Source organism: Actinomadura sp. (assembly GCF_044508335.1).
GTDB lineage: Bacteria > Actinomycetota > Actinomycetes > Streptosporangiales > Streptosporangiaceae > Spirillospora.
Map to the genome: position 1 here is coordinate 74589 of NZ_JBIQHY010000004.1, position 57017 is coordinate 131605.

The 57017-nt window shown below is 73.6% G+C and carries 46 protein-coding genes; 27 read left to right on the top strand and 19 right to left on the bottom strand.

Annotated elements, in window-relative coordinates; translation table 11 throughout:
- Positions 1 to 130 precede the first annotated feature (130 nt).
- Positions 131 to 2665 carry an aminopeptidase N gene (gene pepN / locus ACIWVC_RS02995; protein WP_396445076.1) on the bottom strand — a complete coding sequence of 845 codons (2535 nt, stop codon included), beginning with the start codon at positions 2663 to 2665 and terminating at the stop codon, positions 131 to 133.
- 178 nt (positions 2666 to 2843) lie between these two features.
- Between pepN and ACIWVC_RS03000 the strand changes: the two genes are divergently transcribed.
- From ACIWVC_RS03000 to ACIWVC_RS03035, 8 genes are all read left to right on the top strand, one after another.
- Positions 2844 to 3458 (top strand): disulfide bond formation protein DsbA, encoded by a 615-nt coding sequence (locus ACIWVC_RS03000; protein ID WP_396445075.1) that lies wholly within the window; start codon positions 2844 to 2846, stop codon positions 3456 to 3458.
- A gap of 151 nt (positions 3459 to 3609) precedes the next feature.
- Entirely contained in the window at positions 3610 to 4311 is a 702-nt protein-coding gene (locus tag ACIWVC_RS03005) for an energy-coupling factor ABC transporter permease (RefSeq protein ID WP_396445074.1), read from the top strand.
- Between the two features lie 13 nt (positions 4312 to 4324).
- Entirely contained in the window at positions 4325 to 4687 is a 363-nt protein-coding gene (locus ACIWVC_RS03010) for a PDGLE domain-containing protein (RefSeq protein WP_396445073.1), read from the top strand.
- Positions 4687 to 5451, top strand: a complete 765-nt coding sequence (cbiQ, locus tag ACIWVC_RS03015; protein ID WP_396445072.1) for a cobalt ECF transporter T component CbiQ — start codon at positions 4687 to 4689, stop codon at positions 5449 to 5451. The genes ACIWVC_RS03010 and cbiQ overlap by 1 nt, the downstream gene beginning before the upstream one ends.
- The gene (locus ACIWVC_RS03020; protein ID WP_396445071.1) at positions 5448 to 6200 is read left to right on the top strand and encodes an energy-coupling factor ABC transporter ATP-binding protein; all 753 of its coding nucleotides are present in this window, start codon (positions 5448 to 5450) and stop codon (positions 6198 to 6200) included. Before cbiQ ends, ACIWVC_RS03020 begins: the two co-directional genes overlap by 4 nt.
- Positions 6201 to 6300: 100 nt before the next feature.
- Entirely contained in the window at positions 6301 to 7260 is a 960-nt protein-coding gene (locus tag ACIWVC_RS03025) for an ATP-binding protein (protein WP_396445070.1), read from the top strand.
- Between the two features lie 45 nt (positions 7261 to 7305).
- The gene (locus ACIWVC_RS03030; protein WP_396445069.1) at positions 7306 to 8358 is read left to right on the top strand and encodes a hypothetical protein; all 1053 of its coding nucleotides are present in this window, start codon (positions 7306 to 7308) and stop codon (positions 8356 to 8358) included.
- 76 nt (positions 8359 to 8434) lie between these two features.
- Positions 8435 to 8905: a ribose-5-phosphate isomerase gene (locus ACIWVC_RS03035; RefSeq protein WP_396445068.1), complete on the top strand. Its 471-nt coding sequence runs from the start codon at positions 8435 to 8437 to the stop codon at positions 8903 to 8905.
- A gap of 67 nt (positions 8906 to 8972) precedes the next feature.
- Here ACIWVC_RS03035 and ACIWVC_RS03040 read toward each other — a convergent pair whose 3' ends face one another.
- Complete coding sequence (locus tag ACIWVC_RS03040) at positions 8973 to 9188, bottom strand: hypothetical protein (RefSeq protein ID WP_396445067.1); 216 nt, start codon at positions 9186 to 9188, stop codon at positions 8973 to 8975.
- Positions 9189 to 9329: 141 nt separating this feature from the next.
- Between ACIWVC_RS03040 and ACIWVC_RS03045 the strand changes: the two genes are divergently transcribed.
- A complete protein-coding gene (locus ACIWVC_RS03045) occupies positions 9330 to 10448 on the top strand; it encodes a PP2C family protein-serine/threonine phosphatase (RefSeq protein ID WP_396445066.1) in 1119 nt (372 codons plus the stop codon).
- Positions 10449 to 10463: 15 nt separating this feature from the next.
- On the opposite strand, the gene ACIWVC_RS03050 is transcribed toward ACIWVC_RS03045, so the two are convergent.
- On the bottom strand, positions 10464 to 11759 hold the full coding sequence (locus ACIWVC_RS03050) for a serine/threonine-protein kinase (protein ID WP_396445065.1): 1296 nt from the start codon (positions 11757 to 11759) through the stop codon (positions 10464 to 10466).
- Between the two features lie 379 nt (positions 11760 to 12138).
- Between ACIWVC_RS03050 and ACIWVC_RS03055 the strand changes: the two genes are divergently transcribed.
- The gene (locus ACIWVC_RS03055) at positions 12139 to 13503 is read left to right on the top strand and encodes a sensor histidine kinase (protein WP_396445064.1); all 1365 of its coding nucleotides are present in this window, start codon (positions 12139 to 12141) and stop codon (positions 13501 to 13503) included.
- Positions 13504 to 13517: 14 nt separating this feature from the next.
- On the opposite strand, the gene ACIWVC_RS03060 is transcribed toward ACIWVC_RS03055, so the two are convergent.
- Positions 13518 to 14939 (bottom strand): amidase, encoded by a 1422-nt coding sequence (locus ACIWVC_RS03060; protein ID WP_396445063.1) that lies wholly within the window; start codon positions 14937 to 14939, stop codon positions 13518 to 13520.
- Positions 14940 to 15041: 102 nt separating this feature from the next.
- Between ACIWVC_RS03060 and ACIWVC_RS03065 the strand changes: the two genes are divergently transcribed.
- The 4 genes from ACIWVC_RS03065 to ACIWVC_RS03080 all read left to right on the top strand — a co-directional run bounded on the left by ACIWVC_RS03065 (position 15042) and on the right by ACIWVC_RS03080 (position 19032).
- Entirely contained in the window at positions 15042 to 16508 is a 1467-nt protein-coding gene (locus tag ACIWVC_RS03065) for a carboxyl transferase domain-containing protein (protein WP_396445062.1), read from the top strand.
- A complete protein-coding gene (locus ACIWVC_RS03070; protein WP_396445061.1) occupies positions 16505 to 17122 on the top strand; it encodes a class I SAM-dependent DNA methyltransferase in 618 nt (205 codons plus the stop codon). The genes ACIWVC_RS03065 and ACIWVC_RS03070 overlap by 4 nt, the downstream gene beginning before the upstream one ends.
- Before the next feature lie 182 nt (positions 17123 to 17304).
- Positions 17305 to 17952: a hypothetical protein gene (locus ACIWVC_RS03075; protein ID WP_396445060.1), complete on the top strand. Its 648-nt coding sequence runs from the start codon at positions 17305 to 17307 to the stop codon at positions 17950 to 17952.
- Positions 17953 to 17991: 39 nt separating this feature from the next.
- A complete protein-coding gene (locus tag ACIWVC_RS03080) occupies positions 17992 to 19032 on the top strand; it encodes an alpha/beta hydrolase (protein WP_396445059.1) in 1041 nt (346 codons plus the stop codon).
- A 6-nt stretch (positions 19033 to 19038) separates the two neighbouring features.
- On the opposite strand, the gene ACIWVC_RS03085 is transcribed toward ACIWVC_RS03080, so the two are convergent.
- Both ACIWVC_RS03085 and ACIWVC_RS03090 read right to left on the bottom strand, forming a co-directional pair.
- Complete coding sequence (locus ACIWVC_RS03085) at positions 19039 to 20466, bottom strand: aldehyde dehydrogenase family protein (RefSeq protein ID WP_396445058.1); 1428 nt, start codon at positions 20464 to 20466, stop codon at positions 19039 to 19041.
- Between the two features lie 5 nt (positions 20467 to 20471).
- A complete protein-coding gene (locus tag ACIWVC_RS03090; protein ID WP_396445057.1) occupies positions 20472 to 21935 on the bottom strand; it encodes a PucR family transcriptional regulator in 1464 nt (487 codons plus the stop codon).
- Between the two features lie 91 nt (positions 21936 to 22026).
- On the opposite strand from ACIWVC_RS03090, the gene gabT reads away from it, so the two are divergent.
- A complete protein-coding gene (gene gabT, locus ACIWVC_RS03095; RefSeq protein WP_396445056.1) occupies positions 22027 to 23376 on the top strand; it encodes a 4-aminobutyrate--2-oxoglutarate transaminase in 1350 nt (449 codons plus the stop codon).
- Positions 23377 to 23422: 46 nt separating this feature from the next.
- Here gabT and ACIWVC_RS03100 read toward each other — a convergent pair whose 3' ends face one another.
- The 3 genes from ACIWVC_RS03100 to ACIWVC_RS03110 form a co-directional block, all read right to left on the bottom strand.
- Positions 23423 to 24409, bottom strand: coding sequence for an LLM class flavin-dependent oxidoreductase (locus ACIWVC_RS03100; RefSeq protein ID WP_396445055.1), 987 nt, complete (start codon positions 24407 to 24409; stop codon positions 23423 to 23425).
- Positions 24410 to 24478: 69 nt separating this feature from the next.
- Positions 24479 to 24772: a hypothetical protein gene (locus tag ACIWVC_RS03105; protein WP_396445054.1), complete on the bottom strand. Its 294-nt coding sequence runs from the start codon at positions 24770 to 24772 to the stop codon at positions 24479 to 24481.
- Positions 24773 to 24875: 103 nt separating this feature from the next.
- On the bottom strand, positions 24876 to 26567 hold the full coding sequence (locus ACIWVC_RS03110; RefSeq protein ID WP_396445053.1) for an ExeM/NucH family extracellular endonuclease: 1692 nt from the start codon (positions 26565 to 26567) through the stop codon (positions 24876 to 24878).
- A gap of 180 nt (positions 26568 to 26747) precedes the next feature.
- Between ACIWVC_RS03110 and ACIWVC_RS03115 the strand changes: the two genes are divergently transcribed.
- Positions 26748 to 27593 (top strand): IPT/TIG domain-containing protein, encoded by an 846-nt coding sequence (locus ACIWVC_RS03115; protein ID WP_396445052.1) that lies wholly within the window; start codon positions 26748 to 26750, stop codon positions 27591 to 27593.
- Here the strand turns inward: ACIWVC_RS03115 and ACIWVC_RS03120 are convergent.
- Positions 27586 to 29025: a hypothetical protein gene (locus ACIWVC_RS03120; protein WP_396445051.1), complete on the bottom strand. Its 1440-nt coding sequence runs from the start codon at positions 29023 to 29025 to the stop codon at positions 27586 to 27588. The two genes, ACIWVC_RS03115 and ACIWVC_RS03120, sit on opposite strands and share 8 nt — an antisense overlap.
- Positions 29026 to 29204: 179 nt before the next feature.
- On the opposite strand from ACIWVC_RS03120, the gene ACIWVC_RS03125 reads away from it, so the two are divergent.
- A complete protein-coding gene (locus ACIWVC_RS03125) occupies positions 29205 to 29885 on the top strand; it encodes a hypothetical protein (protein ID WP_396453773.1) in 681 nt (226 codons plus the stop codon).
- Between the two features lie 11 nt (positions 29886 to 29896).
- On the opposite strand, the gene ACIWVC_RS03130 is transcribed toward ACIWVC_RS03125, so the two are convergent.
- Entirely contained in the window at positions 29897 to 31105 is a 1209-nt protein-coding gene (locus ACIWVC_RS03130) for an MFS transporter (protein WP_396445049.1), read from the bottom strand.
- Positions 31106 to 31291: 186 nt separating this feature from the next.
- On the opposite strand from ACIWVC_RS03130, the gene ACIWVC_RS03135 reads away from it, so the two are divergent.
- The 3 genes from ACIWVC_RS03135 to ACIWVC_RS03145 are packed head-to-tail and all read left to right on the top strand — an operon-like array spanning position 31292 to position 35301.
- The gene (locus ACIWVC_RS03135) at positions 31292 to 32563 is read left to right on the top strand and encodes a lipase family protein (RefSeq protein WP_396445048.1); all 1272 of its coding nucleotides are present in this window, start codon (positions 31292 to 31294) and stop codon (positions 32561 to 32563) included.
- Positions 32564 to 32581: 18 nt separating this feature from the next.
- A complete protein-coding gene (locus tag ACIWVC_RS03140; RefSeq protein ID WP_396445047.1) occupies positions 32582 to 33544 on the top strand; it encodes an acyl-CoA desaturase in 963 nt (320 codons plus the stop codon).
- Positions 33541 to 35301: a fatty acyl-AMP ligase gene (locus ACIWVC_RS03145; protein WP_396445046.1), complete on the top strand. Its 1761-nt coding sequence runs from the start codon at positions 33541 to 33543 to the stop codon at positions 35299 to 35301. The genes ACIWVC_RS03140 and ACIWVC_RS03145 overlap by 4 nt, the downstream gene beginning before the upstream one ends.
- A gap of 3 nt (positions 35302 to 35304) precedes the next feature.
- Here ACIWVC_RS03145 and ACIWVC_RS03150 read toward each other — a convergent pair whose 3' ends face one another.
- Positions 35305 to 36546 (bottom strand): PucR family transcriptional regulator, encoded by a 1242-nt coding sequence (locus ACIWVC_RS03150; RefSeq protein ID WP_396445045.1) that lies wholly within the window; start codon positions 36544 to 36546, stop codon positions 35305 to 35307.
- A gap of 237 nt (positions 36547 to 36783) precedes the next feature.
- Between ACIWVC_RS03150 and selA the strand changes: the two genes are divergently transcribed.
- The 3 genes from selA to selD are packed head-to-tail and all read left to right on the top strand — an operon-like array spanning position 36784 to position 40867.
- Positions 36784 to 38103: an L-seryl-tRNA(Sec) selenium transferase gene (selA, locus tag ACIWVC_RS03155; protein WP_396445044.1), complete on the top strand. Its 1320-nt coding sequence runs from the start codon at positions 36784 to 36786 to the stop codon at positions 38101 to 38103.
- Positions 38100 to 39875 (top strand): SelB C-terminal domain-containing protein, encoded by a 1776-nt coding sequence (locus ACIWVC_RS03160; protein WP_396445043.1) that lies wholly within the window; start codon positions 38100 to 38102, stop codon positions 39873 to 39875. The genes selA and ACIWVC_RS03160 overlap by 4 nt, the downstream gene beginning before the upstream one ends.
- Entirely contained in the window at positions 39872 to 40867 is a 996-nt protein-coding gene (gene selD, locus ACIWVC_RS03165; protein WP_396445042.1) for a selenide, water dikinase SelD, read from the top strand. Before ACIWVC_RS03160 ends, selD begins: the two co-directional genes overlap by 4 nt.
- 21 nt (positions 40868 to 40888) lie before the next feature.
- Here selD and fdh read toward each other — a convergent pair whose 3' ends face one another.
- The 3 genes from fdh to ACIWVC_RS03180 form a co-directional block, all read right to left on the bottom strand.
- Entirely contained in the window at positions 40889 to 44140 is a 3252-nt protein-coding gene (fdh, locus tag ACIWVC_RS03170) for a formate dehydrogenase (RefSeq protein WP_396445041.1), read from the bottom strand.
- A gap of 70 nt (positions 44141 to 44210) precedes the next feature.
- A complete protein-coding gene (locus tag ACIWVC_RS03175) occupies positions 44211 to 45968 on the bottom strand; it encodes a hypothetical protein (RefSeq protein WP_396445040.1) in 1758 nt (585 codons plus the stop codon).
- 119 nt (positions 45969 to 46087) lie between these two features.
- The gene (locus ACIWVC_RS03180; RefSeq protein ID WP_396445039.1) at positions 46088 to 46825 is read right to left on the bottom strand and encodes a hypothetical protein; all 738 of its coding nucleotides are present in this window, start codon (positions 46823 to 46825) and stop codon (positions 46088 to 46090) included.
- A gap of 230 nt (positions 46826 to 47055) precedes the next feature.
- Between ACIWVC_RS03180 and ACIWVC_RS03185 the strand changes: the two genes are divergently transcribed.
- From ACIWVC_RS03185 to araB, 4 genes are all read left to right on the top strand, one after another.
- A complete protein-coding gene (locus tag ACIWVC_RS03185) occupies positions 47056 to 48060 on the top strand; it encodes a LacI family DNA-binding transcriptional regulator (RefSeq protein WP_396445164.1) in 1005 nt (334 codons plus the stop codon).
- Positions 48061 to 48128: 68 nt separating this feature from the next.
- Complete coding sequence (locus tag ACIWVC_RS03190; protein ID WP_396445038.1) at positions 48129 to 48794, top strand: L-ribulose-5-phosphate 4-epimerase; 666 nt, start codon at positions 48129 to 48131, stop codon at positions 48792 to 48794.
- A gap of 4 nt (positions 48795 to 48798) precedes the next feature.
- Positions 48799 to 50295, top strand: coding sequence for an L-arabinose isomerase (araA, locus tag ACIWVC_RS03195; RefSeq protein WP_396445037.1), 1497 nt, complete (start codon positions 48799 to 48801; stop codon positions 50293 to 50295).
- Between the two features lie 10 nt (positions 50296 to 50305).
- On the top strand, positions 50306 to 51934 hold the full coding sequence (gene araB, locus ACIWVC_RS03200) for a ribulokinase (RefSeq protein ID WP_396453774.1): 1629 nt from the start codon (positions 50306 to 50308) through the stop codon (positions 51932 to 51934).
- 50 nt (positions 51935 to 51984) lie between these two features.
- Here araB and ACIWVC_RS03205 read toward each other — a convergent pair whose 3' ends face one another.
- From ACIWVC_RS03205 to chvE, 4 genes are all read right to left on the bottom strand, one after another.
- Complete coding sequence (locus ACIWVC_RS03205) at positions 51985 to 52995, bottom strand: LacI family DNA-binding transcriptional regulator (RefSeq protein WP_396445035.1); 1011 nt, start codon at positions 52993 to 52995, stop codon at positions 51985 to 51987.
- Positions 52996 to 53039: 44 nt separating this feature from the next.
- On the bottom strand, positions 53040 to 54281 hold the full coding sequence (mmsB, locus tag ACIWVC_RS03210) for a multiple monosaccharide ABC transporter permease (RefSeq protein ID WP_396445034.1): 1242 nt from the start codon (positions 54279 to 54281) through the stop codon (positions 53040 to 53042).
- A complete protein-coding gene (gene mmsA / locus ACIWVC_RS03215; RefSeq protein ID WP_396445033.1) occupies positions 54278 to 55816 on the bottom strand; it encodes a multiple monosaccharide ABC transporter ATP-binding protein in 1539 nt (512 codons plus the stop codon). Before mmsA ends, mmsB begins: the two co-directional genes overlap by 4 nt.
- 73 nt (positions 55817 to 55889) lie before the next feature.
- On the bottom strand, positions 55890 to 56966 hold the full coding sequence (chvE, locus tag ACIWVC_RS03220; RefSeq protein WP_396445163.1) for a multiple monosaccharide ABC transporter substrate-binding protein: 1077 nt from the start codon (positions 56964 to 56966) through the stop codon (positions 55890 to 55892).
- Between the last annotated feature and the right edge of the window lie 51 nt (positions 56967 to 57017).

Consider the following 57017-nt stretch of genomic DNA (forward strand, 5'->3'; position numbering starts at 1 on the left):
CGCCAGCGCCGTCAGCACGTCCTGAGCCGTCTCCACCGTCCTCCAGCCCCCACCCCGTGACCATGCGATCGTTGCACGGCCACGGGGTTCCTGGACAGTGCCGGGTTCCCGGGCGGGTCCCCGCCGGGCGTCAGGCGGAGGCGGCGTCCTTCGCGCGGGCGCGCAGCGCGCGGGCGACGCCGTCGCGGCCCTCCGACAGCAGCCGGGTGAGGGCGGCCGGCGGGTCGTTCTCGGCGATGTAGGAGTCGGTGCGGTCGATCGTGGACTGCTCGATCACCAGGAACGGGTAGGCGACCTCGGCGAACGTCTGCGACATGTCGCTCGTCCACTCCTTCCACACCCGGCCGACCTCTGCGAAGTACCGGTCGACGTAGGGGCGCAGCAGGTCGACCTGGTCGGGCTCGACGAAGCCGCTCAGCGTCGACCGGTAGACGGCGTTCGGCAGGTCGCCGGACACGATCCGCTCCCACGCGGCCGCCTTCGCCTCCGCGGTCGGGATCGCGGCCTTGCAGGCGGCGGCGTGCCGCTCGCCGGCGGCGGTGCGGTCCCGCTCGTGCTCGGCGTCGATCTCGGCCTCGCCGGCCCGGCCGGTGACGACGAGGCGGCGCAGCAGCGTCCAGCGCAGGTCGGTGTCGACGGTGAGGCCGTCGAGCGTCTGCGAGCCGTCCAGCAGGCCCTGGACGAACGCCAGGTGCTCGTCGGTCACCGCCGACGCGGTGAACGCCTGCGTGTAGGCCAGCTGGAGGTCCGAGCCGGGCTCGGCCTCGCGGGCCAGTTCCAGCAGCGTGTCGGCGAGCAGGGTGAGGCCCTCCTCGCGCCACGCCGGGTCCGCGTACTGCTGGACGGCGGTGCGCGCCTGCCGCAGCAGCGTCTGCGTGACCGAGATGTCGGTGACGCCGCGGATGCCCTTCGCGACGAGCCGGACGTAGTCGCGGGTGGCCATCTCGGCGTCGCGCGTCATGTCCCACGCCGCCGACCAGCACAGCGCGCGCGGCAGGCTCTCCCTGATGTCGCCGATGTGCTCGATCAGGGTCTTCTGCGAGTGCTCGTCCAGCCGGATCTTGGCGTAGGTGAGGTCGTCGTCGTTCACCAGGACGAGGTCGGGGCGCTTCTTCCCGGTGAGCTGCGGGACCTCGGTGCGCGCGCCGACGACGTCCAGCTCGACCCGCTCGCGGCGGACGAGCCCGTCGCCGGTCAGGTCGTACAGCCCGATGGCGAGGCGGTGCGAACGCAGCGTCGGGTAGTCGGTCTTGGCCTCCTGCAGGACGGCGAACGACGTGAAGTTCCCGTCGGCGTCCACCTCGTACTCGGGCCGCATCGTGTTGACGCCGGCCGTCTCCAGCCACTCCTTCGACCACGACGCCAGGTCGCGGCCGGACGTCTCCTCCAGCGCTCCCAGCAGGTCGGTCAGGACGGTGTTGCCCCACGCGTGCCGGTCGAAGTACCGCCGCACGCCCTCCAGGAAGTTGTCGAGGCCGACATAGGCCACGAGCTGCTTCAGGACGGACGCGCCCTTGGCGTAGGTGATGCCGTCGAAGTTCACCTCGACCGCGCGGATGTCGGGGATGTCGGCGGAGATCGGGTGCGTGGACGGCAGCTGGTCCTGCCGGTACGCCCACGCCTTCTCCAGGTTCGCGAACGTCGTCCAGGAGCCCTTCCACTTGGTGGCCTCGGCCTGGCACAGGACGCTCATGTACGTGGCGAACGACTCGTTGAGCCACAGGTCGTCCCACCAGCGCATGGTGACGAGGTCGCCGAACCACATGTGCGCCATCTCGTGCAGGATCGTCTCGGCGCGCCGCTCGTAGGCGGCGTCGGTGACCCGCGACCGGAAGACGTAGTCCTCCAGGAACGTGACGGCGCCCGCGTTCTCCATGGCGCCCGCGTTGAACTCGGGGACGAACAGCTGGTCGTACTTGGTGAACGGGTACGGGCGGCCGAAGACCTTCTCGAAGTAGGCGAAGCCCTGGCGGGTCACGTCCACGATCGCGGGCGTGTCGAGGTGCTCGGCGAGCGAGGCGCGGCAGTACACGCCGAGCGGGATGACGGTGCCGTCGTCGCGACGGTACTCGTCCCGGACGACGTGGTACGGCCCCGCGATGAGCGCGGTGATGTAGGTGGAGATCTGCGGGGTCGGCATGAAGTGCCACGTACCGCCGCCGGCGGACTCGGCCGGCTCGTTGGTGACGACCTCCCACTCCTCCGGCGCCTTCACGGTGAACTCGAAGGTGGCCTTCAGGTCGGGCTGGTCGAAGCAGGTGTACATGCGGTGCGCGTCGGCGGTCTCGAACTGCGTGTACAGGTACACGCTGTCGTCAACCGGGTCCACGAACCGGTGCAGGCCCTCACCGGACCGCGAGTACTCGCAGTCGGCCACGACCCGGAGCTCGTTCTCCGCGGCCAGGCCGGGCAGCGGGAGGCGCCCCTTGTCCGCGTCATAGGTGGAGGGGTCCAGGGCCTTGCCGTTCAGCGTCGCCTCCCGCACGACGGCGCCGTGCAGGTCGACGAACGTGTCCGCGCCCGCCTCGGTGCTGCCGAACCTCACCACGGTGGTGGATCCGAAACGCTCAGCGCCCTGGGTGAGGTCAAGTTCGACCGTGTAGGACTCGACGTTGAGCAGCCGGGCGCGTTCCCGCGCCTCGTCGCGCGTGAGGTTGCCTGCCACATGTACTCCTTGGTTGCTCATTCACTTGGTGAAGTCATGTCTACCAACCGGACGCCGTCCGGGTCCGTCCGCCACGGCCTTAGGGACGGGCTTCGACGGCCTCTCCGTCCGGGGAATCGGAAGGGGCGCGACCCGGTTGTCGCTCTAAGGCACCCCTTTCACGCGCTAGGAGGCGACGTTGACTGAGACCGAGCGCACCCCCGTGGACTTCTGGTTCGACCCCCTTTGTCCCTGGGCGTGGATCACGTCCCGCTGGATCCTGGAAGTGGAGAAGCAGCGCCCGATCGAGGTGCGCTGGCACGTGATGAGCCTCGCCGTGCTCAACGAGGACAAGGACATCCCCGAGGAGTACCGGCGCGGCCTTGAGGGCGCCTGGGGACCGGTGCGCGTCTGCATCGCCGCCGAGCAGAAGTACGGGCCGGAGGTGCTCGGCCGCCTCTACACCGAACTCGGCATCCGCCGCCACCACGAGAAGCAGAAGTTCGGCCGCCCCTACTACGAGGCCGCGCTCACCGCCGCCGGCCTCGACCCGGCGCTCGCGGACGCCGCAGACTCAACCGCCTACGACGAGGCGCTGCGCGCGTCCCACAAGGACGGCATCGACCGCGTCGGCCAGGAAGTCGGCACCCCGGTCATCGAGGTCGAGGGCAGCGCCTTCTTCGGCCCCGTCGTGACGCCGATCCCGCGCGGCGAGGCGGCGGTCAAGCTCTGGGACGGCGTCCGCGCCGTCGCGAGCACGGACGGCTTCTTCGAGCTGAAGCGGACCCGGACGAGGGATCCCATTTTCGACTGAGCAGGGGAAGCGCGGCGCGTAATCGAGCGGTCGTGCCGTGTGCACTCACCCGCAAGCCACATATGGCTTGCTATTGCGAGCATGTTGCAACTACTGGCCATGTGCCGCCAAACTGGTCTCGCTGGCGAAAACGGGCAGGGAGGGTGATGGCATGCACGTACCGGATGGATTCATCGACGCCCCGGTGTCCATCGCGGCCGGCGCGGTCGCGGTGGCCGGGGTCGGTATCGCGCTGCGCGGAGCCCGGCGGGAGCTGGACGACCGCACCGCGCCGCTCGCCGGGCTGACCGCCGCCTTCGTGTTCGCCGCGCAGATGCTGAACTTCCCGGTCGCGTCCGGGACGAGCGGGCACCTGCTCGGCGGGACGCTGGCGGCGATCCTCGTCGGGCCGTACACCGGTATCCTGTGCGTCTCGGTCGTCCTGCTCCTGCAGGCGCTCCTGTTCGCGGACGGCGGCCTCACCGCGCTCGGCGTCAACATCACCACGATGGCGCTCGTAACGGTGGTCGTCGGGTACGGGCTCTTCCGGCTCCTCCTGCGGGTCCTGCCCAGGACGAAGGCGTCGGTGTCCGCGGCGTCGTTCGCGGCCGCGGTCGTGTCGGTGCCCGCCGCGGCGGTCGCGTTCACGGCCATATACGCGGTCGGCGGGACGGCGGACGTGTCGATCGCCAAGGTCGCCACCGCGATGATCGGCGTGCACGTGCTGATCGGCATCGGCGAGGCGCTGATCACCGCGGTGACCGTGTCGAGCGTGCTGGCCGTCCGTCCCGACCTCGTGCACGGTGCGCGCGGCCTGATGAAGCCGCCGGAGCTGCGCACCGCCGCCGCGGGCACCGAGCCGACAAGGGTCTGAGAGGGGGACGCACATGACCACCAAGCGCTTCTTCATCGGGTTCCTTCTCGTCTCGCTCGTTCTCGCCGGGGTCGTCAGCCACTACGCGTCCGGTGACCCCGACGGGCTGGAGAAGGTCGCCGCGGACAAGGGCATCAGCGCCAAGGAGAAGGACCACTCGCTCAAGGACTCCCCGTTCGGCGACTACGGGGTCAAGGGCATCGAGAACACGCGGCTGTCCGGCGGGCTGTCCGGAGTGATCGGCGTCGGCGCGGTCCTCCTCGTCGGCGGCGCGCTGTTCTGGGGCGTCCGCCGGCGCGGTCCGCACCGGGACGCGGCCGGCGAGCAGGATCAGCGGACCGAGCGGGCGCCGTCCGAGCCGGCGCGGAAGGGCTGATGGGCGCGGGTCACGCGCACCGGCTCCACGTGCCGGGCGCGTCGCCGGTGCACCGGCTGCCGCCGCAGTGCAAGCTCGTCGCCGTCCTGGCGTTCGTGCTGCTGGTCGTCGCCACGCCGCGGGAGCGGATCTGGGCGTTCGGCGTCTACGCGCTGCTGCTCGCGGCCGTCGCGGCGGCCGCGCGGATCCCGTTCCGGACGGTGGCGCGGCGCGTCGTCATCGAGGTCCCCTTCGTCGCGTTCGCGTTCCTGCTGCCGTTCGTCGCGGAAGGAGAGAAGATCACGGTGCTCGGGCTGCGGCTGAGCGAGAGCGGGCTGTGGGGCGCCTGGAACATCCTCGCCAAGGGGACGCTCGGCGTCGTCGCGTCGATCCTGCTGGCCGCGACCACCGAGCCGCGGCTGCTGCTGCTCGGCATCGAGCGGCTGCGGATGCCGCAGCTCATCACGCAGATCGCCACGTTCATGCTGCGGTACGGCGACGTCGTCGCGGCGGAGCTGCACCGGATGAAGGTGGCGCGCGCCTCCCGCGGGTTCGAGGCGCGCGACATCCGCGCTACCGGCGTGCTGGCCAAGTCGGTCGGCGCGCTGTTCCTGCGCTCCTACGAGCGCGGCGAGCGCGTCCACCTGGCCATGGTGAGCCGCGGCTACGACGGGCGCATGCCGCCGGTGCACGACGTCGGCGCCACCGCCGCGCAGTGGACGGCCGCCGCCGCGCTGCCCTGCGCCGCCGCCCTCGTGGCACTGGCCGCTTGGACGGCGCCATGACTCCGTCGCTGGAAGTGAGGGGCCTCGCGTACGCGTATCCGGACGGCACGCAGGCCCTCTTCGGCGTCGACCTGACGATCGGGCGCGGCGAGCGCGTCGCGCTGCTCGGGCCGAACGGCGCCGGGAAGACGACGCTCGTCCTGCACCTGAACGGCATCCTGCACGGCGGCCTGGGCGAGGTCAGGGTCGGCGGCCTCGCGGTCGACCCCGGGGACAGGAAGGCCCTGCGGGAGATCCGCCGCCGCGTCGGCATCGTCTTCCAGGACCCCGACGACCAGCTGTTCATGCCGACCGTCCGCGAGGACGTCGCGTTCGGGCCCGCCAACCTCGGCATGCGCGGCGCCGAACTCGACCGCCGGGTCATGGACGCGCTGGACCGCGTCGGCATGGCGCACGTCGCCGACCGGCCGCCGCAGCACCTCAGCTTCGGGCAGCGCCGCCGCGTCGCCGTCGCCACCGTCCTGGCCATGGAGCCGGAGATCCTGGTGCTGGACGAGCCGTCCTCGAACCTGGACCCGGCGAGCCGCCGCGAGCTGGCCGAGATCCTGCTGGGCCTGGACGTGACCGTCCTGATGGTCACGCACGACCTCCCGTACGCGGCGGAGCTGTGCCCGCGCTCGGTGATCCTCTCCGGCGGCGTCATCGCGGCGGACCGCCCCACCAGGGACCTGCTCATGGACGCCGGCCTGCTGGCCGCGCACCGGCTGGAGCTGCCGTTCGGGTTCGACCCGGCCGCCGCCGTCCGCTGAATCGCGGCTCTTCGGCCGTTCCGCTTGCCTCGCCGCGCCGCCTCCGCGACACTCGGATCCCGACACTGGTAACGGTTTTCATATCCGAAATGAGGCATTCGTGAAGGTTGCGTTCGTCGGCAAGGGCGGCAGCGGCAAGACCACGCTCTCGTCGCTGTTCGCCCGGCACCTGGCCGGGCGCGGGCTGCCGGTGGTCGCCATCGACGCCGACATCAACCAGCACCTCGGCGTCGCGCTCGGCCTGGACGAGGCGCGCGCCGCGAAGATCCCCGCGCTCGGCGACCGGCTCACCGAGATCAAGGAGCACCTGCGCGGCGACAACCCGCGCATCCCGTCCGCGGCCGCGATGGTCAAGACGACCCCGCCCGGCGCCGGCTCGCGGCTGCTGCGGTTCCGCGGCGACGACCCCTTCCACGAGGCCGGGCAGGAGGTCGACGGCATCACGCTGCTCGCCACCGGCCCGTTCAACGACGACGACCTCGGCGTGGCCTGCTACCACTCCAAGACCGGCGCGGTCGAGCTCTACCTCAACCACCTCGTCGACGGGCCCGGCGAGTACGTCGTCGTCGACATGACCGCGGGCGCCGACACGTTCGCGTCCGGGCTGTTCACGCGGTTCGACCTGATGTTCCTGGTCGCCGAGCCCACCCGCAAGGGCGTCGGCGTCTACCGGCAGTACACCGAGTACGCCAGCGACTACGACGTCGCGATCCGCGTCGTCGGCAACAAGGTCCAGAGCGAGGAGGACGTCGCCTACCTGCGCGAGCACGTCGGCGGCGACCTGCTGACGTGGGTCGGGCAGTCCGCCGCCGTCCGGGCGCTGGAGCAGGGCCGGCACGGCGTCCCGCTGGAGGAGGGCGCCACCGCCGCCCTCGACCGCATGCTCGCCGAGGTCGACGGGCGCCCCAAAGACTGGGACAAGTTCCAGCGGCAGGCCGTCGAGTTCCACGTGAAGAACGCGCGCAAATGGGCCAGCCGCGCGGCCGGCGAAGACCTGGAGACGCAGGTCGACCCCGGCTTCCGCTTCCCGGCCGCGGCCGGCACCGCCTACGCGGGGTAGCTCCCGCCCTACCGGCGGAGAGCGATCCCCACTACCCTGCCCGCCATGACGATGCGGCGGATGCTGGTCATGGCGGGCGGCGCGGTGGTTCCCATCGCCCTCATCTCGATCCTGCTGGGCAACCAGTGGGTGGCCGATGCGATCAACAAATCCGGTGACTTCCAGAACGGCAGGGGCATCGCGCCCCTCGTGTCCTGGCTGCTGTTCCCGAGATGGCGGGTGACCGGCGGCGACATCGACTGGAAGTTCACCGTCGCGCTCGACGTCAGCACGGTGCTGTTCTTCGTCCTGCTGATCCTGCTCGCGGTGGCGGGCGCCCGCGCCCTCGACCCGGAGCGCGGCGCGCTCGGCGTGGTCGTGACCGGCTGGTGGGCGACGGCGATCGCGGGCGGCGTCGCCGGCCTCGTCCGGGGCGTCCTGTCGAAGTGGGCGCTCGACATCCCCGACAGCGGCGGCCCCAGTCTGCTCCTCTCGATCCCCTCGGGGGTGTCCTTCGGGTTCCTCTACGGCTGGCTTGCGGGGATCGGCATGCTGCTGGGGTACATCGTCACGCGCCGCACCGCCGCGACCCCGCAGCAGCAGTTCGGGCAGCAGCCCGGGCAGTACGCGCCGCAGCAGCAGGGCATGCCGCAGCAGGGCATGCCGATGCAGCAGCCCTACGGGCAGCCGATGGCGCAGCAGCCGATGCAGCAGCCGATGCAGCAGCCGTACGTGCCGCCGCAGGGGCAGCCGCAGCAGCCCTGGGGCGGCGTGCCCCAGCAGCAGTACCCGCAGCAGCAGTACCCGCAGCAGCAGTACCCGCAGCAGCAGCCGGGCGTTCCCCAGCAGCCGGGCGTTCCCCAGCAGCCGGGCGCGCCGCAGCAGTACGGGGCCGCTCCCGCGCCGCAGCAGCCGTCCGTCCCGCAGCAGCCGTCCGCGCCGCCCGCCGAGCAGGCGCCCCCGGCGGCCCCGGAGACGCCGGGCGAGGCGAAGCAGGACGCCCCCGAGGAGACGCCGGAGGACGCGCCCAAGGACGCGCCCAAGGACGCGTCGGACGACGACCTCAACCTCGCCGACCGGACCATCGTCGACCGCAAGCGGGACGCCGAGGACGGCTGACCGGGCGGCGCGGCGCCCCAGCGCGGCGACCCGACCCCCGCGCGAGCGGCGGCCGCCGCCCTGCGAGAATCGCCGCATGCGCGTGTTTCTTGGAACCGACCATGCCGGCTTCGAGCTGAAGGAGCACCTGGTCTCCTGGCTGAAGGAGAACGGGCACGAGGCCGTCGACTGCGGCGCGTTCGAGTACGACGCCGCGGACGACTACCCGCCGTTCGTCCTGCGGGCCGCTCAGCGCACGGCCGACGAGCCGGGGACGCTCGGCATCGTCGTCGGCGGTTCCGGCAACGGCGAGGCGATCGCGGCCAACAAGGTCAAGGGGGTGCGGGCCGCGCTGGTCTGGAACGAGGACACCGCGAAGCTCGCCCGCGAGCACAACGACGCCAACGTCATCGCGCTGGGCGCCCGCCAGCACGACCTGGCCGCCGCGACCCGGTTCGTCGAGCTGTTCCTCGGGACGCCCTACTCCGGGGAACCGCGCCACACCCGCCGGATCGAGATGCTCAGCGAGTACGAGCGCACCGGCGACCTCCCGCCGCTCCCGCACTAGGCCGGACGCTTCCCGCACCGGGGCCGCGACCGGGGCCGGGCGCGGCGCCGCCGGGCGCGGCGCCGGGTCACAGGCCGTTCTGCGGCGTCCTGCGGGCGGCGGCGCCGCGCTTGCCCTGGCGGCGGCGCTCGTTCTTGGCGGCCTTCGTCCGCTTCGCCGGTTCGGCGGCCTTGGCCGGACCCGGCCCCGCGGCCGGCGGCTCCTCGCCCTCGGGCCGGAGGCGCGACACGTCCCGCGCGCGCATCGCCGCGTCCACCGTGATCCGCATGCCGGGCTGGACCATGCACCGTCTCCTCTCACCGCGGGACCAGATGTCTCTCCGGTGACACATACCCATGGGAAACGGAGCTGGACCGTTGCAAAGAGTCACCGGGTCCCCGGATGGCGACCAGCAGGGGTGATTGCTCGATACAGTGCCTGGGTCATGCTTCAACGACTGGTGCAGCTCCTTCCGCCGCGAGTGCGGGCCGTGCTGCGCAGGATCCCCCTGCTCGTGGCGCTGTACCGGTGGGCGAGGCAGGGGAAGCTGACCCGGGAGCGGAACGTCTTCGCGGTGCTCGCGATCCTCGCGATCGCGATCGGGCTCGCCACCACCAGCGACTCGCGCGGCCTGGCCCCGTCCGGCGCGCTCGTGCTGATCGTGCTCGGCGGCGGGCTGCTGCTCAAGGTGCGCAGCCTCGTCGCGCTGCTCGGCGTCGTGGTCGCGATGGCCGCCTACAACGGCTGGCAGGACGCCGCCGCGATCGGCCCCGGCATGATCGCCACGCTGACCATCACCGCGGTGCTCGCGCTGACCCTGGCGAGGACGCGGCAGCAGCTCGGCGTGCAGGGGCTGCGCGGCGACTCGATGCTGCTGGAGCTGCGCGACCGGCTGCGGCGGCAGGGCGAGATGCCGGCGCTGCCGGACGGCTGGGGCTCGCAGGTCGTGATGCTGCAGGCCGGCGGGTCGTCCTTCGGCGGCGACTTCGTGGTGTCGCACTGCGACGGCGACACGCTGGAGGTCGCGCTCGTCGACGTCTCCGGGAAGGGCACCGACGCGGGGACCCGCGCGCTGATGCTGTCGGGCGCGTTCGGCGGGCTTCTTGGATCGGTCCAGGCCGACCGGTTCCTGCCCGCCTGCAACGGCTACCTGCAGCGCCAGCGGTGGGACGAGGGGTTCGTCACCGCCGTGCACGTCGTCGTCGACCTGGCGTCGGGGGAGTACACGGTCGAGTCGGCCGGGCATCCCCCGGCCGTCCAGTTCGACGCGGGCAGCGGGGAGTGGAAGGTCAGCTCCGCCAAGGGCGTGGTGCTCGGCGTGGTGCCCGACCTGAACTGCGTCCCCGAGCGCGGGAAGCTCCGGCCCGGCGACGCCCTCCTGCTCTACACCGACGGGCTGGTGGAGTCCCCCGGCAGCGACCTGGACGCGGGGATCGACCGGCTGCTCGGCGAGGCGGAGCGGCTCGTCCCGCAGGGCTTCGGCCGCGGCGCGCGGGAACTGGTCGAGACGATGGCGGCGGCCCGCGACGACGACTGCGCCCTCGTGCTGATCTGGCGCACCTGACCGTCCGGCGGCGGCTCAGCCGCGCTTGTGCCCGCCCTTGTGCCCGCCGTGCTTCGGGTGCTTGCCGTGCTTCGGCTTGTGTTTCGTGTGCTTCGGCCTGTGCGCCTTCCCCGGCGGGCGCTTGGCCGCGCCCGGCTTGACGGCGCTCGCCCGCTTCGGCGGCGTCGCCGACGCCGTCGGGGACGGCGCGAGCGGCGCGGACGGCGCCGCGGGCGCCGCGCTCCTGCCCTGCGTGAGCCCGGCGATGATGGCGCCGATCAGGACCGTCCCGGCGGCGGCGCCGACGCCCGCCAGCAGCCGCGCCCGGGTGAACGACAGCGCGCCCCCCAGACCGCCCGGCCCGCCCAGACCGCCCGGACCGCCCGGACCGTTCATGTCGGGCGGCGTGAACGCCCGGGTCTCGGTCTCCTCCCAGGCGGGACGGCCGGACGGCGGCGGCGCGGCGGCGCGCCGCGGCCGCGGCGCCGGGTCGGCCTCCGGCCAGCCGCCGACGTGCGGCCGGGACTGCGGCTGCTCGACGAGCGCGAGCAGCAGGTCGCACGCGGTGGGACGGTCGGCGGGGTCCGGGGCGAGCGCGGACCGGACCGCGGGCACCAGCGGCTCCGGCAGCCGGGACAGCTCGGGCTCCCCGGTGCGGAGCGTCGCCGGGTCGCCGCCGATCGGCATCTGGCCCGTCCCCGCGTGGGCGATGAGGCAGCCCCAGGCGAAGATGTCGGCGGCCGGGGTCGCGCGGCCGCCGGTGAGCAGCTCCGGCGCCATCCAGCCGGGCGTGCCGAGCACCTTCCCGGACGCGTCGGTGCCGGCGGCGGCGTCCTGGCCGCTGGCGATGCCGAAGTCGATGACGCGGCAGCCGGACAGCGTGAGCATCACGTTGGCGGGCTTCAGGTCGCGGTGCACGAGCCCCGCGGCGTGGATCGCGGCGAGCGCGGACGCGACGCCGACGGCGACGCCGTGCAGGTCGGCGGGCGGCAGCGGGCCCTCGGCGGCGAGCCGGTCCTGCAGCGAGACGCCGCCGACGTAGTCGGTGACCAGGTAGGGGCGGCCGTCCTCCTCGCCGTGCGCGAGGACCCGCGCGGTGCAGAACGACGCCACCCGGCTCGCGAGGTGCGCCTCGTCCTTGAACCGGCGGCGGTAGACGGGGTCGCCGGCCAGGTGCGGATGGATCGTCTTCACCGCGACGCGGCCCCCGGACACCGGGTCGGCGCCGAGGTAGACCGTCCCCATGCCGCCCGACCCGAGCCGGCCGAGGAGCGTGTGCCCGGCGACCTGGCGCGGGTCGGCCGGTTCGAGCGGCCTGATGTCTCCGTCCATGCGGCGTTCCTGGCTCCCTCGGTTCTCTCCCGTCCGTCCATCCCCGTTCGGCGGCAGATTATGGGCGGGATCTGCAGAGAAGTGCGGAAACGTATTCGTCACGCGGATTTAGCACCGCGGGCATCGGGGCGGTGCATCGTGGAGAGCGTCCGGCGGGACGGCCCGGTCCCCTCCGCGTTCCTCCTCGGCGCGGGGGCCGGCGGCCTCCGGCGGCACCGAGGGCGGTGCCCGTGCGGGCGGCTCCCCTAGGGGTGGGAGGCGCCGTCCGCGCGGGCGCCGGTCCGCGCCTCCGGCGAGGTTTCGCGGACGCCCCACCAGGAACAACCCTCTCTGCGTCTTCCCCCCGGGGCGCCGTGCGCAGAGGGGGAGGATCGCCCGGGTGCGGATCTTCGGGGACTTGCTGTCGCCGTCCTGCTGGTCGGTGCGGACCCGCGTGACCGCCGCCGCGACCCTTCTCGTCGGCCTGCTCCTCGTGGTCGGCGTCCTGCTGTTCTACCAGGTCGTCCGGGAGACGGTGATGAACGGGCTGCACGACCGGGGCGGCCTCGTCATGACCGATCTGGTCACGATCGTCCAGGAGACCGACCCGCGCGGGATACTGCACGTCCAGGACCCCGACTTCACCCTGCTGCAGGTCGTCGACGGGCAGGGCGGCGTGCTGGCGTCGAGCGAATCGCTGTCCGGGCGCGGGCCGCTGGCCGTGCCCGAGCCGAAGGTGCCGGGCAGGCCGGAGTACCGCACGGTGTGGGTTCGGGGGAAGGCCGACGTCTACCTCGTCTCGGAGAGGGTGAACACCCGCGAGGGCGTCCGGATCCTGTACGCCGGCGCGGCCATCAACGAGTTCACGCGGTACAAGGGCGCCTTCATCAGCCTGCTCGTGGCGATGGCGCTGATCGCGACGGCCGGGGTCGGTTGGATCGTGTCGCTGTCGGTGCGGCGGGCGCTGCGGCCGGTGCGGGTGATGAGCGCCCAGCTGGCGGAGATCACCGGCGGCGAGTCGGACCGCCGGGTCACCGTCCCCGGCCCGAACGACGAGGTGTCCGACCTGGCCGAGTCGGTGAACGTGACGCTGGACCGGCTGGCGGAGGTCCTCGGCCGGCAGCGCGCGTTCGTCGCGGACGTCACGCACGAGCTGCGCAGCCCGCTGACCGGGCTGCGCGCCCAGCTGGAGGTCGCGCTGGAGCACCCGGAGGACGAGGACTGGCCGGCGGTCGCGCGGGCCGCGCTCGGCGACGCCGACCGGCTGCAGGGGATCGTCAGCGACCTGCTCATCCTGGCGAAGCTCGGCGCCGGCGTGCACGTCGACCGGGAGCGCGTCGACCTCGGCGAGCTGGCGCGTGCGGAGGCGAGCCGGCGCGCCCGCCGCGTCCCCGTCGAGGTCCACGCGGCGGCGGGCGTCACGGTGCGGGCCACCCCGCACCACCTGGCGCGGGTGCTGACGAACCTGCTGGACAACGCCGAGCGGCACGCGGCGTCGCGGGTCTGGGTGACGGTGGCGGAGGACGGGCCGGACGCCGTGCTGGAGGTCCGCGACGACGGCTCGGGCATCGCGCCCGAGGACCGCGAGCGCATCTTCTGGCGGTTCCAGCGGCTCCCCGAGGGCCGGGCGCGGGACGCCGCCGGCACCGGGCTCGGCCTGACCATCTCCCGCGACATCGCCCGCGCGCACGGCGGGACGCTCGTCGCCGCGGAGACCGACGCGGGCGCCCGGTTCGTCCTGCGCCTCCCGCTCCACCCGCGCTAGCCGGCGGGTGCGGGCTAGCCCGCGGCGACCGGCGGGCGGCGCGCCGCGTGCCGGGTGGCCTGCTCGAACGCGTGCCCGATCTGCAGGACGGCGAGGTCGGCGTGGTGGGGTCCGACGATCTGCAGCCCGATCGGCAGGCCGCCCGAGGTGAACCCGGCCGGGACCGACAGGGCGGGGCACCCGGTCGCCGAGACGAGGAAGCAGGAGCGCATCCACTCCAGGTAGTCGTGCATGGGCTGCCCGGCGACCTCGTCCGGGTACTCGGCGCCGGCGTCGAACGGCGGCACCTGGCTGACCGGCAGGAGCAGCGCGTCGTACCGCTCGAAGAACTCCCGGACGCGGTGGAACAGCGCGGTGTGCAGGACCTCGGCCCGCCCGAGGTCGGCGCCGGTGAGGGACCGGCCCGCCTCGATGTTCTCGGCGAGGGACCGCTTGAAGTCGCCGGGGCGCTCGTCCAGCAGGGGGCGGAGGGCGATGTCCCAGTGCCAGGCGCGCAGCGTCCGGAACACTTCGTCGGCGCCGGCCAGGTCGGGGCACGCCTCCTCGACCCCGCAGCCCAGCTCCTCGAACACCTTGACGGCCGGTTCGAGGACGCCGGTGACGGCCGGGTCGACCGGGACCGCCCCACCGAGGTCGGGGGACCAGGCGACGCGCAGCCCGCGCAGGTCGCGGTCGAGCGGCCCGGCGAACACCGAGCCGGGCGTCTCCAGCGCGATGGGGCTGCGCGGGTCGGGACCGGCCAGCACGGACAGCAGCAGCGCCGCGTCCGCGACCTCGCGGGCCATCGGGCCCTGCACGCCGAGCGTCGCCCAGCCCGCCGGCACCGGCCAGGACGGCACCCGCCCGGGGGACGGGCGGAACCCGACGACGTTGCAGAACGAGGCGGGGTTGCGCAGCGACCCGCCCATGTCGCTGCCGTCCGCGAGCGGATGCATCCCGCACGCCAGCGCCGCGGCCGCGCCGCCGCTGCTGCCGCCCGCCGACCGGGAGAGGTCGTAGGGGTTGCGGGTCAGGCCGAAGACCGGGTTGAACGTGTGCGACCCGGCGGCGAACTCCGGCACGTTCGTCTTGCCGAGCGTGACGGCACCGGCGGCGCGGATCCGCTCGATGACCAGTTCGTCCTGGTCCGGCACGTGGTCGGCGAAGATCGGCGAGCCGGACGTCGTGCGGATGCCCTTCGTGGCGTGCGTGTCCTTGTGCGCGACGGGCAGGCCGTGCAGGGGGCCCGGCGGCTCCCCGGCGGCGAGCCGCTCGTCGGCCTGCCGCGCCTGCTCGGCCGCCTGCTCCGCGACGAGCGTGACGATGGCGTTGACCTGCGGGTTCGTCCGCTCGATCCGGTCGAGATGCGCCTGCAGGACCTCGCGCGCCGACAGCTCGCGGGCGCGGATCCTGCGGGCCAGCTCCCGGGCGGACGCGAAACAGATCTCCTCGGACACGTGCGCTTCCCTTCTGCCGGGTTCCTCCCAGTGTCCACCCCCGGCTGCCGGGAGCGCCCCGCTTGCGGCCATCATGCTGGGAAGACCGAGGGAAGGGGCCGCGTGACGGAACGGGTCGGGGCGCGGGAACTGCTGCGCCGCGTGCTGGACGGCGGCGCCTGGACGTCCTGGGACGAGCCGCCGGCGGAAGCGCCTGCGTCCTCCTACGGCCGGGATCTGGCCGCGGCCCGGGAGCGCAGCGGCTGCGACGAGGCCGTCCTCACCGGCGAGGGGCTGCTGCGGGGCCGCCGCGTCGCGTTCGTCGTGTCGGAGTTCCGCTTCCTCGCCGGCTCGATCGGCCTCGCCACCGCCGACCGGATCGTCGCGGCCGTCGAGCGCGCCACCGCCGAGCGGCTCCCGCTGCTGGCCGCGCCGTGTTCGGGCGGCACGCGCATGCAGGAGGGGACGGCGGCGTTCGTCCAGATGGCCCGGATAACGGCGGCGGTCGCCGCGCACCGCGCCGCCGGGCTGCCGTACCTGGTCTACCTGCGGCACCCCACGACCGGCGGGGTGTTCGCGTCGTGGGGGTCGCTCGGCCACGTGACGGCCGCCGAGCCGGGCGCGCTGATCGGCTTCCTGGGCCCGCGCGTGTACGAGGGCCTCTACGGGGAGCCGTTCCCGCCGGGCGTGCAGGTCGCCGAGAACCTCGCGGCCAAGGGCCTGCTGGACGCCGTGGTCGCCATCGACGACCTCGCCGAGGCCGCGTCGCGGGCGCTGAGCGTCCTGTGCGGGCGGCCGCCCGCGGCGCCGGCGCCCCTGCCTTCGGGGGCGGCGCCCGGCGGGACGGCCTGGGAGTCGATCGAGCGGTCCCGCCGCCGGGACCGTCCGGGCGTCCGCGAGCTGCTCCGGTACGGGGCCGCCGACGTGACCCTGCTGTCGGGCACCGGCCAGGGGGAGGCCGACCCCGGCCTGGAGCTCGCCCTCGCCCGGTTCGGCGCGGCGCCCTGCGTCCTCGTCGGCCAGGACCGCGACAGCCAGCGCGCCGGCCGTCCGCTCGGCCCGGCCGGCCTGCGCGTCGCGCGGCGCGGGATGCGGCTGGCCGCCCAGCTCGGCCTGCCGCTGGTCACCGTGGTCGACACGCCCGGCGCCGTGCTGTCCGCCGAGGCCGAGGAGCGCGGCCTGGCCGGCGAGATCGCCCGCTGCCTCGCCGACCTGATCACGCTGTCCGCGCCGACGCTCTGCCTCCTCCTCGGCGAGGGCACCGGCGGCGCGGCGCTGGCGCTGCTGCCCGCCGACCGCGTCCTGGTGGCCCGGCACGGCTGGCTGTCCCCGCTCCCGCCGGAGGGCGCGTCGGTGATCGTCCACCGGACCCCGTCCCGCGCGGCCGAGATGGCCGCGTCCCAGGGCGTCCGCTCCGCCGACCTGCTCCGCGCCGGCATCGCGGACGCCCTGGTGGACGAGCGCCCGGACGCCGCCGACGAGCCCGAGGCGTTCTGCCGCCGCGCCGCCGCCGCGATCGAGGCCGGCCTGTCCGGCCTCGCGCCGACCGGGCCCGCCGCCCGCCAGGCCCGCTACCGTCGGAGCCCATGACCGATGCCGCCACGCGAGCCGCCTACGACGCCGTCGCCGGGCTCTACGCCGACATGTTCCGCGACCATCTCGATGGCCTGCCCGTCGACCGCGCGCTGATCTCCGCGTTCGCGGACCTCGTGCGGGGCCGCGGACCGGTCGCCGACGTGGGCTGCGGCCCCGGCCAGGTGACCGCGCGCCTGCACGCGCTCGGCCTCGACGCGTCCGGCGTCGACCTGTCGCCCGCCATGATCGCCAGGGCCCGCGCGGACCACCCGCACCTGCGCTTCGCCGAGGGCGCCATGAAGGCGCTCGCGTTCCCGGACGCATCCCTGGCCGGCGTCCTGGCCTGGTACTCGATCATCCACCTGGACCCGGCCGAGCTGCCGGACGCCTTCGCCGAGCTCCACCGCGTCCTGGCCCCCGGCGGCCACCTGCTCCTGGCCTTCCAGTCGACCGACGGCGACGTCCCCGACCCGTTCGACCACAAGGTCGTCCGCGCCCACCGCTGGCCGATCGACCACATCGCCGGCGTCGCCCGCCGGACCGGCCTGGCCGAAGTCGCCCGCCTCCTGCGCCGCCCGACGGAGACCGAGCACTCCCCGGCCGGCCACCTCCTCCTCCGCAAGGCATAGGGCGCCGCGCCGCCGCCGCGAGGACTCCGGGGGCGTTGAGCCGATGCTTCCCCTGAGCCCGCTGGATTTGAGCCTGCTGGATTCACCCTCGCGGGGGAGGCGGGCGGTGCCCGCGGGGGATTCGGAGGGCGGTGCCCGGGTGTGATCGTGGCGTTCGTACGTGCGCGATCAGGGAGGCAGGCATGACCGTTGGTGCTGTGGCCGCGAGGCCGTTCGGGCGGTTGCGGGGCGGCTGGCGCGTGGCGCATGAGGCGGTCGAGGGGGTGCCGCGGTGGGCGCGGATCGCGGCCCTGGCCGTGCCGTTCACCGTGCTGCCGTCCGGGGTGTGGCGGATCGCGGCGTTCGCCGTCCATCTTCCGATCATCGGGGAGAGCGACCTGGGGTCGGCGGACGCGCAGGGGGACCTGCCGGGCTGGTTCCCCATGGAGATCTACGTTGTGCTGCTGTCGGTCTTCTCGGAGTTGGCCGCCTTCACCGCGGTCGGGTTGATCGCGCGGTGGGGCGAGGTGTTCCCCCGGTGGGTGCCGTGGGTACGGGGCCGGCGGGTGCCGGTCATGGCGGCGGTGATACCCGCGGCGCTGGGTGCGGCGTTCCTCACCGTGTTGTGGACGGTGTCCACCGTCAACGTGCTGGTCTTCAGGGAGACGATCCAGGGGCGGCCGTTGCCGGACGGGTTCCCCATACATTTCGGGAGCTGGGAAGGCGTTCTCGGGGTCGTCGCCTACCTGCCGCTGGTGGCGTGGGGGCCGCTGCTCGGCGCCGTGACCGTGGCGTACTACCGGCGGCGGACGCGGGCGGGCTCCCCCGGCGCGGGACGCGGAGGCTACTGAGGGGTACGGTGTGCGCAACCCGTGGGCTTGGAGGATCACATGGCGTCCTTGGTCGAGCTGGTGCCGCCCTCGGTGGCGGGGCGGATGCTGCGAGGGGTCTTCGCGCTGCCGGAGCCCGTCAAGCGCCTGATCGTCGGGCCGCCGGTGCGCCGGGACGGGCAGGAGCTGTCGGTGGACGCGCAGCTGCTGCTCCTGATGATGCGGCTGGAGGGCGAGCGGAGGCTCGCCGGGGGCACCGTCGAGGACGCGCGCCGCGGGCTCGCCAGGTCGAAGGTGTACCTGACGAAGCGGCCCAGGCGGCCGGTGCGGACGCGGGACGTCGACGCGGGCGGCGTGCCGGCGCGGCTCTACACGCCGCAGGGCCTGCCCGAGGGGTCGCCGCTGCTCGTCTTCTACCACGGCGGCGGCTGGGTCATCGGCGACATCGACACGCACGACACCGTCTGCCGGTATCTGGCGGTGCACGCCGAGGTGCGGGTGCTGACGGTCGAGTACCGGCTCGCCCCCGAGCACCCGTATCCGGCGGCGCCGGACGACGCGCTCGCGGCCTACGCCTACGCGGTCGCGCACGCGGCGGAGCTCGGCGCCGACCCCGCGGCCGTCGCGGTCGGCGGCGACAGCGCGGGCGGCAACCTCGCGGCGGTCGTCGGGCTGCTGGCCGAGCGCACGCCCGACTTCGCGCTGCTGTTCTACCCGGCGACCGACCTGTCCGCCCGGCGGAGGTCGCGGGACCTGTTCGCCGAGGGGTTCTACCTGACCGACGACGACATGACGTGGTTCGGCGACCGCTACTGCCCGGAGGAGCGGCGCGCCGAGGTGAAGGCGTCGCCGCTGCTCGCCGGCGACCTCAGCGGGTTCCCGGCGACGTACCTGGTCACGGCGGGCTTCGACCCGCTGCGGGACGAGGGCGAGGAGTTCGCGAAGCGGCTGGAGAAGTCCGGGGTGCGGGTCGCGCTGCGCCGGCAGGAGGACCTCATCCACGGGTTCGCGAACACGTGGTCGCTGGGCGGGCGCTTCCAGGAGGCGCTGTCGGAGGCGGCCGGGGCCCTGCGCACCGGGCTGTACGCAAGGCCCCGCTAGCGGGCGTCAGAGGGGCAGGCCGGTGAGGATCATGACCTTCTCCTCGGTGTAGTCGGCCATCGCCGACCGCAGGCCCTCGCGGCCCACGCCCGAGTCCTTCACGCCGCCGTACGGCATCTGGTCGGCGCGGTAGGACGGGACGTCGCCGATCACGACGCCGCCGACGTCCAGCTCGCGGTGCGCGCGGAACGCGATGTCGAGGCTGCGCGTGAACACGCCCGCCTGCAGCCCGAACTTGGAGTCGTTGACCAGCGCGAACGCCTCGTCGACGCCGTCCACGGGCTGGACGAACATGACCGGCCCGAACACCTCCTCGCGGGACACCTTGGCGTCGGGCGGGACGTCGGCCAGCACCGTGGGCGCGTACGCCGCGCCCTCGCGGGTACCGCCGGTCAGGACCTTCGCGCCCGCCGCGACGGCCTCGTCCACCCAGGCTTCGACGCGCTCGGCGGCCTCCTGGCTGACGAGCGGGCCGACCTGGGTCTTGTCGTCCCACGGGTCGCCGGTGACGAGGGACGCGACCGTCTCGACCAGCTTCGGGACGAACTCGTCGTGGACGGAGCGGTCGACGTAGACGCGCTGGACGGCGATGCAGCTCTGCCCGGCCTGGTAGTTGGAGAACAGCCCGATCCGCTTGGCGGCCCAGTCGAGGTCGGCGTCCGGCAGCACGACGGCCGCGCCGTTCCCGCCGAGTTCGAGCGTGACGTGCTTGCGCGGCGCCCGGTCGTTGATCGCCCAGCCGACGGGGACCGAGCCGGTGAACGACACGATCGGCAGGCGCGGGTCGTCCACCAGGGCGGACGCGCGGTCGTTCGGCACCGGCAGGATGGAGAACATCCCCGCGGGCAGGTCGGTCTCGGCGAGCAGCTCGCCCAGCAGGAGCGCGGACAGCGGCGTCGCGGGGGCCGGCTTCAGCACGATCGGGGTGCCCGCCGCGATCGCCGGGGCGATCTTGTGCGCGGCGAGGTTCAGCGGGAAGTTGAACGGCGAGATGCCGAGCACCGGGCCCTTCGGCACGCGGGTGATGTAGGCCATCCGGCCCTCGGCGGCCGGGTCGGTGTCGAGCCGCTGCGTGGTGGCGCTGAACCGGCGGGCCTCCTCGGCGGCGAACCGGAACGTGGAGATCGCGCGGGTCACCTCGCCGCGCGCCCACAGCAGCGGCTTGCCGTTCTCCGCGGTGATCAGCCGGGCGATCTCCTCGGCCCGCTCGGCGATCCGCGCGGACACGTGCGCGAGCGCCTCGGCCCGCACGTGCAGGGGCAGCGCCGCGGCCTTCCGGCGGACCGCGTCCGCGGCGGCGACCGCCTCCTCCACCTGCGCGGGCGTCGGGACGGCCGCCGTCCCGACCACGCGGCCGTCGTAGGGATGCGCAACGGTCAGCTCACCGTCGCCGGTCTCGGGCCGGCCGGCCAGCCAGAATGGGGTCACGTTCATACCGTTCACGCTAGTCGCGGCGCGCCCGATTTCGAGTCTCCACGGTGTCCAATCCGGCCGCCCTGATTGGACGCGACGGCGAGCGCGATCCACAGTTCGGCGCGGACGGCCGGGTCGTCGGGGTCGCGCCCCAGGAGTTCCGCGGCCTTGCGCATCCGCGCGCGGAGCGTGTGCCGGTGGACGCCGAGCGCCCGCGCCGCGGCCTCCCCCTGCCCGTTGGCCGCGACGTACGCCCGGACGGTCTCGACCAGGTCCTCCTCGCGGAGCGGTGCGAGAAGCGTGTCGGCGAAGGCGTGCGCGATCCCGGGGTCGAGCAGGCCGAGCACGCCCTGCCCGGGAAGGTCGGTGTAGTGGAGCACGTCCCGGTTCGTCCGCTCGGCGGCGGCGAGCGCCTCCTCCGCCTGCCGCAGCGCGGCCGCCAGGTCGCCGGCCGCCGGAGCGCTCACGCCGATCGGGCCGGTCCCGGCGAGCAGCGCCTCGACCGCGCCGGCCGGCTCGTCCGGGACGATCACCGCGGTGCGCCCGTCCAGCGGAAGCGCGAGGCAGCGCGCCCCGGCCGGTTCGGAGTCCAGCGCGTCCAGCACGGCCGCCCCGCCCGCGCAGGCCAGCACGCGGACCGGCCCGTCCGGCACGAGCGGCCCCGCGTCCGGGCGGCCGAGCAGCAGCGCGGCGAGCGAGGCCCGCAGGTCGCGGCCCGTGCGCGGCGTCTCCGTCTGCAGCGTCAGCAGCGCGACGGCCGCGCCGACGATCGTGTGCGCGGCGGGCGGGAGCGGCGCGTCCGTCCCGACGGCGAGGAACCCGCGCGGCGGCCCGCCGACCCCGAGCCGCTGCACCGCGATGTGGCCGTCCGGGAGGGCCAGCGAGGCGCTCGCGGCGGGGCGGCGGCGCAGCCGCGCCAGCTCGGGCGCCAGCTCCGCGGCGCGGCCCCGGGCGCTCGCGGGCTCGGCGTGCCGGACGTCCCCGGACGCGTCCAGCAGCAGCGCCCACCCGCCGAGCAGCCGCGCCAGCCGGGCGACGAGGGCGCCGGTGCCGGTGAGCGCGGCGCGGGTCAGCTCCCGCTGGGCCTGGAACGCGCGGGTGACGTCCTCGTACCACTCGGCGGCCAGCATCCGCGACACGGCCTTGCCGATGGCGATGAACGGCGTCGGGCGCGGCACCTCCAGCAGCACGAGCCCCTGGCCGCGCGCCGCCGCGAGCAGCTCGGGCGGGACGTCGTCGTGGATGACGCCCACCGCGAACCCGAGCCCGGCGACGCCGCGCCCCACCAGGCGCGACACGTACGCGGCGGCGTTCGCCGGCGTGAGCCGCATGCCGGTGGTGAGGACGAGCTCGCCGCCCTCCAGGAACGGGGTCGGGTCCTCCAGCTCGCTGACCGCGACCCACACGACGGGCGCGTCCGGCAGCGGGCCGGTGCGCGACCGCAGGCCGAGCTGGGGGAGGGCCGCCACGGCGGCCAGGGTGGGCGGCATCGCAATCCCTGTGCAAAGTGTCCATCTCGCGAGGCGGTTTTCGCCGCCGCGTACGGTTCATCGTAGGCGGCGCCCGGCTTATGTTCAGGCCATGACCAGCCGAGACTCCAGCACTTCCCGCCTGCCGCAGGAACGCCGCGTCGTCACCGAGATCCCCGGGCCGCGCTCCCGGGAGCTGCAAGAACGGCGCGCCGCGGCGGTGCCGCCGGGCGTCGGCAGCGTCCTGCCCGTCTACGTGACGGACGCCGACGGCGGCGTGGTCGTCGACGTGGACGGCAACTCGCTGATCGACTTCGGTTCGGGCATCGCGGTCACGAACGTCGGCAACGCGAACCCGCGGGTCGCCGCGCGGGTGAAGGAGCAGGCCGACCGGTTCACGCACACCTGCTTCATGGTGGCGCCCTACGAGTCGTACGTCGCGGTGTGCGAGAACCTCAACCGGATCACGCCCGGCGACCACGAGAAGCGGTCGTTCCTGGTGAACAGCGGTGCGGAGGCGGTGGAGAACGCGGTCAAGATCGCCCGGTACGCGACGGGGCGGCAGGCGGTCGTGGTGTTCGAGCACGGCTACCACGGCCGGACGCTGCTGACCATGACGCTGACGGCGAAGAACATGCCGTACAAGCACGGGTTCGGCCCGTACGCGCCCGAGGTGTACCGGATGCCGCTGGCGTACCCGTTCCGCTGGCCCACCGGCCCGGAGAACTGCGGACCTGAGGCCGCGGCGCAGGTCATCGGCCGGATCACCAAGGAGATCGGCGCGACGAACGTGGCGGCGCTGCTGATCGAGCCGATCCAGGGCGAGGGCGGGTTCATCGAGCCGGCGCCCGGGTTCCTGCCCGCGCTCGCGGAGTTCGCCCGCGCGAACGGCATCCTGTTCGTCGCCGACGAGGTGCAGACCGGCTTCGCCCGCACCGGCGACATGTTCGCCTGCGAGCACGAGGGCGTCGTCCCCGACCTCGTCGCGACCGCGAAGGGCATCGCGGGCGGGCTGCCGCTGGCCGCCGTCACCGGGCGCGCCGCCATCATGGACAAGGTGCACGGCGGCGGCCTCGGCGGCACCTACGGCGGCAACCCGCTCGCCTGCGCGGCGGCGCTCGCCGTCCTGGAGGAGATCGAGGAGGGCAAGCTCACCGAGCGGGCCCGCCGCATCGGCGAGATCATGCTGCCCCGGCTGCGCGACCTCGCCGGCAGGCACCCGGCGATCGGGGACGTCCGCGGCCGCGGCGCCATGATCGCGATCGAGCTGGTGCGGGAGGGCACGAAGGAGCCCGATCCCGAGCTGACCGCGCGGGTCGCGCGGCGCTGCCACGAGCGCGGCCTGCTCGTCCTGACGACCGGCACGTACGGGAACGTGCTGCGCTTCCTGCCGCCGCTCGTCATCCCCGAGGACCTGCTGAACGAGGGCCTGGACATCCTGGCCGAGGCTTTCGAGGGCTGATCCGCCCGGACCGGGAACCGCCGGCCCCGCGCGGGGCCGGCGGCGTCTAGGCCGGGAAGCTCTCCGGGTAGAGGCCGGCGAGGATCTCGTAGGACCTCAGCCGGTCGGCGTGGTCGAAGACCTGCGTGACGGCCATGACCTCGTCCACCGCGCTGCGCTCGATCAGCGCGTCCAGCTGCTTGCGGACGGTCTCCGGCCCGCCCATCACCTGGTCGGCGAGCCGCGCGTCGATCATCTGCCGCTCCAGCGGCGTGTACGGGTGCGCGGCGGTCTCCTCCGGCGTCGGCAGCGGCCCCGGGCGGCCCTGCCGCAGCCGCAGGAACGCCAGCGCCTGCGGGGCCGCCAGCTCGCGCGCCCGCTCGTCGGAGGCGGCCGCCGTCACCGACACGCCGATCATCGAGTACGGCTCGTCCAGCGCGCCAGGGCGGAACGAGTCGCGGTAGAGCGCCAGCGCGGGCACGGTGTTCTCGGCGCTGAAGTGGTGCGCGAACGCGAACGGCATCCCGAGCAGCCCGGCGAGGCGGGCGCTGTAGCCGCTGGAGCCGAGCAGCCAGATCGGCGGCTCGTTCCCGGCGGCGGGCGTGACCTTGCTGTCCGCGCCGAAGTAGCCGCGCAGCTCGATGACCTGCTCGGGGAAGTCGTCCGCCGACAGCGCGTCCGGGGAGCGGCGCAGCGCCCGCGCCGTCGCCTGGTCGGTGCCCGGCGCGCGGCCGAGGCCGAGGTCGATGCGCCCCGGGTAGAGCGCCTCAAGTGTCCCGAACTGCTCGGCGATCACCATCGGCGCGTGGTTCGGCAGCATGACCCCGCCGGACCCGACCCGCATCCGGGACGTGGCCGCCGCGACCTGCCCGATCAGCACGGCCGTCGCGGAGCTGGCGATGCCGGGCATCGCGTGGTGCTCGGCGAGCCAGTACCGGTGGTAGCCGAGGCGTTCGGCGTGCCGGGCCAGGTCGAGGGTGTTGCGCAGGGCCTGGCCGGACGTGGAGCCGCTGACGACGGGGGCGAGGTCGAGGACGGAGAAGCGCACGCTCATACCCTGTGCCAACCCGCCGAGGGGCGGTCGTCTTCCCGCCGCCGCCCCGGGACCGGCCGCGCCGGGGACTCAGCGCATCAGGAACCAGGCGGCGTTGAACGCGACGACGGCGAGCAGGAGGGGGAGCGTGATGCAGAGCCACGACCAGTTCACGAGCGTGCGCGCCCGCGCCGGGTCCTCGGCGAACCGGGTCTCCGCGCGGGTGTAGAGGAGCGCGGCGACCACGACCAGCGGCAGGAACACGAACGTCGTGAGAAGGCCGAGGACGAAGGCGGCGATCTGCCCCGCCAGGGTGTACGTCCCGTCGGGACCGATGCCGAAGGCGAGCGAGGGGGCGGGTGCCGCGGGGGCGGTTTCGGTCATCTCAGCGCACCGATCTCTAGAAATGTGACCCGGATCATACGCTTCGTGTCCGCCCCGCGCGAGAGGCCGGCCGCCCCTTTCCGGGCGGCCGGCCCGACGGGCGTCAGCGCAGGTTCAGCCCCAGCAGGACGGGGTCGTGGTCGGACGAGCGGAACGCGTCCGGCCGGTAGAACTCCGGCGGGTTGAACTCGGTGTTGTAGTCGAGGAACACCGGCTCGTCGCTGTTGATGTGCCAGATCGTCGCGCCGGTCACGCGCCGCGACAGCGACCGTCCGGCGAGGGCGTGGTCCAGTTCGCCCGACTGCCCGTCGAACACGTAGCTGTACCGGTCGGCGGGACGGACGAACCGCCGGGTCTGCGAGACGAGCCCGGCGGCGGTGAGCACCTTCACCGGGTCCTCGGCGGTGTAGGCGTTGAGGTCGCCGACGACGAGGGGGTTGACGACGCCGTCCGCGATCGCCCGGATCGCCTCGGCCTGCTCGACGCGGCGCGCGTTGTAGCAGCCCTGCCCGTCGCCCTGGTCCTCGTCGGGGCCGGTGGCGTCGCCGCAGCCCTTCGACTTGAAGTGGTTCACGATCATCGTGAACGCCGTCCCGCCGGCGGCGGGCCGGAACGTCTGCACCAGCGGCGGCCGGTCGAAGACCGGGTCCTGCGACGAGGTCGCCGCGCCGGCCGGCACGACCTTCGCCGGCTTGTAGATGAGGGCGACGTGGATCTCGTCCGCGCCCGGGTACGGGTGCCGCACCCACGCGTACGTCCCGGCGCCGGTCTCCTGGTTCAGCCGGTCGACGATGGCCTTCACCGCCGTGTCGCCGTTGTTCTCGACCTCCATGAGCCCGACGACGTCGGCGTTCAGGCCCTTGAGCGCGGCGGTCAGCTTGGCGAGCTGGCGCTCCTGCTCCTCCGCGGTGTCGGCGCCGCGCCGGTTCAGCGTCGTGAACCAGTTCAGCGTGTTGAAACTGGCCACGCGCACGTCGCCGCCGACGTGCCGCGGCTTCTTCGGCCGCCGGTTCGTGTTCGCGAAGTGCGCCGTCTCGGTGGGTTCGAGCCGGTACTCGCCGAACCCGTAGTCGAGGACGCCGGTGAGCCCGGCGGCCGAGTCGCCGATCCGCAGGACGCGCGGGTCGGTGTACGGGATCGTGTCCGGGTTCTGGACGTTCGACGCGTCGTCGACGAGCAGCTTGCGCGCGTCGTTGCCCGCCTGCGTGGAGCCGTGCCCGTCGGTCGGCTGGAAGAGCCGGCCCCCGGCGGAGACGGTGACCTCGCCGTACCGTCCGAGCGTGTAGACCTCGGTGGCGGTGAGGCGCTGCGCGAACCGCAGCAGCATGCCCTCGTACCGCTCCAGGGTCGCGCCGCCGCGCAGCGGCAGCCGGACGGGGGTCGGCGCGATCCGCCCCTTCCCGCACACGTCCACGGCCGAGACCGGCGACAGTTCGGTGAGCCCGTTGAACTCGACGGCCTTGCCGGTCACGAGGACCCGGTCGCCGACCGCGACCTCCTCGGTGGAGTAGACGAAGAGCCCGTCGGACGTACGCGGATCACGGTCGGGCGTCGGGTCCTGGACGAAGAAGCCCTTGAGCTGGTCGGACCGCTGGAAGTCCGCGGTGACGACGCCCTCGACCCGGACGGTCTGCCCGGCCAGGGGGCTCGCCTCCCCGTCGCCCTGGACGTCGGCGATCTGGTGGTCGGCGGGTGTGCCGCAGGTGGGCGGCGGCTCCGCCGCGGCGGCCGGCTGCGCGCCGGCTGCCAGGCCGGCGGTCAGGGCGGTCGCGAGTGCTGCTGCTGTTCGGCGCATGGGCGGAGCGTAGGGCGGGGCGCCGGCGGGCCGGCGAACCATTAATGAAGACTCCACCAATTTGCAACGGATTGTCGTAATTGTGGGCGGCGCCCGGCCCGCCCTTCGCGAAACGGCCCGCGGGCCCGGGCGGATAACCGGCTGGAGGCCCGCGCGAACCGAACCCCCCGAAGGAGGGCCGTGACCGAACCGTCCGCCGAACCGTCCGCCGAATCGGAGTCGCCCGGCGGGACGTACGCCCGCACGCGCGACATCGTCGCCGTGTTCGCCGTCCTGCTGATCGTCACGGCGGTGCTGGTGATCGTGCTCGTCCAGGCGTGGCCGGCGAGCCCCCGGATCGGCCCGGACGGGCGGACCGAGATCACCCCGGCCGCCAAGACGGCCCGCTTCCCGGGCTGGTCGCCGACGCTGTCGCGGGAGACGAGCCTGTTCGTGATCGTCATGGCCGCGGGCGCGCTCGGCGGCATCGCGCACGTCCTGCGCTCGTTCTACTGGTACATCGGGAACCGGGCGCTGCGCCGGAGCTGGCTGCCGATGTACCTGCTGCTGCCCTTCGTCGGCGCGCTCTTCGGGCTGATCGTGTACCTGGTCGTGCGGGGCGGCCTCACCTCGCCGGCCGGCGGGGCGGCCGACATCAACCCGTACGGGATCACCGCCATCGCCGCGCTCGTCGGGCAGTTCTCGCGGGAGACCGCGGAGAAGTTCCACAGCGTCTTCTCGACCCTGCTGGCGCCCGCGCCGCAGGGCCGCGACCACGCCCCCGCGGCGACGGTCACCGCGATCGAGCCGCTCGGCGGCCCGCCGGGCACGGCCGTCACGGTCCACGGCACCGGCCTCGCGGCGGCGATGGGCGTCCGTTTCGGCCCGGCCCGCGCGGCGGTCTCCGAGGTGACCGACACCCGGCTCCGGACGACCGTCCCGGTGGGCGCCGCCTCCGGCTGCCCCATCGTGTACATGCCGGCGGGCAGCGTGGCGAGCCCGGAGACGTTCACCGTCGAGGACCCCGCCGGACGGACCGCTACTTAGCGTCCTGCCAGTGGTCGTGCCAGGCGTCGTAGGCGGCGCCGGGGTACACGCGCGGCAGCTCGGACGTCGGCAGCCGCCCCAGCTCGGCGCCCGTCCGCGCGACGCCGAACTGCCGGTCGCCGGCGTAGGCGGTGCGGCGCAGGCTCCGCGGGCCCGCGACCAGGCACGTGTAGCGGGGGCCGGGCAGGTCGATGTCCGGGATCGCGGCGCCGACCGCGAGGCTGTTGGACACCGTGACCCAGGCGCCCAGCTCCGCGACCTGCCGCTCGGCGCCCTGGTCCTCCCAGCGGTACTCCAGGATCGGCTTGGAGAAGATCGGGACGAGCAGGTGCGACACCCCGCACGCCAGCAGCTCGCGCTCCCAGCGGATCGAGCGGCCGAGGTCCTCGCAGATGAGCACGGCGAGCCGGCCCAGGGACGAGTCGAGCACGCTGATCTTGCGGCCGGGCCGGATGTGCTCGGCGGCGGTGCCCGCGTCCGGCGCGTCCGGCAGCCGCCACAGCCGCATCTGCGCGGCGTCCAGCGTGAAGCCGGACAGCTTGTCCTGGACCAGCAGCTCCCGCCCCGTCCACCGGTCGAGCAGGACGGCGCGGTTCGGCGGCGGGTCGCCGCCGCCGAGCGGGCCGCTGCCGAGCAGGATGAACCGCAGCGGGCGCCGGCTCCGGTCGCGCCCGGCGGTGTCGAACGCGACCTCCTTCCAGTGCTCCAGCAGCGCGTCCGACAGCGACGCCTCCGGCATCACGGCGAGCTGCGCGCCGGACTCGTCCAGCCGCCGGACGATCGCCTTGATCCGGCTGCGCAGCCCGGAGGAGTCCATCGGGCGCAGCCGGTACACGGTCGTGCCGTCCCGCTCGGCGAACTCGATCTCGACGTCGTCGTAGGTCTCCAGCACCGGCGCGCAGCCGACGGCGACCGGCTCGTCCCGGCTGAAGTGCGGGTCGTGCGCGGTGGGCAGGACCGAGTGCTCGATCATGTCCCATTCCGCCTGCGGGACGCGGTGGACGCCGAAGAACTCCGCCTTGGACCGCAGCCCGCGGGGCCGGCCCGGGTAGGCGCAGCGGGGGAGCAGCGCGCCCGTCGTGCCCGGCCCGTTGAACTTGCCCTCGGTCAGGTAGGTGACGAGCACCCCGGCCAGCGCGGGCGCGCCGTGGTACGGGGAGTACGGGCTGGCGTGCGCGAGCGCGATGTCGAGGCCGAGGAGGATCATGAACCGGCCGCGGTCCCCGTACTCGGCGATCATCTCCTCGGTGATCGCCGGGTCGAGGACGCCGTGCTCCAGCACGATCTCGCCGATCTCGTTCGCGCGCCGCCGCACCTGGGCGTCCTCGTACCAGCGGGTGGCGGTCCAGCCGCGGAACACCTCGTCCGGCATGGCGTCGTAGAGCCGGACGAAGAGATCAGCTGGTTCTGCCGGATGCACGGCTGCGGCCAACTGATCCTCCATCAGCGCCCCCGGGGGTCAAGGCACGGTCACGGCTAGTGGCTCGATGCTAACGCTCGCGGGCCGGGGACACCGTGTCGTCCGCAACAGAGACGCGCTTCACTTGACATTCACTTGGCATGGGCGCACGCTGGACATGTCCGGGGATGCCCGTCGCCGAGGAGTGAGCCGTGAACCCGTCCACCGACACCGCCCCCGACCGCCGCGATCGGCGGACCGAGATCCGGCGCCTCATCGACGCCATGGAGAACGCCAAGGTCATCAGCGACGGCCACTTCTCGGCGCTCGGCATGCTGATCACCGATGCCTCGCTGAGCGCCGACGAGCCCGCCCTCACCGAATGCCAGGACGGGCTCCAGTGGCTGCACCGCCACTATCTCGACGTCGACGCCCTCGACGGCGCGCAGCGCGAGCAGCGCGGCCGCATCCTCGGCTTGATCGACGTCGTGCACTGGGCGCTGAAGCGGCTCCCGTCCGGCCTCCAGCTCGCGCTGCAGCCCGACGGGTACGCGGCGCGCTTCCTCGTGGCCGTGGCCCGCCGCCAGGGCCTGTCCAACCAGCAGCTGGCCGCCGAGCTCGGCACCGACGAGACCGAGATCAGCCGGGTCGGCCGCAAGCTGCTGTCCGCGGGCGTGGTGTGGCGGCGCAAGGAGTGGCGCCACAACGCCTGGGACCTCACCCCCCGGGGGCGCCACTACCTGGAGACCTCGGGGCTGATGCCCGCCGACCCCGATCCGGACCGCCCCGCCGAGCGGCCCCGGCGCTCGGCCGACGCGGACGCCGTCCCGCGCGGCGCGGAACCGGCCCGCCGGGCCGGGCGGCGCGACCGCCCGCGGCCCGCGCGGGGCTGACCGGCGCGGGATCAGGAGCGGCGGGCCAGCGGCAGCGCGAGCAGGATCACCGCGGCGGTCATGGCGAACGCGGCCGGGTAGCCGGCGCCGGCGGCGGCCACGCCGAACGCGGCGCCGCCCACGCCCATGCCGCCGTCGTAGCCGATGTTCCACAGCGCGCTGACCGTCCCGTAGCCGGACGCCGGCGTCCGCTCGTACATCATCGAGAGGCTCGCGTTCTGCGTGATGCCGAAGCCCGTGCCGAACAGCGCCATCGAGGCGAACACCGCCGCCGGGTGCGGGACGAGGACCAGCAGCGCGATCCCGGCCGCGGCGAGGGCGAGCGCGGGCGGCAGCAGGCGCGCGGCGCCGCGCCGGTCGCCGGCCCGCCCCGCCCACCAGCGGGCCGCCGTGGTCGCGGCGGGCTGGACGAACAGCGCCGCCGCCGCGACGGCCCCGCCGGGCACCGCCTGGGGCAGGAAGGTGATCAGGATGCCCGCCGCCATCGCGGTCGAGGCGAAGGCCAGGGCCGGGCGCAGCAGCGCCGGCGACCGCAGCGCCGCGACCATCCCCAGCGGCCGCCCCTCCGCCGGCGGGGACGCCGACGCCGACGCTGACGCTGATGGGGGCGCTGACGGCCGCGGCGGCCGGTTCGGGATGCCGGGCAGTACCGCGAGCGTGGCGAGCGCGACCGCCGCGCTCGCCACGAACACGGGGGTATAGCCGATCCGGTCGGCGAGCCACACGCCGAGCGGCAGCGCGAGCACCGAGGGCGCCCCGGCGGTGATGCCGAACACCCCGAGCGCCTCGCCGCGCCGCTCCGCCGGCGCGAGCGCCGCCACCAGCGCGTTGGGCGCGACCACGGCGACGCCGAAGCCGAGGCCGCGCACCAGGCTCGTCAGCACGACCATCGCCGTCCCGGACGAGAACGGCAGCGCGAGCGGCGGCAGGGCGAGCAGCAGGGTCCCCGCCGTGAGCACCGTCCGGTAGCCGAACCGGGTGAGCAGCCGGGGGAGGGCGAGCTCGGCGAGGACGGTCGTCAGCATCAGCGCGCCGGTGGCGAGGCCCGCGCCCGCGCGGCCCGCCCCGCCGTCCACCGCGTACATCGGGACGACCGACAGCAGCAGGAAGACCCCCGTCAGGCTGGTGACGGTGGCCGCGAACACCAGCGCCAGCGGCCGGGTGACCAGGCGCGGGCGCGGCCCGGCCGCCCGGCCGGCGTCCCGTAGCGACTCGCTCATGAGGCCGACATTAGGTGACCGGCCGGACATCTCGACCGGCGGCGGGACGGCGGCGGGACGGCGGGGCGGTTGTTGAGTTCGTTGCTAAGAACGCGGCCCGACCATGTGAGGAGACTTCATTCCGCGCCCGGAGCGTGATCGGCACAGTCGTCAGCATTCGGTTTCCAGCCCACCCCTGGAGCGAGAATGCGCCTTCGCCCCCTCCTCGGCGCCGCCGTGCTCGGCGCCGCCCTGGCCGTTCCCGTCACCGCGCCCCATGCCCTGGCCGCGCCGCCGGGCTGCGACGCCACCGACGCCGACATCTACGCGGCGCCGCCGGCGACCGTCCCGGGCGAACCGGGCGACCTGCTCGCGTGCCGGCCGGTGAAGCTGACGAACATCCCCGGCGACGTCCCGATGAAGGCGTGGAAGGTCCGGTACGTGTCGACGGACGTCAAGGGCGCGAAGAACGTCGTGACGGGCACGGTCGCGATCCCGGAGGCGGCATGGACGAAGGGCGGCTCCCGCCCGACCGTCGCGTTCAACCCCGGGACGCTCGGCTCCGGCCCGCAGTGCGCCTTCTCCAAGCAGCTCGCCGGCCAGTACGTCGACATGTACGAGGGCGGCAACCTGCAGCTGTTCCTCAAGGCCGGGTTCGCGGTCGCCGCGACCGACGGGGTCGGGTACCTGGACGGGCAGGTCCACACGTACATGATCGGCGCGAACGCGGGGCACGCGCTGCTCGACGTCGTCCGGACGTCCCGCCAGATCCCGGGCGGAACGCTCACCGCGGACGGCAAGGTCGGCATCTCCGGCTACTCCGAGGGCGGCGCCGCCGCGCTGTGGGGCGCGCAGCTCGCCTCGTCCTACGCGCCGGAGCTGGACGTGGCCGGCGCCGCGGCGGGCGGCGTGCCCGGCGACCTGAGGCTGACCGCGAAGCAGCTGAACGGCAGCTTCTTCGCGGGCTTCCTCGCCGACGCGCTCGTCGGCCTGAACGCCGCCTACCCGGAGATGCCGTTCACCGAGCTGATGAACGACCGGGGCGCGCAGGCGGTGAAGGACGTCCGGTCCAACTGCCTGTTCGGGACGCTCGCGGTGTTCCTCGGCGCCCGCGTCGAGAACTTCTCCACGGACAAGCTCACCCTCGACCAGCTGTACGCGGTGAAGGGGCCGGGCGGCGTGACCTGGGGCGAGGTCGTCGACCGGCAGAAGCTCGGCGTGGACGTCGGCCCGCCGTCCTCCGGGGCCAGGTACGAGATCGGCTTCCCGGTGTTCCAGTACCGCGGCTGGCTGGAGGAGATCATCCCGCACGAGACCGAGGACGGCACCCGCCGGGCGTACTGCGCGGCCGGCATCAACACGACGTGGAAGAACACCTACCCGACCGAGCACCTGTCGACCGACTGGGGCGCCGCGGGGGACGTGACGAACTTCCTCGGCGACCGCTTCCAGGGCAAGCCCGTCACCGGCAACTGCTGAGCCAAGGAGAACTACGACATGACAGCGGGCGTCGCCGACATCGGCAGCCGCACCCCCCAGCCGGACATCTCCGGAACCGTCCCGCTGCCCGAGCGCATCGCGGTCGTGGTGTTCGTCGTCGCGCCGATCCTCGGGCTGCTGGCGGCCGTTCCCTTCCTGTGGGGCTGGGGGATCGGCTGGACGGATGTGGCCATCTTCGCGTTCCTCTATCCGCTCAACGCGCTGGGCATCACGGTCGGCTACCACCGGCACTTCACGCACGGCGGCTTCAAGGCCAAGCGGTGGCTGCGGATCGTGCTCGCCGTCCTCGGCGGGCAGGCGATGCAGGGGTCGGTGGTCCGGTGGGTCGCCGACCACCGCCGCCACCACAAGTACTCCGACCAGGAGGGCGACCCCCACTCGCCGTGGGCGTACGGGCCGGGCGTCTGGGGGCTCACCAAGGGCCTGTACCACGCGCACATCGGCTGGCTGTTCAGCAAGGACCGCACCTCGCGCAGCAAGTACGCGCCCGACCTGCTCAAGGACCGGGACATCCGGTTCCTGTCGCTCGACCCGGTGTACGCGGTGATCGTGCTGTCGACGTTCCTCGTCCCGATGGGGCTGGGCGCGCTGCTCACGCTCTCCTGGCACGGGGCCGTCACCGCCCTGTTCTGGGCGGGCCTGATGCGGGTGTTCGTCGGCGAGCACGTCACCTTCTCGATCAACTCGATCTGCCACGTGTTCGGCAAGGAGGACTTCAGGACCCGCGACAAGGCCCGCAACGTGTGGTGGCTGGCCATCCCGTCGTTCGGGGAGTCCTGGCACAACCTGCACCACGCCGACCCGACCTGCGCGCGGCACGGCGTCCTCAAAGGCCAGATCGACATCAGCGCACGCGTCATCTGGCTCTTCGAGAAGCTCGGCTGGGTCTGGGACGTGCGCTGGCCCGACCCCGAGCGCCTCGCGTCCCGGCGCGTCACCTCCCCTGGAGAAACGGCATGAAGGACCTCCCCGAACTCGACCGGACCCCGCTGATCGAGCGGCTCGCCCGGTTCGCCGAGGACTTCCCCGGCGACCGCGCGTACACGTTCATGGACTACGTGTCCGACCCGGACGGCGTCGCCGCGCACGTCACGTGGGGCGAGCTGGACCGGCGCGCCCGCTCGATCGCCGCCGCGATCCGCGACGCCACCGGGCCGGGGCGGCGGGTCGCGCTGCTCGCCCCGCAGGACCTGCACTACGTCACCGGGTTCCTCGGCGCGATGTACGCCCGCGCCATCGGCGTCCCGCTGTTCTCCCCGGACCTGCCCGGCCACGGGGACCGGCTGCTCGCCGTCTACCAGGACGCCGAGCCCGACGTCGTCGTCACCACGAGCGCGTTGCTGCCCGCCGTCGAGTCGTTCCTGAGCGGCGAGTTCGTGCGCCCGCCGCTGGAGGTCATCGTCGCGGACCGGGTGGACCCGGCGCTCGACTGGACGTCCGAGCCGATCGACCCGGACGACATCGCCTACCTGCAGTACACGTCCGGCTCGACCCGCACCCCGGCCGGCGTCATCATCACGCACGGCAACTTCGCGACGAACGCCGAGCAGCTGTGGCGGGCGTTCGAGGGCATCCCGCGCGAGTCGTCCGGCGTGAACTGGCTGCCGGTGTTCCACGACATGGGCCTCGTCACCACGGTCGCGCTGCCGCTCGTCTACGGCAACCCGGGCGTGATCATGGACCCGGTGGCGTTCATCATGCGCCCCGTCCGCTGGCTGGAGCTGCTCAGCGAGCAGAAGCACGCGTTCACCGGCGGCCCGAACTTCGCCTACGAGTACCTCACCGCGCAGGTCACCGAGGAGGAGAAGGAGAAGCTGGACCTGAGCGGCGTGCAGGTCTTCATGAACGGCGCGGAGCCGATCCGGGAGAGCACGCTCACCGGCTTCTACGAAGCGTTCAAGGACTGCGGGCTGCGGCCCGAGGCGCAGGTGTGCGCCTACGGCCTGGCGGAGGCGACCGTCTACGTGTCGGCGTCGTCGCGGTTCCGGCCGCCGACCCGCGTCGCGTTCGACCACGAGCGGCTGCGCCGCGGCTCCGCCGAGCCGTGCGACGCGGACGCGCCCGGCGCGATCCAGCTGATCGCGTGCGGGACGTCCTACGGCCAGCACACCGTCATCGCCGACCCGGAGACCGGCGTCCGGCTCCCCGACGGGAAGGTCGGGGAGATCTGGGTGCACGGCCCGAACGTCGCCGCGGGCTACTGGGGGCGCCCGGAGGCGACCAAGGAGACGTTCAAGGCGGAGCTGTCCGGGACGATCGGCGACCTGCCGCGCGGGCCGTGGCTGCGCACCGGGGACCTCGGCGTCGTGCACGGCGGCGAGCTGTTCGTCACAGGCCGGATCAAGGACCTCGTCATCGTCGACGGCCGCAACCACTACCCGCAGGACATCGAGTTCACCGTGTCCGGCGCGCACAAGGGGATCCGCCGCGAGTACACGTGCGCGGTGTCGGTCGACACGGGCGACACCGAGGGGCTCGTGGTGATCGCCGAGCGGAACCGGCGGGTGCCGATCGCGCTCCTCGACCCGGAGGAGGTGGCGCAGGCGGTGCGGACGGCCGTCAAGCAGGCGCACGACCTGCGCGTCCACGACTTCGTGCTGATCGAGCCGGGCGGGCTGCTCCGCACCAGCAGCGGGAAGATCGCCAGGTCCGCCTGCCGGCGGGCCTACCTCGACGGGAAGCTGCCGGTCACCGGGGTCCCCGCAAGGAGCGGGTGACGCTCACGGCTGCTCCCCGTCCGCGTTGTCCCGCAGCCAGACGGGGAGCAGCAGCATCAGCTCCAGCCGGATCGCCGGGTCCTCGATGTCGTAGTCGAACAGCTCGTGGAGTTGCGCGAGCCGGTACCGGACGGTCTGCGGGTGGACGCACAGCGCCTCGGCGGCGTCCGTCGCGTTGAAGCCGTGCTTGAGGCACTCCAGCAGCGTGACCGCGAGCCGGGACCCGCGGTGCGCGCCGAGTTCGGTGAGCGGCGCCAGCCGCCGCCGGGCCGCCGCCTCCGCGAGCGTCCACCCCTCCTGCAGCAGCAGGTCAGGCATGTGCCGGTCGGCGTGCACGAGGCCCGGCCCGGTGCGGCCGAGCCGCCTGGCCGCGAGCAGGTCCAGCGTCCGGTGCGCCCAGTGCAGCGACACGCCGGCCTGGTCCGTCGGCACCGACGGCCCCACCGCGCCGGTCCAGCCGCTGAGGACGGCGGTGAGCCGGTCGGGACCGCCGGGGCGGTCGGGGTCGGGCATCACCAGGCACGGCCGGCCCCGGTCGAGGCCGCTCAGCAGGAACGGCGGCAGCCCCGCAGGCCCCTCGCCGCCGCTGCCGGGGCGCGGGCTCAGCACGATCACCGCGAGCCGTTCGGGCAGCCCCCACCCGGCCAGGTTCGCCTGCTCGACGACGATCTCCTTGGGCGCCGCCGGTTCCGTCAGCAGCAGGCTGAGCAGCCGGCCGCGCCGCTGCTCCCGCTCGCCCGCCGCCTTCTCCCGCGCCCGCGCGTAGCCCTGCGCGGCGGCGGACGCCAGCAGGTCCAGGTAGGCGAAGTTCACCTCGGTCAGCGCGATCGCCAGCTCGCGCGGCTTCTGCAGCCGGTCGGCCTCCCGCGACAGGTACCGCCAGGCCGTCCGGGACGCGACGCGCAGCGCGTTCTGCAGGTGCTCCAGCGAGCGCCCCTCCATCGCCTCGCCGTACCCGACGTCGAAGAAGACCTGGTGGACCTCCTTCCAGGACACGTCCGGGTCGGCGATCATCTGCACGAAGTGCCCCATGCCGCGCTCGATCGCGACCCGGATCGTCTCGGTGTAGACGGGGTCGTCGGGCCGGGCGTACTCGGGGACGTGCCGCAGCACTCCCTCCACCATGGAGTCGACCAGCGCGGGAAGGTGCGGGCGCATCCACTGCGCCTCCTCGCGCGGTACGTCCCGCCAGGGCTCCCCGGACAGTTCGCCGGTCTCCGCGGCTCCCTCGTACAGCTCCGTCAAAGTGCCACCTCCGTCAGCGAACACCCGGGCCGCCAGGCTAGGTAAGGGGAATCACACGCGACACTCACCCCGGTGACAAGGCGCCCGGCTTCCTTTCATGCGCGGCGTATGGAATTCTGCTCCGCCGTCACGACCCGGGGCCGGGCGAGGGCCGGGCACCGGCTCCCGGTCCGACCCCGGGGCGGCCCCGTTTGCGTGCGATGCCGGCGGGTAACGCTGGTGTTCGGAGGTGGCCTGATGGATCGCGGAGCCGCACCCGGCGCGGGGGAGGACGGGCGGCGGCGGATCCCCCGCACTGACGTGCTGCTCGCCGATCCGCGGCTCGCCGGGCCGGTGCGGCGGCTCGGGCGCGGCGTGGTCAAGGCGGCGGTGGTCGCGGCCCAGCGGCGGGCGCGCGACGGCGAGATCCCGCCGGACGCGGTGGCGGACGCCGCCGTGGCGTCGCTGCCGGCGACCGCCTCCGGGCTGCGTCCCGTGATCAACGCGACCGGCGTCCTGCTGCACACGAACCTCGGGCGGGCGCCCCTGTCGGACGCGGCGCGCGAGGCCGCGGCCCGCGCGTCGGGCGCCACCGACGTGGAGCTCGATCTGGAGACCGGGCGGCGGGCGCGCCGGGGACGGTCCGCGCTGGCGGCGCTGCTGGAGCGGGTGCCGCAGGCGGAGGCCGCCCACGTCGTCAACAACGGGGCGGCGGCGCTCGTGCTGGCCGCGACCGCGCTCGCGCCCGGCAGGGAGATCGTCATCAGCCGCGGCGAGATGGTGGAGATCGGCGACGGCTTCCGCATCCCCGAACTGCTCGCGGCGACGGGCGCGCGGCTGCGGGAGGTGGGGACCACCAACCGGACCGCGCCGGACGACTACGCGGCGGCCGTCGGCGAGGAGACCGGGTTCATCCTGAAGGTGCATCCCTCGAACTTCCGGATCGAGGGGTTCACGCGGAGCGCCGGCGTCGCGGAGCTGGCCGGGCTCGGGGTCCCGGTCGTCTGCGACATCGGGTCCGGGCTGCTCGCGCACGAGCCGCTCCTGCCGGACGAGCCCGACGCCGCGTCCATGCTCAAGGCGGGCGCGCACCTCGTCACGGCGAGCGGCGACAAGCTCCTCGGCGGCCCGCAGTGCGGGCTCGTCCTCGGGCGGGAGGACCTGGTGCGCCGGCTGGCGCGGCATCCGCTCGCGCGGGCGCTGCGGGTCGGCAAGACGACGCTCGCGGCGCTGGAGGCGACCGTCCGCGGGCCGCGCACCCCCACCGAGGAGGCCCTGCGCGCCGGCGCGGCGGGCCTGCGGGAGCGGGCCGAGCGGATCGCCGCGCGGCTGCGGGACGGCGGGGTCGACGCGGCGGCCGTGGACAGCGACGCGGCGGTCGGGGGCGGCGGAGCGCCCGGCGTCGTCCTGCCGAGCGCGGCCGTGTCGGTGCCCGAGCGCTGCGCGGCCCGGCTGCGGCGCGGCGTCCCGGCCGTGCTGGGGCGGGTCGAGGACGGGCGGTGCCTTCTCGACCTGCGGGCGGTGCCGCCCGCGCGGGACGGCGAACTGGCCGAGGCGGTCCGGGCGGCGGCCCGATGACCCACGTCGTCGCCACCGCCGGGCACGTGGACCACGGCAAGTCCACCCTCGTCCGCGCCCTGACCGGGATGGAGCCCGACCGGCTGGAGGAGGAGCGGCGGCGCGGCCTGACGATCGAGCTGGGCTTCGCCTGGACGGCCCTGCCCGGCGGCGACCGCCTCGCGTTCGTCGACGTCCCCGGGCATGAGCGGCTCGTCGGCACGATGCTCGCCGGCGTCGGCCCCGTCCCCGCGGTCATGTTCGTGGTGGCCGCCGACCAGGGCTGGCAGCGGCAGTCGGAGGAGCACCTCGCGGTGCTGGACGCGCTCGGCGTCCGGCACGGCCTCCTCGCCGTGACCCGCTGCGACCTCGCCGGCCCCGGGACGGCCGCCCTCGCCCGGGAGGAGGCGCTCGCCCGCATCGCGGCCACCTCGCTCGGCGAGGTCGAGCCGGTCATGGTCAGCGGCGCCACCGGGGACGGGCTGGACGGGCTGCGCGCCGCGCTGGAACGGCTCACCGCGTCCCTGCCCGCGCCCGACGCGGACGCCGACGTGCGGCTGTGGATCGACCGCGTCTTCACCGTCCGGGGCAGGGGCACCGTCGTGACCGGAACCCTCGGCGCCGGGACGATCGCCGCCGGCGACCGCCTCGCCGCCGGCGGCGGCCTCGTGCGGGTGCGCGGCCTGCAGAGCCTCAAGGAGGACCGCGACCGCGTCGGCGCCGTCGCCCGCGTCGCCCTCAACCTGCACGGGGACGTGCGGGAGCTGCGCCGGGGCCGCGCCCTGCTCGCGCCCGGGCGCTGGCTCGCCGCCGGCCTCGTCGACGTGCGGCTGCGCGGGGAGCCGGCGCACGACCTGCCGCGCGAGCTGACCCTGCACGTCGGGACGGCGGCGGTGCCGGTGCACGTGCGCCCGCTCGGCGACGACACCGCGCGCCTGGCGTTGCGCCGGCCGCTGCCGCTGCGCGTCGGCGACGTCGCGCTGCTGCGCGACCCCGGCGCCCACCGCGTCCCCGCCGGGGTCACCGTGCTGGACGTCCGCCCGGAGCCGTTCCGGCGGCGCGGCGCGGCGGCGGCGCGGGCCCGCGAGCTGGCCTCGATGAGCGGCCGCCCCGACGGCGCCGCCGAGCTGCGCCGCCGCGGGCTGATCACGCGGGCGGAGCTGGCCGCGATGGGCGTGCCCGCCCCGTCCGAGCCGGTCGCGGGGGACTGGCTCGCCGACCCCGGCCACTGGGCGGACCTCCGCGAACGCCTCACCGCGGCCGTCGAGGAGCACGCCGCCGCCCACCCCACCGACCCCGGCCTGCCCGCCGACGCCGCCCGGCGCGCCCTCGGCCTGCCCGACCGCGCCCTCGTCGAGGCGCTGGCCGAGGCCGGCGCCGGCCTGCGGCGGCGGGACGGCCGGATCTACGGGCGGGCGACCGCGCCCGAGCTGCCCCCGCCGGTCCGGCGGGCCGTCGACGCGGTGCGCCGCGAGCTGGCCGGCGCGCCGTTCCGGGCGCCGGACGCGCACCGGCTCGCCGACCTCGGGCTGACGCCGCGGATGCTCGCCGCCGCGGCCGCGGCCGGCGAGCTGCTGAAGGTCGGCGACGGCATCGTGCTGCTGCCCGGCGACGACGCCCGCGCCGCCGCGCTGCTCGCGGGCCTCGGCGGCCCGTTCACGCTGAGCGAGGCGCGCCGCGCGCTCGGCACCACCCGCCGCGTCGCCGTCCCGCTCCTGGAGCACCTGGACGCGAAGGGCTACACGGTCCGGGTGGACGACCTCCGGCGGCGCTGCACCGAGGAGGCGGGATGAAGAGGCTGACCCAGTACGCGCACGGCGGCGGCTGCGCCTGCAAGATCCCGCCCGGCGAGCTGGAGGACGTCGTCGCCGGGCTGAGCACCGTCCCGGAGGCGCCCAACACCGAGATGATCGTCGGCCTCGACACCGGCGACGACGCGGCCGTCGTCCGGCTGCCGGGCTCCCGCGGCGGCCTCGCCGCCGTCGCCACCGCCGACTTCTTCACCCCGGTCGTCGACGACCCCTACGACTGGGGGCGGATCGCCGCCGCGAACGCGCTGTCGGACGTCTACGCCGTCGGCGGCCGGCCGCTCGTCGCAGTGAACCTGCTCGCCTGGCCCCGCGAGGTGCTGCCGTTCGACCTGGCCCGGGAGGTGCTGCGCGGCGGGCTGGACGTCGCCGCCGAGGCGGGCTGCCATGTCGGCGGCGGCCACAGCGTCGACGACCCCGAGCCCAAGTACGGCATGGCCGTCACCGGGGTCGCCGACCCCGCCGCGCTGCTCCGCAACGACACCGGCAAGCCGGGCGTGCCGCTCACCCTGACCAAGCCGCTCGGCCTCGGCGTCCTGAACAACCGGCACAAGGCGACCGGCGAGGTGTTCCCGCACGCCGTCGCCGCCATGGTGCGGCTGAACCGGGACGCGTCCGCCGCCGCGCTCGACGCCGGAGCCGTCTGCGCCACCGACGTGACCGGCTTCGGGCTGCTCGGGCACCTGTACAAGCTGGCCCGCGCGTCCGCCGTCACCGCCGTGGTGGACGCCGCCGCCGTCCCCTACCTGGACGGCGCCCGCGAGTCCCTGCGCGCCGGGTACGTCAGCGGCGGCACCCGCCGCAACCTCGGCTGGGTCGCCCCGCACACCGAGTTCCGCGGCACGTCCGAGGAGGACCGGCTGCTCCTCGCCGACGCGCAGACGTCCGGCGGCCTCCTCGTCGCCGGCGAGATCCCCGGCGAGCCGGTCATCGGCGAGCTCGTCCCCGCCGGGCAGCACCCGCTCGTCGTCCGGTAGCCGCCCGGCCGGGCCGTCCGGCTAGACCTCGGTGCCGGTCTCCGCGGTGATGCCGGCCCGCTCCCGGTACTCCCGGACCAGCGCCGCGGCGGCCGGGCCGCGCGGGCGGCGCCCCGGGCGGATGTCGACCGACAGCGCCTTCGCCTCCTGGATGTGGGTGTTCGGGTCCAGGGACAGGTGCAGCAGCTCGTTCGCCGCGTCGCCGGTGCTGTAGCCGTTCGGGCCCCAGTGGTACGGCAGGCCGATCTGGTGCACCGTCCGGCCGTCCACGACGAGCGGCTGCATCCGGTCGGTGACCAGGACGCGGGCCTCGATGACGGCGCGCGGGCTGACGATCGTCGCCCAGCCGCCGTGCTCCAGGCCCCGCTCGGCCGCCAGCTCCGGGGACACCTCGCAGAAGAACTCCGGCTGAAGCTCGGCCAGGTACGGCTGCCAGCGCGACATGCCGCCCGCCGTGTGGTGCTCGGTGAGCCGGTAGGTCGTCGTCACGAACGGGTACACCTCCGCGCCCGGCGCCCCGTCCACCGGCGCGTACCGGTTGTCGGGATGCGGCGGCAGCAGGTGCCGGACGGGGTTGCGCTGCTGCTTGTACAGCGGGTTCGCGAACGGCGACTCCTGCGGCTCGTAGTGCGTCGGGAGCGGGCCGTCGGTCAGCCCCGCCGGCGCGAACAGCCACGCCTTCCCGTCCGCCTGCATGATGAACGGGTCGTCGCCGGCGAGCGCGTCCGGGCCAGTGGCGTCCTTGGGCGGCTTGTAGTCGGGCGGGCGGTCGGCGATGAAGTCGGGCACATCGTGGCCTGTCCACTTCCCCTGCTCGGCGTCCCACCACACGTACGCCTTGCGATCGCTCCAGGGGTTGCCGTCCGTGTCGGCGGACGCCCGGTTGTAGAGGATGCGCCGGTTCGACGGCCACGCCCAGCCCCACTCGGGCGCGACCCAGTGCTGGTCCTTGCCGGGCTTGCGGCGGGCGGGCTGGTTGACGCCGTCGGCGTAGCAGCCGCAGTAGATCCAGCAGCCGCACCTGGTCGACCCGTCGTCCTTCAGCTGCGTGTAGGACGACAGCGGGCTCCCGTCGGCGTCGTAGCCGTTGATCTCGGCGAGCACCGCCTCCGCGTCCGGCTCGTCCAGCCGGCCGCGCGTCGGGTAGTCCCACGTCAGGTCGAGGACCGGGCGGTCCATCTCGTCGTCCGACCCGGCGAGCTTCTCCCGGATGATGCGGCCCAGGTGGTACATGAACCACAGGTCGCTGCGCGCGTCCCCGGCGGGCTCCACGGCCTGGTGGTGCCACTGCAGCATGCGCTGGGTGTTGGTGAAGCTGCCGTCCTTCTCGGTGTGCGCGGCGGCGGGCAGGAAGAACACCTCGGTGCCGATGTCCTCGGTGCGCATCTCGCCCGACTCGATCTCCGGGCCGTCCTTCCACCACGTCGCCGACTCGATCAGCGAGAAGTCGCGGACGACGAGCCAGTCCAGGTTCGCCATCCCGAGCCGCTGGATCTTGGCGTTCGCGGACCCGACGGCCGGGTTCTCGCCCATCAGGAAGTAGCCCTTGCACTGGCCGCCGATCTGCGCCATCGCCGTCTCGTACGTGCTGTGCGAGCCGGTCAGCCGGGGCAGGTAGTCGAAGCAGTAGTCGTTCTCGGCGGTCGCCGCGTCGCCCCAGTACGACTTCAGCAGGCTCACGGTGTAGGCCCGCATGTTGCCCCAGAAGCCCTTCTTCGCCGCCTCCGCCTTGACGAACGCGTCCAGGTCCTCGTTGCTGTGCGCGTGCGGCATCGGGATGTAGCCGGGCAGCAGGTTGAACAGCGTCGGGATGTCCGTCGACCCCTGGATGGACGCGTGGCCGCGCAGCGCCATGATGCCGCCGCCGGGCCGGCCGATGTTGCCGAGCAGGCTCTGCAGGACCGCCGCCGTCCGGATGTACTGGACGCCGACCGTGTGCTGCGTCCAGCCCACCGCGTAGACGAACGCGGACGTCCGGTCCCGCCCCGAGTTCTCGGTGAGCATCTCGCACACCTGCAGGAACTGGTCGCGCGGGACGCCGCAGATCCGCTCCACCATCTCCGGCGTGTACCGGGAGTAGTGCCGCTTGAGCACCTGGAACACGCAGCGCGGGTGCCGCAGGGTCGGGTCCCGCTCCGGGGCGCCCGTGCCGATCGCCGCGCCGCCGGAGCCGTGCGCCTCGCCGCGCCCCGCCTCCGCGACCGACCCGGCGCGCTCCTCGTACTCCATGTCCCGCCGGCCGGACGCGGCCTGCACCTGCATTCCCTCGTACTGCCACGTCCTGAAGTCGTAGCTGCGGTTCTCCGGGTCGAGGCCGGAGAACACGCCGTCGAGGTCCTCGGTGTCGCGGAAGTCCTCGGTGAGGATCACCGGCGCGTTGGTGTAGGCCACCACGTAGTCGCGGAAGTACTTGTCGTTCTCCAAGACGTAGTTGACGATCCCGCCGAGGAAGGCGATGTCACTGCCCGCGCGCAGCGGGACGTGCGCGTCCGCGAGCGCGCTGGTCCGGGTGAACCGCGGGTCCACGTGGATCAGCTTCGCGCCGCGCGCCTTCGCCTCCATCACCCACTGGAACCCGACCGGGTGGCACTCGGCCATGTTCGAGCCCTGGATGACGATGCAGTCCGAGTTCTGCAGGTCCTGCTGGAAGGTGGTCGCGCCGCCGCGGCCGAACGAGGTTCCCAGACTGGGAACGGTGGAGGAGTGTCAAACGCGCGCCTGGTTCTCGATCTGCACCGCGCCGAGCGCGGTGAACAGCTTCTTGATCAGGTAGTTCTCCTCGTTGTCGAGCGTGGCGCCGCCGAGGCTCGCGAAGCCCAGCGTGCGCCGCACCCGCAGGCCGTCCTGCTCCCACTGCCAGCCGTGCCGGCGGGCCGCGACGACCCGGTCGGCGATCATGTCCATCGCCGTGCCGAGGTCGAGGCGCTCCCACTCGGTGCCGTGCGGGCGCCGGTAGAGGACCTGGTGCTCGCGGGCCGGCCCGGTGGTCAGCTGGAGGCTGGCCGAGCCCTTCGGGCACAGCCGCCCCCGGCTGACCGGCGAGTCCGGGTCGCCCTCGATCTGGGTGACCTCGCCGTCCTTGACGTACACGTCCTGCCCGCAGCCGACCGCGCAGTACGGGCAGACGGACTTCACGACCTGGTCGGCGGTGCCCACCCTGGCTTTGATCCGCTCGGTCCCCGCGCTCTTCGCCGCGGAGCCGCGGCCGAGCGGATCGTCGCCGGTGAACTGGCGGTAGACGGGCCATGACCCGATCCATGTACGAACGCCCACGTCACACCACCCTTCACCTTCGCGCGCCGTCCACCTACCCGGCGCCCGTCCGGCAAAACAAACCGCTGCGCTAACCCGCGAAGGCGGCCAGCGCGGTGGAGACGGGTTCCGGCTCGCCGCCGTTCTGCACGGCGGAGGCCGTCAGCACGTCGAGGTGCTGGTAGCCGGGCGCGACGACGTCGCCGGGCTGCGGGTCGCTGAACCCGAGGCCGTCGCCCGCCTCCAGGTTGAGGATCGGGTTGGCCGCGATGCCTCCCTCGTGGACGGCGTCGTCCGCGATGCCGGGCGCGCCCGCCAGCGCGATGTCGGTGACCATCTTCGTGGGGAAGTAGTGCTCGGTGAAGTCGAGCGGGTGCTCCGACAGGCTGCGCGCCAGCTCGGCGATGTCGGTGACCTCCTTGCCGGCGGAGGTGAACGGGGTGCCGTCCTTCGACTTGTACACCGGGTCGTCGGGCGCGCCGACGCGGTCGTAGTTACGCCACGTGTAGAGCGGGCCGCCCGGCTCGTCGGGGATCGCCTTCTTCTCCTTGCCGAGCAGCCGGGACAGGCCGCCGAGCCCCAGCCCGTCCAGGTTGTTCGGCGCTGGGAACTCCTTGTCGACGATCCTGCCGCCGTCCCAGAAGCCGACGCTGGCCTGCATGAACGCGAGCGGCTGGGAGTTGTCGTCCAGCAGCCCGCCGAGCGCCGCGGCGTTGGTGAAGCGGAAGTCCTTCACCGTCGGGGAGCCCTTGAGGAACGTCGGGTAGTCCTTGGAGAACAGCAGCCGGTACGTCATGTCCTGGTTGAACCCGGACGGGACGTAGGCCGCGAGGTCGGAGACGCCGTCCGGGTCGAGGTTGGCCGCGAGACCGGCGATGCCCAGCAGGTTCATCGTCTCGGTGTTGACCACGGCCGGGGCCGACAGCGCGCGCGGGATCACGCCGGTCTCCAGCCCGGCCTGGACGGCGCCCGCGCCGAACTCGACGAGGGGAACCCAGTCCTCCGGGACCTCGCCGCCCATCCCCGGCAGCCCCTTCGCGATGCGGGTGTCGAGCGCGAAGTAGCCGGAGCACTGGTTGTAGCCGGCGTCGCCCGTGGTGGCGTGGTTCCCGTCGAAGTCCCATTCGGCGAAGTAGGCGGTCAGGACGCCGCCGAGGGAATGGCCGCCGCACAGCATCTTCTGCTTTCGGGCCGCCTGGTCCGGAAGCTCATGGACCATCAGGTCGTACTGGTCGCGCACGGTCTGTTCGAGCCCGACATTCTGCAGCCATTTCACCTGGTCGTTCGACTGGTATCCGGCGAATTTGCGGCCGTCCACTTCTTTCTGCCGGTAGTAGTAGTCCACGGCGAGGTGGACGTCCTTCGCCCTGAGCCCGGCCTGGAGCCCGGTGCGGTCCTCAAGGCAGTTGGAGCGCCGGTCGAGCGCCCAGAACTCGATGTGCTTCCCGCGCTTCGCCGCGGCCGAAACCGTGTTCCGCGCGACGCTGTCGAACGCGCCCGCGCCTTCGAGGATGCCGGGCTGGGCGACCAGGATCCTGTCGGCCCGCGCCGGTTCGGCGGGCCCGTCCTCGTGCCGGAACCGCAGGTAGGACAGCCAGTCGCAGGCTTCGGGATGGGGGCCGGCGGAGGCCGGGAGCGGCACCTTGACCCGCACCGCCGACTCGACGACGTCGGTGACGGGCGAGCCGGACGGGACGGGCGTCTCGGACCGGCCGGCCTCGCGCGCGCTCACCGGGCCGGCGAGCGCCCCGGCGGCCAGGGCCGAAGCCGCGAGGACGGTGAGGGGCACGAACGAGCGAAGCGGGCCGCGGGGTCGTCCCCCCGAGGCCGACAGGGTGGGTCGCCCCATCGCGGACTCCTTTCGGAGCGGTCGAGTGATGGGGCAACAATGAACTCAGTCGTTCTTGTCACGACAGTCGTTTGTTTGCGCAATCTCCGCGCGGCTCTTGTCTCCGGCTGACAAACCGGTCAGCCGAGGACGGCCGAGCCGGCCTTCTTCACCAGCTCCGCGAACTCCGCGCGCTCGGACGGCGACAGCGCCTTCTCGTACACCGCGGCCGACAGGCGGTCGGTGATCTCCTCGGCCTCCGCGCGCAGGGGCTTGCGGTCGGAGCAGTCGGGGAAGTCGCCCTGCCAGCCGCAGAACCTGGCCTTGCCCTCCCCCTCGTGGATCAGGATCGCCTCCAGCGGCGACAGGCCGACGGCCGTCGTCGCGACCAGGTGCTGCCCGCCGCGCAGCTCGCGCAGCACCTGGAGCACCTGCACCAGCCGGCCCGGCCCGCGCTCCGGCAGCGGCTCGGCGCGCCAGCCGCAGAACAGCGGCAGCCCCGCGCCGTCGGCCGCGTTCGCGACCCGCTCGGCCAGCTCGCACAGGCGCGGGTCGTCGGGGAGGTGCTCCTCGCCCCAGGCCCGGAACGCCTTGGCGTACCGGCGCGCCGCCTCCCGCGCCCCGGCGACCGCGACGCCCTCGTCCCACATGGCACGCACGACCCCGGCCTCGAAGAAGCCGAGCGCGGCCCAGACCACGCCGCCGTCGACGTCGCCGAGCACCCCGCCGCGCCCCGCGAAGTAGAAGGCGAACGGGTTGGCGTAGCCGAGTTCCCTCCCGTGTTCGGAGACCGCCGGGTCCAGCATCCATTTCGAGCCGATGTCGTGGACGATCTCGTCGGCGGCGCGCACGGTCTCGGCGGCGGTCAGGTCCGGCATGGGCGCTCCTCGGCTCCGGGGGGTGAGGTAAGCGGGAGGTTACCTCCTGCCTGCGAGACCGTGCCATCCGGGGGCGGATCGGCGCGGCGCCGGGCGGTGCGGCGGGCGGGTCGACCGGCTGTTGACATTCGCGGGAGTTAGCGCAAACATTCGGGGCGTAGCAATGACTTCGGGGAGGCGATGTGGCGGCCGAATCACCGGAGGCGCCCGACGGCCGGCGGCTGGCGGTGATGGAGGACGTGGCCGCGATGGCGGGCGTTTCCGCGATGACCGTGTCGCGCGTGCTCAACACCCCGGAGAAGGTGCGGCCGCAGACGCGCGCCCGGGTGATGGCGGCCGTGCAGGCCCTCGACTACCGGCCCAACTCCGCGGCCCGGGTGCTCGCCACCGGGCGGTCCGGCGTGCTCGGCGTGGTCAGCTTCGACACCACGCTCTACGGGCCCGCGTCCACGGTGTTCAGCATCGAGCAGGCCGCCCGCGAGCACGGCTACAACGTCAGCATCGTCAGCCTCAGCTCGCTGAACCGGCGGTCGATCGGGGAGGGCGTGGAGCGGCTGCGCGCCCAGTCCGCCGACGGGATCATGGTGGTGGCGCCGCACGAGTCGGCCGCCGACGGGCTGAAGGAGCTGCCGTCCGACACCCCGCTGGTCGCGGTCGGCGCGGGCGGCGACGTGCCGTTCCCCGTGGTGGCGGTCGACCACCGGGCCGGCGCCGAGCGGGCCGTCCGGCACCTGCTCAGCCTCGGCCACGAGACCGTCGTGCACCTGGCCGGGCCCGCCGACTGGGTGGACGCGAGCGGCCGCGCGGACGGCTGGCGGGCCGCGCTGGAGGCCGCCGGGCGGGAGGTCCCGGAGGGCCCCTCGGGCGACTGGAGCGCCCGGTCCGGGTACGAGCACGGCCGGCAGATCGCCGCCGATCCCGAGGTCACCGCCGTGTTCGCGGCCAACGACGCGATGGCGCTCGGGCTGCTGCGCGCGCTGCGCGAGGCCGGCCGCGACGTGCCCGGCGAGGTGAGCGTCGTCGGCTTCGACGACGTGCCCGAGGCCGCCTACTTCCCGCCGCCGCTGACGACCGTCCGGCAGAACTTCGGCGAGGTGGGGCGGCGCGCGTTCCGCCTGCTCCTGGACCGGATCGAGGGAGCCTCCCGGCCGGTTCCCGAGCCGGCCGGCACCCGCCGCGTGGTGGAACCCGAGCTCGTGGTCCGGGAGAGCACCGGGGTGCGCCGCGGTACCTGACCACTGATGACCGGAACCGGAGATCCCGTTCGTCGGCCATTGATGTTAGCGCTAACAAAGGAGCGGACATGACAGCCCAGGAGACCGCCGCGCTCCGCACCGAACTCGCCGTCCTGCATCAGCTGCTCGTCGAGGGCGGGCTGGTGGTGTGGACGGCCGGGAACGTGTCCGCCCGGGTCAGCGGCGACGCCTTCCTGATCAAGCCGAGCGGCGTCCCCTACGAGGACCTCACCCCCGACTCGATGGTGCTGTGCGACCTTGAGGGCAAGCCGATCGGCGACCAGCCGCTCAAGCCGTCCAGCGACGTGTTCGCGCACGCGTACGTGTACCGGCACCGCGCCGACGTCGGCGGAGTCGTGCACACCCATTCGACCTATGCGACCGCGTGGGCGGCGCGCAACGAGCCCATCCCGTGCGTGCTGACCGCGATGGCGGACGAGTTCGGCGGGGAGATCCCCGTCGGCCCGTTCGCGCTGATCGGCGGCGACGACATCGGCCGGGGCATCGTCGAGACGCTCGACGGGCACCGCAGCCCGGCCGTCCTCATGCGCAACCACGGCGTCTTCACGATCGGCGCCGACGCGCGCGCCGCGGTGAAGGCGGCCGTGATGTGCGAGGACGTCGCCCGCACCGTCCACCTGTCCCGCCAGCTCGGCGAACCGCTGCCGATGGACGCGGGCGACATCGACCGCTTGTACGACCGCTACCAGAACGTCTACGGGCAGAGGGGCTGACCACATGAGCTTTCCGAACCGCGAGATCTGGTTCCTCACCGGCAGCCAGGGCCTGTACGGCGAGGAGACCCTCCGCCAGGTCGCCGAGCAGTCGGGTGCGATCGCCGCGCGCCTCGGCGGGGCGCTGCCCGTCGCGCTGCGCTGGACGCCCGTGCTGACCGACGCGGAGGCGATCCGCCGGGTCTGCCTGGACGCGAGCTCCGACGACTCCTGCATCGGCGTGATCGCGTGGATGCACACCTTCTCCCCGGCGAAGATGTGGATCGCGGGCCTGGACGTGCTGACCAAGCCGCTGCTGCACCTGCACACGCAGGCGAACGTCGAGCTGCCCTGGCACTCGATCGACATGGACTTCATGAACCTGAACCAGGCCGCGCACGGCGACCGGGAGTTCGGCTACATCCAGTCGCGGATCGGCGTCGCCCGCAAGACGGTCGCCGGGCACGTCACCGACCCGTCCGTGGGCTCCCGCATCGCCGGGTGGGCGCGCGCGGCGGCGGGCTACCACGAGCTGCGCACGCTGAAGCTGGCCCGGTTCGGCGACAACATGCGGGACGTCGCGGTGACCGAGGGCGACAAGGTCGAGGCGCAGCTGCGGTTCGGCGTCTCCGTCAACACCTACGGCGTGAACGACCTGGTGGACGTGGTGGACGCCGTCCCCGACGTCGAGGTCACCGAGCTGGTCAAGGAGTACGAGGACGTCTACGACGTCGCCCCCGAGCTGCGGGCGGGCGGCGACCGGCACGAGTCGCTCCGCTACGGCGCGCGGATCGAGCTGGGCCTGCGGACGTTCCTCGGCGAGGGCGGCTTCAAGGCGTTCACGACGAACTTCGAGGACCTCGGCGGGCTGCGGCAACTGCCCGGCCTCGCCGTGCAGCGGCTGATGGCGGACGGCTACGGGTTCGGCGGCGAGGGCGACTGGAAGACGGCGACGCTGCTGCGCACGCTGAAGGCCGCGGCCGCCGGGCTGCCCGGCGGCACGTCGTTCATGGAGGACTACACCTACCACCTGGAGCCCGGCAACGAGCTGATCCTCGGCGCCCACATGCTGGAGGTCTGCCCGTCGATCGCGGCGGGGCGGCCGTCGCTGGAGATCCACCCGCTCTCCATCGGCGCCCGCGAGGACCCGGTGCGGCTGGTGTTCGACGCCGAGCCGGGGCCCGCCATCGTGGCCGGGCTCGCCGACATGGGGGACCGGTTCCGGATCGTCGCGAACGAGATCGAGGTCGTCGCGCCGCCGGAGCCGCTGCCGATGCTGCCGGTCGCCCGCGCCGTGTGGCGCCCGCTGCCCGACCTGCGCACGTCCACCGAGGCGTGGCTGACGGCCGGGGCGCCCCACCACACCGTCCTGTCCGCCGCGCTGGGCACCGAGGAGCTGGCCGACCTCGCCGAGATGGCCGGGGTCGAGCTGCTCACCATCGACGCCGGCACCACGCTGCGGCAGTTCACCAAGGAGATCCGCTGGAACCAGGCGTACCACCGCCTGGCCCAGGGCCTATGAGAGGAGCCCTATGAGCGGGGACGAGCGGTACGTCGTCGGGATCGACTTCGGGACGCTGTCCGGGCGCGCGGTGGTCGTCCGCGTCCGGGACGGCGCCGAGCTCGGCGACGGCGTGCACGAGTACGGCCACGGGGTGATCGACGAGGCGCTGCCCTCCGGGACCCGCCTCGGTCCCGACTGGGCCCTCCAGGCGCCGCAGGACTGGATCGACGTGCTGCGCTACGCCGTGCCCAAGGCGCTGGCGGTGGCGGGCGTCCCGGCGTCGCAGGTGATCGGCATCGGGACGGACTTCACCGCCTGCACCGTCCTGCCGGCGACGGCCGACGGCACGCCCCTCTGCGAGCGGTACCCGGACCGCCCGCACGCCTGGCCGAAGCTCTGGAAGCACCACGCCGCGCAGCCGCAGGCCGACCGGATCAACGCGCTCGCCGCCGAGCGCGGGGAGCCCTGGCTGCGCCGCTACGGCGGGAAGATCTCCTCGGAGTGGCAGTTCGCGAAGGGGCTCCAGCTCCTCGAAGAGGACCCCGCGCTGTACGCGGAGGCCGAACGCTGGATCGAGGCCGCCGACTGGATCATCTGGCAGCTGACCGGCACCGAGTCCCGCAACATCTGCACGGCCGGCTACAAGGGCATCTACCAGGACGGCCGGTACCCGTCCGGCGAGTTCCTCACCGCGCTCCACCCGGACTTCGCCGGCTTCCCGGCGAAGCTCGGCCACGATCTCGCGCCGCTCGGCGGCCTCGCCGGGAGGCTGACCGCGCGGGCCGCCGGATGGACGGGCCTCCCCGAGGGCATCGCGGTCGCGGTCGGCAACGTCGACGCACACGTCACCGCCGCGGCCGCCGATGCCGTCCGGCCCGGCCAGATGGTCGCGATCATGGGCACGTCCACCTGCCACGTCATGTCGTCGGACTCGCTCGCCGAGGTCCCCGGCATGTGCGGCGTCGTGGCCGACGGCATCGTGCCGGGCCTGTGGGGCTACGAGGCCGGCCAGTCGGGCGTCGGCGACATCTTCGCCTGGTTCGTCGACAACTGCGTGCCCGGCTACTACAGCCAGGTCGCCGCGGCCGAGGGGCGGACCGTGCACGAGCACCTCACCGCCCTCGCCGAGGCCCAGCCGGTGGGGCGGCACGGGCTGGTCGCGCTCGACTGGCACAACGGGAACCGGTCGGTCCTCGTCGACCACGACCTGTCCGGCCTGATCGTCGGCCAGACCCTCGCGACCCGGCCCGAGGACGTCTACCGCGCGCTCATCGAGGCGACCGCGTTCGGCGCGCGCAAGATCGTGGAGACGTTCGAGGCGTCCGGCGTGCCCGTCGAGGAGCTGGTCGTCGCGGGCGGCCTGATGAAGAACACCTTCCTGATGCAGGTGTACGCCGACGTGCTGCGCCGGCCGCTGTCGGTCATCGGGTCCGCCCAGGGGCCGGCGCTCGGCTCGGCGATCCACGCCGCCGTCGCCGCCGGGGCGCACCCCGACATCACCTCGGCCGCCGCGGCGATGGGGCGCCGGGTCCCGTCCGCCTACGTCCCGGACCGGGCCCGCGCCGACGCCTACGACGACCTCTACGAGATCTACCTGAGCCTGCACGACCACTTCGCGGACGGCGCGATCATGCACCGCCTCCGCGCGCTGCGGTAGCGCCCGGCCGGGCGCCGCCGGTCAGGGGGCGCCCGGTCAGGGGCCGCCGGTCAGGAGGCGGGCCCCGTGCTGCGCCGGACGATCAGCTTGCTGGGCACCAGCTTCGGGTCGTCCGGCTCGGTGGCCTCGCCGGTGAGCCGGCTGATGAGCAGCTCCACGAGGTGCCGGCCGAGGGCGGTGAAGTCCTGCCGGACGGTGGTGAGCGGCGGGGTGAGGAACGCCGCCTCCGGTATGTCGTCGAACCCGATGACGCTGACGTCGTCCGGCACCCGGCGGCCGCTCTCGTGGATCGCCCACAGCAGCCCGAGCGCGATCTGGTCGTTGGCCGCGAACACCGCCGTCACGTCGCCGTCGGCGGCGAGCAGCCGGCCGCGCTCGTAGCCGGACCGGGCGCTCCAGTCGCCGGGCGCGCAGTCGGGGACGTCCGCGCCCGCCTCGATGAGGGCGTCCCGCCAGCCGCGGGTCCGCTCGGTGGCCTCCGACCAGTCGTCCGGGCCGGGCAGGTGGTGGACGGTGCGGTGCCCGAGCTCCAGCAGGTACCGGGTCGCCTCGCGCGGCGCCAGGTAGTGGTCGGCGGACACGGTCGGGACGGCGGCCGGCGGCCCGAGCAGGACGGTCGGCAGGTCGCCGGGCAGGTGCCGCAGCGCCTCGTCCGGCGGGACGTGCCCCGGGATCATGATGATGCCGTCCACGCCCTGGTCGCGGAACCGGTCGACCGCTCCGGCGACCGCGCCGTGCCCCGGCGACTCCAGGCTGGCGACGCTGGTGAAGAAGTCGGCCGCGCGGGCGTTCCGCTCGATCGCCGCGATGATCGACGCGGGGCCGTGCAGCGCGGTGTCGAAGCTGACGACGCCGAGCGTCCGGGACCGGCCGGTGGCGAGCGCCCGCGCCGCCGCGTTCGGCCGGAAGTCCAGCTGCGCGGCGGCGGCCAGCACCCGGTCGCGGGTCTTCTGGCTGACCATCGGATGGTTCTTGAACACCCGCGACACGGTCTGGTGGGAGACCCCTGCGAGCCGGGCGACGTCGCGGAGCCCGGGTCTGGCGGGTGGTGTGGAGGTCATGTCACCTCGGAACATACCGGGTCCGCCGTCCCCGGGCCGCCCGGTCAGCGGGACGTCCCGGCGCGTCGCTTGGCCCAGATGTCGAACGCGACGGCCGCCAGCAGGACCAGTCCCTTGATCAGCATGACCCGCTCGCTCGGCGCGCCGAGCAGCGACATGCCGTTGTTGATCACGCCCATGATGAGGCCGCCGGTGATCGCGCCGACCACCTTGCCGACGCCGCCCTGCACGGCCGCGCCGCCGATGAACGCCGCCGCGATCGCGTCCAGCTCGAACATGTTCCCGGCGGTCGGGCCGGCCTGGTTGAGCCGCCCGGCGAACACGATCCCGGCGATGGCCGACAGCACGCCCATGTTGACGAACAGCCAGAACGACACCGACTTCACCTTGATGCCGGACAGCCGCGCCGCGAGGGGGTTGCCGCCGAGGGCGTAGACGTGCCGGCCGAACACGGCCCGGTTCATGACCAGCGTGGAGCCGAGCACGAGCACGCCCAGCAGGACGAGCACCCACGGCATGTTCTTGAACCGGGCGAGCTGCACGGCCATGAACATGACGACCACGACGCCGAGGCCGTACTTCAGCGCGAACAGGGTGAGGGGCTCGACCTTCTGGCCGTAGCGGATGCGCCCCTGCCGGTTCCGCCAGCCGAGCCCGACGTAGCCGCCGACCAGCGCCAGCGCGACCAGCAGCGTGAACAGGTCGGCGCCGCCGAGCGGCCCGAGCCCGATGTTGCCGAGGTAGCCGGACAGGAAGCCGTTGGCGATCGTCCGCACCTCGTCGGGGAACGGGCCGATGCCCTGGTTGCCGAGGACGGTCAGCGTCAGCGCCCGGAACACCAGCATCCCGGCCAGCGTCACGATGAACGCCGGGATCTCGAAGTAGGCGATCCAGTAGCCCTGCCACGCCCCGATCGCGGCGCCCGCGAGGATCGTCAGCAGCACCGCGAGCGGCCACGGCACGTCGTGCTCGACCATCAGCACGGCCGCGATGGCGCCCGTCACCGCCACCACCGACCCCACCGACAGGTCGATGTGCCCGCCGATGATGATCATGATCATCCCGATGGACAGGATCAGGATGTAGGAGTTCTGGACGATGATGTTGGAGATGTTCTGCGGCGACAGCAGCTGCCCGCCGGTGAGCGCCGCGAACAGCGCCACGATCAGCGCGAACGCGATGTAGATCCCGCTCTGCCGCAGGTTGACCGGCAGGGTCCGGCCCGGCTTCGGCCGCTCGGCAGGCGGCGGTGACACGGCCTTGTCGGCCGACACGACGCTGCTCATGCTCTGGTCTCCTCGGTCTGGGTCATGTACTGCATGAGGCGCTCCGGCGTCGCGTCCGCGCGGCTCACCTCGCCGGTGATGCGGCCCTCCGCCATCGCGTAGAGGCGGTCGCAGATCCCGATCAGCTCCGGCAGCTCGGACGAGATCACCAGCACCGCGCGGCCCTGGTCGGCCATCCGGTTGATGATCGAGTAGATCTCGTACTTGGCGCCGACGTCGATGCCGCGGGTCGGCTCGTCCAGGATCAGCACGTCCGCGTCCGTGAAGATCCACTTGGACAGGACGACCTTCTGCTGGTTGCCGCCGCTCAGCTGCCCGGTCGGGGCCAGGACGCTCGGCGTCTTGATGTTCATCTCCCTGCGGAACCGCTCGGCGACGTCGTACTCGCGGTTGTCGTTCACCCAGCCGGCCTTCGCGAGGCTGCGCAGCCCGGCGGCGGAGACGTTGCGCTTGACGTCCTCGATGAGGTTCAGCCCGTAGGTCTTGCGGTCCTCGGTGGCGTAGGCGATCCCGTGCCGGATCGCGTCGGTGACCGTGCGGACCGAGATCTCCTTGCCGTCCTTGTAGATCCGGCCGCTGATCCCGGTGCCGTAGCTGCGGCCGAACACGCTCATCGCCAGCTCCGTGCGGCCCGCGCCCATCAGCCCCGCGAGCCCGACGATCTCGCCGCGGCGCAGGGTGAGCGAGGCGCGGTCCACGACGATCCGGTCGTGCTGGGTGGAGGAGTGGACGGTCCAGTCCTCGATGCGCAGCACCTCGTCGCCGATGTCGGGGACGCGGTCGGGGAACCGGTGGTCCAGGTCGCGGCCGACCATGCCGGAGATGATGCGGTCCTCGGACACGTCGCCGCTCATGTCGAGCGTCTCGATCGTCCGGCCGTCGCGCAGGATCGTGGTGGAGTCGGCGATCGCGCGGATCTCGTTCAGCTTGTGCGAGATGATCACGCAGGTGATGCCCTCGTCGCGGAGCCCGCGCAGCAGGTCGAGCAGGTGCGCGGAGTCGGCGTCGTTCAGCGCGGCGGTCGGCTCGTCCAGGATGAGCAGCTTCACCCGCTTCGACAGCGCCTTGGCGATCTCCACGAGCTGCTGCTTGCCGACGCCGAGCTCCATCGCCGGCGTCACCGGGTTCTCCTTCAGCCCGACCCGCTCCAGCAGCTTCGCCGCGTCGGCGTTGGTCCGGTTCCAGTCGATGAGCCCGAACCGGCCGCGCCGCTCGTTGCCGAGGTAGATGTTCTCCGCGATCGACAGGTACGGGCTGAGCGCCAGCTCCTGGTGGATGATGACGATCCCGCGCTGCTCGCTGTCGCGGATGCCGGAGAACCGGCACGGCTCGCCCTCGAACTCGATCTCGCCGCTGTACTCGCCGTGCGGGTAGACGCCGGACAGCACCTTCATCAGGGTCGACTTGCCGGCCCCGTTCTCGCCGCAGATCGCGTGGATCTCGCCCCGCCGCACCTCCAGGTTCACGTCCTGGAGGGCCTTGACCGCGGGGAAGGTCTTGGTGATGCCGCGCATCCGCAGAATCACGTCGCTCATGGTGCTCCTCGCGGGGAGGGGCGGGGCGGCCCGCCGGGGGAGGATTAGCCGGCGGACCGCCCCACCCGAGGCGTTACTTCAGCTGGGCCTCGGTGTAGTAGCCGGTGTCGATGAGTTCCTTCTTGTAGTTGTCCTTGTTCACGATCACCGGGTTGAGCAGGTAGGACGGGACGACCTTCTCGCCGTTGTCGTAGTCCTTGGTGTTGTTCACCTCGGGCTTCTCGCCCTTCAGCACGGCGTCGGCCATCTTCACCGTGACGGCGGCGAGCTGCCGCGTGTCCTTGTAGATGGTCGAGTACTGCTCGCCCGCGATGATCGACTTGACCGACGCGACCTCGGCGTCCTGGCCGGTCACGATCGGGTACGGCTGGCCGGGCGTGCCGTAGCCGTTGGACTTCAGCGCCGACAGGATGCCGATCGACAGGCCGTCGTAGGGGGACAGGACGCCCTGGACCTTCGTCCCGCCGCGGTAGTAGCGGGTGAGGACGTCCTCCATGCGCTTCTGCGCGCGCTCGGGGTCCCAGCGCAGCGTCGCGATCGTCTTGAAGTCGGTCTGGCCGCTCTTGACGACGAGGGTCTTCTTGTCCAGGTACGGCTTCAGGGTGTCCATCGCGCCGTTGTAGAAGAACGTCGCGTTGTTGTCGTCGGGCGAGCCCGCGAACACCTCGATGTTGAACGGGCCCTTCGCCGAGCCCTCCGAGCCGTCCTCCTTCTTCAGCCCGAGGCCGACGAGGAGGGACGTCGCCTGCTGCACGCCGACCTTGTAGTTGTCGAAGGTGGCGTAGTAGTCGACGTTCGGGGAGTTGCGGATCAGCCGGTCGTAGGAGATGACCGGGACGCCCTTGTCGGCCGCCTTCTGCAGCTGCGTCGTCAGCGCGGTGCCGTCGATGGACGCGATGATCAGCAGCCGGGCGCCCTTGGTGATCTGGTTGTCGATCTGGTTGGCCTGGGTCGGGATGTCGTTCTCGGCGTACTGGAGGTCGACCTTGTAGCCGAGCTGCTCCAGCTGCTTCTTGAGGTTGTCGCCGTCGTGGATCCAGCGCTCCGACGAGCGGGTCGGCATCGTGACGCCGACGAGCGCGCCCGCCGCCGGCTTCTTCTCCGCCTTCTCCTTGTCGACGGTCTTCTGCGTCGAGCCGCACGCGGTCATGCCGAGCGCGAGGCCGAGGCCCAGCGCCAGGCTGACGAACTTCCTACGCTT

Coding starts and splice junctions, on each gene's coding strand:
- ACIWVC_RS03130 (WP_396445049.1), bottom strand. CDS start 31,105: ATGAGCGAGTCGCTACGGGACGCCGGCCGGGCGGCCGGGCCGCGCCCG.
- ACIWVC_RS03030 (WP_396445069.1), top strand. CDS start 7,306: ATGACGATGCGGCGGATGCTGGTCATGGCGGGCGGCGCGGTGGTTCCC.
- ACIWVC_RS03145 (WP_396445046.1), top strand. CDS start 33,541: ATGAAGGACCTCCCCGAACTCGACCGGACCCCGCTGATCGAGCGGCTC.
- selD (WP_396445042.1), top strand. CDS start 39,872: ATGAAGAGGCTGACCCAGTACGCGCACGGCGGCGGCTGCGCCTGCAAG.
- ACIWVC_RS03105 (WP_396445054.1), bottom strand. CDS start 24,772: ATGACCGAAACCGCCCCCGCGGCACCCGCCCCCTCGCTCGCCTTCGGC.
- chvE (WP_396445163.1), bottom strand. CDS start 56,966: ATGACCGCGTGCGGCTCGACGCAGAAGACCGTCGACAAGGAGAAGGCG.
- selA (WP_396445044.1), top strand. CDS start 36,784: ATGGATCGCGGAGCCGCACCCGGCGCGGGGGAGGACGGGCGGCGGCGG.
- cbiQ (WP_396445072.1), top strand. CDS start 4,687: ATGGGCGCGGGTCACGCGCACCGGCTCCACGTGCCGGGCGCGTCGCCG.
- gabT (WP_396445056.1), top strand. CDS start 22,027: ATGACCAGCCGAGACTCCAGCACTTCCCGCCTGCCGCAGGAACGCCGC.
- mmsA (WP_396445033.1), bottom strand. CDS start 55,816: ATGAGCGACGTGATTCTGCGGATGCGCGGCATCACCAAGACCTTCCCC.
- ACIWVC_RS03185 (WP_396445164.1), top strand. CDS start 47,056: ATGGAGGACGTGGCCGCGATGGCGGGCGTTTCCGCGATGACCGTGTCG.
- ACIWVC_RS03080 (WP_396445059.1), top strand. CDS start 17,992: ATGGCGTCCTTGGTCGAGCTGGTGCCGCCCTCGGTGGCGGGGCGGATG.
- ACIWVC_RS03205 (WP_396445035.1), bottom strand. CDS start 52,995: ATGACCTCCACACCACCCGCCAGACCCGGGCTCCGCGACGTCGCCCGG.
- ACIWVC_RS03005 (WP_396445074.1), top strand. CDS start 3,610: ATGCACGTACCGGATGGATTCATCGACGCCCCGGTGTCCATCGCGGCC.
- ACIWVC_RS03135 (WP_396445048.1), top strand. CDS start 31,292: ATGCGCCTTCGCCCCCTCCTCGGCGCCGCCGTGCTCGGCGCCGCCCTG.
- ACIWVC_RS03075 (WP_396445060.1), top strand. CDS start 17,305: ATGACCGTTGGTGCTGTGGCCGCGAGGCCGTTCGGGCGGTTGCGGGGC.
- ACIWVC_RS03020 (WP_396445071.1), top strand. CDS start 5,448: ATGACTCCGTCGCTGGAAGTGAGGGGCCTCGCGTACGCGTATCCGGAC.
- mmsB (WP_396445034.1), bottom strand. CDS start 54,281: ATGAGCAGCGTCGTGTCGGCCGACAAGGCCGTGTCACCGCCGCCTGCC.
- ACIWVC_RS03040 (WP_396445067.1), bottom strand. CDS start 9,188: ATGGTCCAGCCCGGCATGCGGATCACGGTGGACGCGGCGATGCGCGCG.
- araB (WP_396453774.1), top strand. CDS start 50,306: ATGAGCGGGGACGAGCGGTACGTCGTCGGGATCGACTTCGGGACGCTG.
- ACIWVC_RS03090 (WP_396445057.1), bottom strand. CDS start 21,935: ATGCCGCCCACCCTGGCCGCCGTGGCGGCCCTCCCCCAGCTCGGCCTG.
- ACIWVC_RS03175 (WP_396445040.1), bottom strand. CDS start 45,968: ATGGGGCGACCCACCCTGTCGGCCTCGGGGGGACGACCCCGCGGCCCG.
- ACIWVC_RS03085 (WP_396445058.1), bottom strand. CDS start 20,466: ATGAACGTGACCCCATTCTGGCTGGCCGGCCGGCCCGAGACCGGCGAC.
- ACIWVC_RS03160 (WP_396445043.1), top strand. CDS start 38,100: ATGACCCACGTCGTCGCCACCGCCGGGCACGTGGACCACGGCAAGTCC.
- ACIWVC_RS03010 (WP_396445073.1), top strand. CDS start 4,325: ATGACCACCAAGCGCTTCTTCATCGGGTTCCTTCTCGTCTCGCTCGTT.
- ACIWVC_RS03070 (WP_396445061.1), top strand. CDS start 16,505: ATGACCGATGCCGCCACGCGAGCCGCCTACGACGCCGTCGCCGGGCTC.
- ACIWVC_RS03100 (WP_396445055.1), bottom strand. CDS start 24,409: ATGAGCGTGCGCTTCTCCGTCCTCGACCTCGCCCCCGTCGTCAGCGGC.
- ACIWVC_RS03035 (WP_396445068.1), top strand. CDS start 8,435: ATGCGCGTGTTTCTTGGAACCGACCATGCCGGCTTCGAGCTGAAGGAG.
- ACIWVC_RS03190 (WP_396445038.1), top strand. CDS start 48,129: ATGACAGCCCAGGAGACCGCCGCGCTCCGCACCGAACTCGCCGTCCTG.
- ACIWVC_RS03140 (WP_396445047.1), top strand. CDS start 32,582: ATGACAGCGGGCGTCGCCGACATCGGCAGCCGCACCCCCCAGCCGGAC.
- ACIWVC_RS03110 (WP_396445053.1), bottom strand. CDS start 26,567: ATGCGCCGAACAGCAGCAGCACTCGCGACCGCCCTGACCGCCGGCCTG.
- araA (WP_396445037.1), top strand. CDS start 48,799: ATGAGCTTTCCGAACCGCGAGATCTGGTTCCTCACCGGCAGCCAGGGC.
- ACIWVC_RS03050 (WP_396445065.1), bottom strand. CDS start 11,759: ATGGACGGAGACATCAGGCCGCTCGAACCGGCCGACCCGCGCCAGGTC.
- ACIWVC_RS03180 (WP_396445039.1), bottom strand. CDS start 46,825: ATGCCGGACCTGACCGCCGCCGAGACCGTGCGCGCCGCCGACGAGATC.
- ACIWVC_RS03045 (WP_396445066.1), top strand. CDS start 9,330: ATGCTTCAACGACTGGTGCAGCTCCTTCCGCCGCGAGTGCGGGCCGTG.